Raw genomic sequence first — 42,151 nt, forward strand, 5'->3', positions numbered from 1 at the left:
GTCCGGACGTGGCTCGCGGTCGTCTCGTCGACCGCCAGTTCGCCGGCGAGCGTCGCGTCGCGGTCCGTGATCGGCGGGTCGAGCACCCGCACGTCCGTCCGGGTCCCGGCCGCGACCTCGACGATCTCGAACGCGCGGTCGCCGGGGCGGTCGGGGTCGCGCGTCCCCGATCCGACGAGGAACCGCCCGACCTCCTCGGGGTCGCCGACCGTCGCGGAGAGTCCCACCCGCTGGAACGGTCCCGCCACGCGCCGGAGGCGTTCGAGCCCGACCGTCAGTTGGGCGCCGCGCTTCGCGGCGGCGAGCTCGTGGACCTCGTCGATCACGACGTGGGCGACGTCTTCGAGCGCGACCCGCATCTTCGAGCCCGTGAGGATCGCCTGGAGGCTCTCCGGGGTCGTGATGAGCACGTCCGGCGGGTCGTCGGCCTGCTTGCTCCGCTCGTACTGGGTGGTGTCGCCGTGGCGCACCGCCACCTCGACGTCGAGCCGGTCGCCCCACCACTCCAGCCGGTCCATCATGTCGCGGTTGAGCGCGCGCAGCGGCGTGATGTACAGCGCGGAGATGCCCTCGCGGGGAGGAGCGCCGGGGGCGTCGCGGGCGTCGACGATCGCGTCGAAGACGGGGAGCATCGCCGTCTCCGTCTTCCCGGTGCCCGTCGGGGCGAGGACGAGGGCGTTCTTCCCGTCGGCGAGCGGCGGGATCGCCTCGCGCTGGGGCTCCGTCGGCGTGGAGAACCCCTGCTCGGAGAGCGCCTCGCGGAGGTCACCCCCGAGCTGCGCGAACGCGTCCATCCCCGACGGTTCCGCCATTATCTGATCGTCGGACGTTGGTGATTCAAGCGATTAAGGGCGTCGCTGTGCGAGGGTCGTGCGAGCGCTCGGGGCCGGTCCGGCGGCCGCGAGAGGCGCGCTCCCGTTCTGTCTACGAGGGGCGCGTGCCCGTTCAATCCGCGATCGACAGTTCCACGGCGAACACGCTGCCCGTCGGCTCGTTGTCCTCGACCCACACGTCGCCGCCGTACTTGTTGACGAGCGTCTTGACGAGGTACAGTCCGACGCCCGTACCGCCGCTCTCGAGACCCTTCTCGCCCTCCTGGAAGATCTGCGCCTTGTGGTCGTCCGGAATGCCGGGACCGTTGTCGGCGATCGACACGCACACGGTCTCGTCCGACACGCGCGTCGACACCGTGATCTCCGCCACGTCCTTGTCGTTGTGGACGACCGCGTTCGTCAGGAGGTTCCGGAACACCGCCTCCAACAGGTCGTCGGCCAGCACCGTCACGTCGGGGATCGAGCCGTCGACCGAGACCGACACACGGTCCTGATCCGCGCGGACCTGTTCGATCTGCCCGGCGAGTTCGTCGCGGAGGCTCATCGGAGTCCGGTCGGTGCCGACCTGCAGCAGCACGTCGGTCACGTCTCTGGCCGTCTCCGTGATCCCCGCCGCCTGTTTCGCCGCCTCGATGACCGTTCGCGCGTACGTTCGGCTCTGGTCGTCGGGGAGCGACCCTTCGAGCAGCTCGGTGTACGACTCCACGACCATCAGCTGGTTCCGAATGTCGTGTCGAACGACCTGGTTCAGCAGTTTGAGGCTGTCCCGCTGATCTTCGAGCGTCCGCTCGTACTGCTTCAGTTCGGTGATGTCGCGGGCGTACCCCAACACGGCGTCTCCGCCGCTCTCCGCGATTTCGTACGGAATCTTCCGCGTTTCAAAGATACGCGTCTCGCCGTCCGCCGTCGTCAGCGTCTCCTCGCCGATCACTCTCGCCTCGCCCGACTCGATCACGTCGAGGTCGTCCTGGCGGAACTCCTCGGAGTCCTCGACGCTGGGGATGATGTCCGCCTCCGATTGCCCTTCGACCTCCGCGGGCGTTTTCCCGTACGCCGCCGCAGTCGCCTCGTTGGCCAGGAGGTACTCGCCCTCGCGGTTCTTCACGAACACGAGGTCCGGGACGAGGTCGATGATCTGCCGGAGCTCTTGGCGGGTCGACTCGAGGGCCAGCTCGTACTCCTTCTGCTCGGTGATGTCTTGGAACAGCCCGAGCGCGCCGGTGACGCGCCCCTCGTCGTCGCGCTGCGGATCGCCGATCGTCCGGACCCACCGGGTCTGACCGGACGCCGTGACGATCCGGAGTTCGATGTCGTACGACTCGCCGTCCTCGGTCAGCCGGTCGAACGCCGTCTCGATGGCCTCCCGATCGTCCGGGTGGTAGAACTCGAACCCCTCCGACAGCTCGACCGACTCGTCCGGGTCCACCCCGTGGATGCGATACACCTCGTCGCTCCACGTGAGCGACTCGCCGACCAGATCGACCTCCCACCAGCCGATCGACGCGCTCTCCTGTGTCCGTTCGATGAGCTGCCGCGTTCGGATCAGCTCCCGCTCGCGCCGCTTCTGATCGTCGATGTCGAGGTGAATCCCGACCGCACGAACCGGCTCCCCGTCGTCGGTGCGCTCGACGACCTTCCCGATGTCGCGGATCCACTTCCACTCGTCCGATCCGGTGCGCATCCGGTGTTCCGCCTCGTAGTACGGCGTCTCGCCCGCGATGTGGGCCGACAGCGCGTCCTCGACCGCCTCGAGGTCGTCGGGATGGACGCGTCGCTCCCACTCATCGAGATGCGGCTCGATCTCGTCGAGCGAGTGCTCGAGCATCCGCGCCCACTGGTCGTTGAACTCGACCTCGTCGGTGGTCATGTCCCAGTCCCAGACGCCGAGCTGCGCGCCTTCGACCGCGAGTTCGAGCCGGTCTTTGAGCTGTTGGAGGGCCCGCTCGCGCTCCTTCTGATCGGTGATGTCCGTCGAGACGCCGCAGACGCCAACGATTTCCCCGTCGTCATCGTACACGGGCGACTTCCGAGTGAGCCGGACGCTTTCTCCTGCGGGCGTCGGGACCGTCTCCTCGATCTCGATCCGCCCTCCGGTCTCGAGGACGTGGAGGTCGTCCGCCCGGGCCTGCTGGGCGACCGCCTCCGGAAAGAGGTCCTTGTCGGTCGTCCCGACGTAGTCCTCACCGGCGTCGAGCAGGTCGCGGCACGCGTGGTTCATCAGGAGGTACCCACCGTCGGCGTCTTTCAGGAACACCGCCGCCGACATCGTCTCCAACACGGTCTGGAACCGGCGGTACGTGCGCTGGTGCTCTCGCTCCTGTTCCTTCTGTGCGGTGACGTCCCGAGCGACCCCGACGATCCGCGTTATCGTCCCGTCCTCGGTGATCGGGGTCAGCTTCGTCTGCCAGTAACTCGGGCCGCCCGGGAACTCGAGGCGCTCGTCGTACTCGATCGTGGCGCCCCGCTCGACACACCGGCGGTAGTTCTCGGCCACGGTCGCGCCCTGTTCGTCGCCGAGGAATTCCCGCGGCGTCCGACCCCGCATCTCGTCCTCGGAGTACCCCGTCTGTTCCTGATACGCGGTGTTGTTCTGTCGGAACGTGAACTCGTATCCGTCGTCTGTCCGCTCGACCTCGACGACGAACACGGCGTCGTCCATCTCGCGAAAAATCGCCTCGTAAACGGAAGCGGCCCCCTCGCCGGCCACGCCGAACGAGTCAACGCCGCCGTTCGTGCGTGAACTCTCCTCCATAATCTCTCTTACCGATCGGTACGTTTAGTCAGATGATAAGAGTGCGGATATCGACGCTCGAAAGCGGTCCCACAGCGAGCCGGGACCGCTACGTCACCCCGCCCTCTCCCGTCGCGTAGCTCTCGTGGGCACCGCTGTCGAGGATCGCCTCGATCTCGTCGACGACGGCCAGCACGTCGGCGAACGAGGTGTACGGCGCCGCCGGACACACCCGAACCACGTTCGGCGGCCGGAAGTCGACGACCGCCCCGCGGTCGGTGAGCGCCCTGCTCAGCCGCTCGGCGTCCGGGTGTTCCAGGGCGACGTGGCCGCCGCGGGCCGCGTGCTCGCGGGGCGTTCCGACCGACACCTCCGGAAGCCGATCGTCGACCAAGGCGATCAGGAAGTCGGTGAGCGCGAGCGACTTGGCGCGCAGGCGCTCGATCCCGGCCTCCCGGAGGAGCTCGACCGACCCCTCGAGCGGCGCCGCGGCGAGCAACGGCGGGGTGCCGATCTGCCACGCGCCGGCCGAGTCGGCGGGCGTGTACGTCATGTTCATCTCGAACTGCGTCGCCTTCTCGTGGCCCCACCAGCCCGTCAGGGCGGGCGTGAGTCCGTGGTGCCGGTCGGCGACGAACAGCGCGCCGATCGACCCCGGCCCGGCGTTGAGATACTTGTAGGTACACCACACTGCGAAGTCGACGCCGGCGTCCCCGAACGCGTGGGGAACCGCCCCCGCGGAGTGAGCCGCGTCGAACCCCGCGAAGGCGCCCGCCGCGTGGGCGGCATCGGCGATTCTCTCCACGTCGAACAGCTGCCCGGAGCGGTACAGCGCGGTCGGCATGAACACGATCCCCACGTCGTCGTGCGCCGCCAGCGCGGCCTCGACGTCTCGGGGATCGATCGTCCGGCCGTCGCTGCTCTCGACGACCCGGAGCTTCTCGTCCGGGTCGATCCCGCGCTGACGCAACTGCGCCCGTATCGCGTAGTGGTCGGAGGGGAAGTCGAGCTCGTTGACGAGGACGGCGGGGTCGCCGCCCGGCTCCCCGCCCGGCGCCCACGTCCCGTCCGCCGCCGCGACCCCCTCGCGTTCGGGCCCGTTCCCCGCGAGCAGCTCGTCGAGGAAGGTGCCGATCAGGGTGTGGATGTTGACGGTGATCGAGTTGCCGACGACGACCTCGCTCGGGTCGGCGCCGACGAGGGGCGCGAGCGCGTCGCCGAGCCGCTCGCCCACCTCGAACCACGGCGGGTCGGCGTCGGTCCACCCCGAGATGAGCCGCTCACGCCACTCGTCGACGACGCGGTCGAGGCTGGCGATGGCGGCGTCGCTCGCGGGGCCGAGCGAGTTGCCGTCCATATACAAGCCGTCGTCCGGCACGTGATACCGATCCGCGAACGCGGAGAGCGGGTCGTCGGCGTCGAGGCGCGCGGCGAGGACGGCGGGGTCGGAATCGGCCGCGCCGCCGGCCAGCCCGTCGCCGTCGAGCGCGTCGCGGGCGGGGGCATAGGGGTCGTCCATACGCATTCGGGCGTCGCCGCCGACTAATCGCTTCCGGGGCGTCACCGCCGACTGATCGCTCCCGGGGGCGCCGTCGCCGTTTCAAAAGGGCCTCGAACCGCTACTCGACGATGTCGATCGCGGGGCGGCCCGGCTCCGCCTTCCGAACCACCGCGTCGTCGGCGTCGGCGGCGCGCTCGACCCGGACCGGCGCGTCGAACTCGCGCTCGATCAGCCACGAGGCGGCGCGCAGCGCCTCGTGCTCGTCGTCCCCCGACAGCGTCTCCTGGAGCGCCTCGCGGTTCGCCTGCAGGTCCTGCCCGTACGAGGCCGCGTCGTCGCCCCGGTCCCGGATGTGGCTCTCCGCCATCAGCTCCGAGATGAGGTTATCGGCGTCGCTGTCGATCGCGATCGACAGCGCGTCGTACTTCCAGTCGGGCGCGACGACCACGTCGATCCGCTCGGGGTCCTCGATGCCGGCGACCTCGACGATGTCGCGCACGTCCTCGCGGGTGTTCTCGACCAGCCGGCGGCGGCGCTCGACCGTCTCCCGGTCGACCGTCGCGGTCGGCCAGTCGGCCTCGACGACGAACCCGTCGCGGTCCAGCGTCTCCCACAGCTCCTCGGTGAGGTGCGGGACGACCGGCGCGAGCAGGCGAACGGCGACGTCGATCCCGCGCTCGTACGTCTCCGGGTGCGGGTCGGTGTGGCCCCGGTAGCTCCGGAGCGTCCCCACGAGGTCCTGCGCCTCGCGGAGCGCGACGTTGAAGGTGAGGTCGTCGTACTCCCCGCCCGCGATGGCGACCGCGGCGTCGATCTCGTCGTCGACGTAGTCGTCGATCGTGTCGCGGTCGGCGTCGGCGGGGGCGGTCTCCGCCTCCCCGGCCGCGTACCCCTCGACCAGGTCGGTCAGGCGGGCCAGGAAGCGGTGCGTCGATTTGACGCCCTCCTCGGACCAGTCGAAGTCGCGCTCCGGCTGGGCGGCCTGCATCATGAACAGCCGGGCCGTGTCGGCGCCGTACTCGTCGACGATGCGCTGGGGCGAGACGACGTTCCCCTTCGATTTGGACATCTTCTCGCCCTCCAGCTGGACCATCCCCTGCGCCAGCAGGTTGGTGAACGGCTCGCGGTGTTCGAGCCCCTCCTCGTCGGCCAACACCTTGGTGACGAACCGCGAGTACAGCAGGTGCATCACGGCGTGCTCGATGCCGCCGACGTACTGGTCGACCGGCATCCAGTCGTTCGCGCGGTCCAGGTCGAACGGGAGCGCCTCGTCCCCGGGCGAGACGTATCGCAGGAAGTACCACGAGGAGTCGACGAACGTGTCCATCGTGTCCGTCTCGCGGGTGGCCGGGCCGCCGCACTCCGGACAGGTCGTCTCCTTCCACTCCTCGGCGGCGTCGAGCGGGTTCTCGGTCGTGTTGATGAACTCCGGCAGCTCGACCGGCAGGTCCGACTCGGGCACCAACACCGAGCCGCAGTCGTCGCAGTGGACGACCGGAATCGGGGTCCCCCAGTAGCGCTGTCGGGAGATCCCCCAGTCGCGCAGGCGGTACTGGGTGGTCGCCTCGGCGCTCTCGATGTCCTCGGTGAGCCGATCGCGGGCCGTCTCGCTGTCGAGGCCGCTGTACTGGCCGGAGTTGATCACGACGCCGTCGTCCGTGAACGCCGCCTCGCTCACGTCCGGCGCGTCCGGCACCGACTCGCCGTCCCACTCGCCGGGCTCCGGAGCGATCACCGGCTCGATGTCGACGCCCATCTTCTCGGCGAACGCGTGGTCGCGCTCGTCGTGGCCGGGCACCGCCATCAGCGCGCCGGTCCCCACGTCCGAGAGGACGAAGTCGGCGACGAAGACGGGGATCTCCTCGCCCGTTGCGGGGTTGGTGGCCGTGAGGTCCGTTTCGACGCCGTTCGGCTCGTCGCCCTCGGGGTCGGCGTCCTCCTCGACGAAGCGGCGCACGTCCTCGTCCGACCGGGCCAGCTCCTCGCTGATCGGGTGGTCGGGCGCGAGCGCGAAGAACGTCGCGCCGTGGATCGTGTCGACGCGGGTGGTGAACGCCTCGACGGGCCCGTGGCCGTCGACGCGGAACTCCAGGGTCGTCCCGTGCTGGCGACCGATCCAGTTGCGCTGCATCTGGCGCACGGAGTCCGGCCATCCCTCCAGACCGTCGATCGCGTCGAGCAGCTCGTCGGCGTACTCGGTGATCTCTAAGAACCACTGGTCCAGATCGCGGGTCTCGACGGGGGTGTCACAGCGCCAACACAGCTCGTCGTCGCCCTCGACCTGCTCGTCCGCGAGGACGGTCTCGCAGGAGGGACACCAGTTCACTTCGGCGTCGCGGCGCTCGACGAGCCCCGCCTCGTGGAACCGGCGGAACAGCCACTGGTTCCACTGGTAGTACTCGGGGGTGCAGGTGGTGACCTCGCGGTCCCAGTCGTAGCCGAACCCCATCGACTGCATCTGTCCTCGCATCGTGTCGATGCAGTCGAACGTCCAGTCGCGGGGGTTGGTGTCGCGCTCCTTGGCGGCGTTCTCGGCGGGGAGCCCGAACGCGTCCCACCCCATCGGGTGGAGCACGTCGTCGCCGCGCATCCGGCGATACCGGGCGTACGCGTCCGTGATGGTGTAGTTGCGGACGTGGCCCATGTGGAGCTTCCCGGACGGGTACGGGTACATCCCCAGCACGTAGGTGGGATCGTCCACCTCGTCCGGCGTGCGATACACGGAGGCGTCGTCCCACGCCTCCTGCCACCGTTTCTCGACCGCAGTGTGGTCGTAACCCTCCTGAGACATCTGCTTATATACTCGTGGAGGGGTCGGCGTCGTATAGCTTTCCATCCAGTGGTGCGGCGTGGCACACCGCCCCGTGGGCGGCGGTCCCGACCGCGAAACGGACCCCTCAGAGCTCCCCGGCGTTTCGCGCCTGCTCGACCCGCCGCGTCGCCTGCTCGACCCGCTTCCCGGTCGCGTTCGCGAGGCCGGGCGGGAGCCCCTCCCGCGCCGCCGCGAGCCGCTCCTCGATCCGCGCGATCCGATCGAGCACGTTCGCCAGCTGGCGCTCTGTCCCCTCACCGTCCCCCGCGCGGGCGCGCTCCTCGGCCCGCTCCGCGGCGTCGACCGCGGCCGCGAGCGCGCGTTCCAGGCCGTTGACCGCGTTCGACGGGCCGCCGGAACTCCCGCCCTCATCGCCGTCGGTGTCGTCGCCGCTGTCCGCCGCCGCGGCCGCCACCGCCGCCCGCGTCTCCTCGGCCACGTCTGCGACGTAGCCGGCGAGCGGTGCCGCCCCGGTCTCCGGACGCTCGATTCGGATCGGCTCCTTTCCGCCGCCGTCGGAGCCCGGCGGATCCGGGTTGATCCGATACGCGCCGACCTCGTCGTCGGCGTCGCGTACCTCGGCCGTGTACGCGCCGCCCGCGTGGACGTACACGGCGTCGCTCCCGTCGATCGCCGAGTCGTAGAGCCGCCCGGCGAAGTCGTCCTCGACCGCGGACCGGGTCACGTCGACGTCGCTGTCGGCGTCCGACAGCTCCAGCTTCCGCGCGTTCTCGCGGGCGGTCAGGGGGATCTCGCCGTCGACGCCGGCGACCGTCACGGGCTCGTCCGCAGCGACCGTCAGCTTCTCGCTGTGGGGCGCCTGCCCGGCGCCGTTGACGGTGAGCCGGTGGTCGCCCTCGGGGACCCCGTTGGCGACCGCGACCCCGCCGGCGAACGTCGGGACCGCTTCGGGGTCGCTTTCGATCAGGACGAACGACTCGGTGACCGCGTCCGTCGTCGTCAGCCCCTCGCCGTCGGGGGCCTCGTCGCTCTCGGTCGTCCGCGTGACGCGGGCCACGACCGCGTCGATCTCCTCGCTCACCGCGTCGCCGAACGACTCCTCGGCGGCGACGGCGTCGTATCGGTCGGCGAGCTCCGACCGGTGATTGCCGGCGGTCACGTCGACCGCGGGGTTCTCGTAGCGGGGCTGGTCCCACGGGACGCCCGTGGTGGTGATGTGGCCGGCGACGGCGTCCTCGACGGCCTCCGGCACGGCGAACTCGAAGCTCAGCTGCGGCCCGGTGAACGCCGAGATCCCCTCCAGCTCGGCCGTCTCGACGAGGTCGTACGTGATCACCTCCCCGGCGGTCTCGTCCGCGACCGCGTCCTCCCTGTCGGCGTGGCGGAAGGCGATCCCCGTCTCCCGGAGCGGGAGGTCCGTCGGGGGCGACTCCAGCGCGTCGAGCGACCGGACCGTGAGCGCGTCGTCGACCAGCGACTCCGCGGTGACCGACGGGAGATCGGGGTGGTCGTAGATCGGCGCGCCCTCGTACTCGGGGACGACGAACGGGAGGCGCATCCCCTCGTCGCGGGGGAGGCCGTACGCGAGCGGGACCCCCAGCAGGTCCTCGACGGTATCGATCGTCGTGTTGGTGATGTCCGCGAGCAGCCCCTCCTCGCCGACGCGCTGGAACCGGTCGGGGATCTCGTTGACCGAGAGGGTGCTGGAGTGCGACCCGAGCTCGGAGAGGATCCGCGGGACAGCGTCGGGGTCCGGATCGAGGAACTCGTTGTTCGGCACGCTGCGGGAGTGGGAACTGGCGACGTACAGCTGCGGGTCGCCCGTGTCGAGGTCGACGAAGACGTGGAGCACCTCCCAGTCGTGCCAGTGGAAGTTGGCGGTGAACTGGTCGAACGCGGAGTAGAGCCAGAACTGGACGACCGCGAGCGGCGACTCCTCGTACCGGACCCCGTTGTAGAAGACGGTCGGATTCGGCGGCTCGCCCGCCTCGTCGTACCGCTCGTGGTAGCCGTCGAACGCGTCGAACCCGTCGACGACGGTCTCGCCGTCCTCCTCGGTCGCGTACGGTCGGGGGTCGGTCGGGAACCACGGCTCGGCGGTGTCGAAGTACAGCGTCGGGGCGAACCGGACCGCGAGCTCTTCGACCGCCTCCGGATCGAGCCCGCCCGTCTCGGCGTCGTCCGGCGACGAGCCGGAGTCGGAACCGGGTTCGGAGTCGGAGCCAGCGGGATCGGAACCGGAGTCGGAGCCGCACCCCGCGACCGCGACGCTCCCGGTCCCGGCGAGCGCGCCGAGGACGGTCCGACGGCCGACGCCCGATTCGGGCCGACCGCTGCCGGCGGTGCGGTCGCTCACGGGCGGGCCTCGCTGCGGTCCGCGGGCGAGGCGCCGGTCCGAGACCACGGCTTCGGGTGCATTTCTCTAACTCACGACCACAGCGGCGAATAAGTCTTCTGACGGTGGAGCGGCGGTGCGTCGGCGAGCGGGCCCGTCTCCGGCGAGCGGGCCCGGAGACGGGAGAAGGTATTTGCGCCCGGGCGCGCGACTCCCCGCATGGACGGGACGAAGGCCCTCTACTACGGTGCGGTCGCGATCGCGATCCTGATCGGCGTCAGCGTCGTCGTCTCCGTGGTCTCGGCGATCTTGAGCCTCGTGTGGGCGATCGTCTCCGGGATCGTCTCGCTCGCGGTGCTCGCCGGCGTCGTCTACCTCCTCTACAAAACCGGCGCGTGGCTGTTCGGCGGCGACGCCGCGAGCGACTCGCCGGGCGACTCGCTCGGGCGGTCGCGGTCGTCGTCCACTTCGGCGTCGGCCGGCGACGGTTCGGAGAGCCGGCGGGACCGGCTCCGCAGACAGTACGTCGAGGGGCAGATCGGCGAGGCGGAGTTCGAGCGTCGGATCGCGAGCGAGCTGGAGACCGAGGGGCTCGACGACATCGACAGGGAGCTCGCCGATATCGATCGGGAGCTCGAACGGGAGCGGTAGCGGTAACGAGGCCGGTCGGGTTTAAAAGCGATTCCGCAGCTCCTCGCGCAGGTCGTCGATGTCGAGGTCCTTCATGGCGAACAACACCAGCAGGTGGTAGACGAGGTCGGCGCTCTCGTAGGTGAGCTCGTCGAGGTCGTCGTCCTTCGCCGCGAGGATCGCCTCCGTGGACTCCTCGCCGATCTTCTCTAACACCGCGTTCTCCCCCTTCTCGTGGGTGAACAGCGAGGCGGTGTACGACCCCTCGGGGAGCTCCGCCTTCCGCGACTCGATGGTAGCGAACAGCTCGTCGAGGACGGCCTCGGCGGGGGGCTCCGGGCCCTCTCCGTCCGTGGCGGCCGTCGCGTCGCCGTCCGCACCGCCTGTCCCGTCCGCGTCCGGATCGCTCACGCGACCACCTCGCGGTCGGGGAAGAAGGCGAGGTCGTGGATCCGCGAGTCGTCGGTGAGCTCCGGGTGGAACGCGGTGGCGACGACGGGACCGTCGCGGACCGCGACCGGCCGCCCGTCGACGGTCGCGAGCGTCTCGACGCCGTCGCCGGCGTTGTCGATGAGCGGCGCGCGGATGAACACGGCGTGGAACGGCTCGTCGAGCCCGTTCACCGGGACCTTCGCCTCGAAGGAGTCCTTCTGTCTGCCGAACGCGTTCCGGTCGACGGAGACGTCGACGAGCCCGAGCGCGTCGACGCGGTCGTCCTTCGCGTCCCGCGAGCAGACGATGAGCCCCGCGCAGGTGGCTAACACGGGCTTTCCGCTCGCGACGTGCTCGCGGATCTCCTCGTCGATCCCCTCTCGGCCGATCAGCCGCGAGATGGTCGTCGACTCCCCGCCGGGCATGAGGAGCACGTCGCAGTCGGGAACGACCCCCGACTCCCGGACCTCGACCACGTCCGCCGACTCGCCGTGGGCGGCCGCGGCGGCCTCGACGGCGGCGGCGTGTTCGGCCACATCCCCCTGGACGGCGATGACGCCTGCTTGCATGAGAACCGGTCGGTGGGGAACGGGCAAAAAGGGCGCGCTACGGAGCCGACACACCGGAGCGCTGACGGGGAAGAACGGAAGCGGCGACTCGGAACGGGGCCTACGCGACGGTCAGCGAGAGGATCTGTACGAACACGCCGAAGAGGACACAGAACGCGAGGACGGTTTTCGGGTCGATCGTGATCGCGTCCCGGCCCTGGTTGTCGAAGTAGCGGACGAGGCCCGCACTGGACATCAGCCCGCCCGAGTTGGAACCACTGCTCATGGCTATCGGTGCGTCTCGCGGCGTTCTAAACGTTTCGTTCGGCGCTCGACGCGGCGCCCGCCTCGGAGCGTCGTGTCGGGGCTGTCGCGGTTCGACGCCCGAGCGTGCACAAGTGGGAAACCCTTATGCGCCGCCCGGCGGTAGAATGTGCCGGATAATGACTGTTCGACTGCTGGATTTTCACGCTGACTGGTGCGGCCCGTGTAAGACGCAGGACCCGATTCTGGAGGAGATCCAGGAGGACCTCGGCGACGCCTTCGAGCTCCAGAAGGTGAACGTCGACGAGGAGCAGGACGTCGCCAACCAGTACCAGGTGCGCTCGCTGCCGACCCTCATCGTCGAGAACGACGAGGGCGTCGTCGACCGGTTCGTCGGCGTCACCCAGCGCGAGGACATCGAGGCCGCGCTCTCCGAGGCGGGCGCGTAACGGCGGGATCTCCGACCCTCGGTCCCGCGAAACCGCGGGAGCACTGACCAGCGGACCAACTGACGCACGGGCACACGGCGGGCGCTCCACCCGTCCTCAGACCCCCGATCCGACCCGCCGCGTCTCGCAACCTTTTACAGCGTCGGCCCGACAGTAGGAGTATGGCCAGTTTCGACGCCGCGGAACGCCGCAACCTCGACCGACACATCTGCATGCGCTGTAACGCCCGCAACTCCCCGGACGCGAACCGCTGCCGCAAGTGCGGCTACACGAAGCTCCGTCCGAAAGCGAAGGAACGCCGCGCGGCGTAGATCGGTCGTCGGTCGCCCCCCGTTTCTCCTGCAGATCGCCCCGTCAGAGCGACCGGTGCAGTCCGACTGGCGCCCTGTGAACTTGACGAGCCGCCGTCCTACGCCAGCGCCGTGACCGCGAGGAGCATCCCTCCGGCCGCGGCGGGCGGGATGGTGAGGTTGTCGTCGACGGCGACGCCGCGGATGATCGGCGGGAGCCCGTCGGCGACCGCGGCGGGGACCGCGCCGGCGAGCGCGACCGCGACGCCGACGCCGACGCCGAACGCCGACACGGTAAAGAGAAGCGCCAACGCGAAGCTGACCAGAAACATCGCGATCCACGCGGCGGGGCGTTTCGACTCGGTCGCGTCGTTGTCCCCGAGCGCGCCGCTGACGGGGTCGCCGAGCGACACCATCCAGATCGCCGGCACCGCGAGCGTCGGCGTCATGCCGGGGACGCCGAGCGCGGGGACCGCGGCGACCGCCACCGCCGTGGTACTGACCTGGTACAGCGCGTAGCCGGCGACGCTGTCCGACTCGTACTCCCGCGTGAGGTGCCGGTAGACGGCGTGATCGAGCCCGACGACGAGCCGGAGGAACTCCAGTAGGCCGACGACGGCGACGCCGAGACTGAGGATCGCGGCCGTCTCGGTCCACGTCAGCCACCCGAGCAGGTACGGAACCGGGAACAGCGTGCCGCTCGCGTGGACTAGCCGCCGCTCGAACTCCACTTCGGCCCGCCACTCCGCCGCCGGAAGGGGCACGAGTTAGTTGGTTTCGACGTCGGTCGCCACTGTCTCGTAGCGGTCCACCAGCGCGTCGAACTCGCCGCCGGCGCGGAGCGCGGCCAGCTCCTCGGCCAGCTCCTCGGCCGGAACCCGGACCTGCGCCGCGGAGTCGCGCTCGCGAACGGTCACGGTCTCGGGGCCGTCGCCCTCGATCCCGTCGCGGTCGATCGTGACGCAGAACGGGGTGCCGATCTCGTCCTGCCGGCGGTAGCGACGCCCGATCGAGCCGGAGTCGTCGTACGCGACCGCCAGCCCCGCCTCGCGGAGGTCGGTGGCGACGCGGTCGGCCAGCTCGGTGAGCCGGTCGTCGTTCGTTACCAGCGGGAACACCGCGGCGTCTTGGGGCGCCACCTCGGGCTCCAAGGAGAGGTACGTGCGCTCCTCGCCGTCGACCTCGTCCTCGCTGTAGGCGTGCGCCAGCAGCGTCTGAACCGTTCGCCCCACGCCGAAGGAGGGCTCGACGACGTGCGGCGTGAGATGCTCGCCGTTCTCGGTCACGGTCTCGACCGAGAAGTTGGCCACGTCGGCGTCGACCTCGTGGGTCTCGCCGGCCGCCTCGACCGACACCGTCTCGCCGTCGAACGCGTCGGGGTCGCGCTCAGCGAGGGTCTCGAGCGCCTCGGCGACCGCGGCGGCGTCCCCGCCGAACTCGGGGCCGAGCACGGACATGTCGGGGTCCACGGTCGCGCGCTCGACCGTCTTCGGCTCGTCGTAGCGCTTGAACACGGTGAACGCGTCGTCGCCGTGCGCGTCGTGTTTCGAGAGGTCGTAGTCGGCGCGGTAGGAGAAGCCCGCGATCTCGATCCAGTCGCCGTCGACCTCGCTCTCCGCGTCCCAGCAGTCGGACGCGTAGTGGGCGCGCTCGCCCGCGAGGTGCTGGCGGAAGCGGAAGCGGTCGAGGTCGACGCCGATCCGGTCGTACCACCGCTTCGCGACGCCGAGGTAGTAGCCGACCCACGGGGAGCCGATGGTCCCCTCGTCGACCGCCTCGCCGACCGTGGTCTCGACGTACTCCCCGTCCTCGGCCTGCTGTTCCGTCGCGGGGTACAGGCGGACCGACACGTCGCGGACGCGGTCCAGCGGGGGCTCGTCCTCCTCGGGGTCGATGAACTGCTCCAGTTCGGCCTGCGTGAACTCGCGCAGCCGGAGGAGCCCGCCGCGCGGCGAGATCTCGTTGCGGTAGGCGGGGCCGATCTGGGTGATGCCGAACGGGAGGTTCCCGCGGGCGTACTCCTTCAGCCGCGGGAACTCCACGAAGATGCCCTGCGCCGTCTCGGGTCGCAGATAGCCGGGCTGTGCGTCGCCGGGACCGATGTCGGTCGCGAACATGAGGTTGAAATCCTCGACCGTCACGCCCGCGAGGGCGGTGCCACAGGACGGACAGGCGATGTCGTTGTCGGCGATGAGCTCCTCGACCTCCGAGCCGGGGAGCGCCTCGGCGTCCTCGATCTCCGTGACGGCCTCGACGAGGTGGTCGGCGCGGTGCGACTCGCCACACTCCGGGCACTCGACGAGCATGTCGTCGAACGTGTCGAGGTGACCGGACGCCTCGAAGACGGGCTCCGGCATGATCGTCGGCGCCTCGATCTCGCGGTTCCCCTCCCGGATGGTGAACCGGTCGCGCCACGCGTCCTCGACGTTCTTCTTCAGCGCCGCGCCCTGCGGACCGAAGGTGTAGAAACCGGCGGTGCCGCCGTACGCGCCGTTCGAGCCGAAGAAGAACCCGCGCCGCTTCGCCAGCTCGACGATCGCCTCGGACGCCATCTACAACCCCTCCAGCAGGTCGACATCGCGCACGATACCGTCGAGGTCGGTGCCGTTGACCAGCGGCACCTGCTCGATGTCGTTGCTGATGAGCTCCTGTGCCACCTCCTTCGCGGTCCGGGTCCCGCTGACCGTCACGAGGTCATCGGTCATGAAGTGGCGGACCGCGCCGACGGGGAGCTCCACGTTGCGGGTCGGGAGGTAGCGGGCACCGGTCGCCTTGATCCCCTCCCACGACCACTCGGAGTCCTGCTCGGCGATGGAGTCGCCCGTGCTGGCCTCCCCTTCCACGACGCGGGCGACCTCCAGCACGTCGACCTCGGTGAGCATGCCAGCGAGCTCGGCGTCGTCGTCGAGCACCACGGCGTACGGGACGTTCGCCAGCCCGATCTCCCGCTCCGCGACCGGCAGCGGGGTCTCCGTGTACGTCGCGTTGACCGCGGGGGTCGCGAGCCCGCCGACCTCCGTCTCGCCGTCGATCTCGCCGCGGGCGATGGCCCGAACCACGTCGGTGACCGTGATGATGCCGACGAGCCGGTCGCCGTCGACGACCGGGAGCCGGCGCGACTCCTCGGCGGCCATCGTGGCGGCGGCGTCGCCGATCGCGTCGTCGGCGCTCACCGTCGGAACCTCTCGCATCAGCAGCGCGAGCTGGTCTTCGTCCGGCTGCTCGATCAGGTCGTCGCGGGAGACGAGCCCGCGGTACACCTCGTCGCCGTCGACGTCTTTCACGACCGGCACCGACGAGAAGCCGTGCTCCTGGATGTACTCCAACACGTCGTTCCGGCTCCCCGGGATCTCGACGACGACGAGATCCGACCGCGGCGTCATGGCGTCTGATACGTTCATGCACCGTCTTTCAGCGTGGCACCTCTTGTATACTGCGAAGGTGGTTCGACAGCGGTCGGCGGCCGATGGCCGGCTCTCGCCGCCGTTCGTCGAGCGCGGAGCGCGCGCCGGGAGAGCCCCTCGAAACGCCGGCCCGGCCCGTCCGGCCCGCGACGGGGCGCGTGACAGCGAGCCAATCGCTCCGTCAGATCGACACCGTACTCCGACAATTTCCCCGTGATCGACGGCTGACACGGGCTTCCGTCCCCGATTATCGCCTCAGATCTCGAATCCGCCGACTGCGGACGCTCCCGGTCCGGAACGCTTATAGGTACTGTGAACAATTCACAATCATGTCACGGAGTTCCACTCCATGGGACGACCCGGACCCAGATCACCGCCGGACGGCGTTACCGACGGATCCGGCCCTCGACGCCGACGACTCGCCGGACGTGATGGCGTCGATCGACTCGTCAGCGTCACGACCGGAGCTCGTGATCGCGGACGTCTCTCGGGAGAACGCGTGGGTCTCGGTCGACGAGACCGACGCCACCGTCCTCGAAGAGTGGTGTTAACTCCGCCGTAGGCGCTGTCGGCGCCCCCGCTTCTCCGCCAGTACGGCTACTCCGAATCGGTCTCGTCAGCGGCCGCCGCGGAGCGAACGTCCGCACCGACCTCCCACGCTCGGACGAGCGACGCGAGCGTCCGGCACGTCGGCGCCGACACGCCGAACCGGTCCGCGCGCTCGATCGCGGCGCCGTAGATCGCGTCGACCTCGGTCCGCCGACCCGCCGCCACGTCCTCGCACATCGACGACCGGTTGGCGGCGGTGTCGGCGGCGACGCGCTCGACGGCGGCGACCGCCTCCGCCTCGCCGAGCGCGACCTCGTCGGCCCGCGCGACTCGCGCGACCTCCCGGGCCGCCTCGCGGGCCGCCTCGCCACCCGGGCCGTCGAGCGTCGCGCCGTTCGAGATCCGCGCCAGCGCCGAGGGGCCGTTGATGCCCGCGTTGACCGCGAGCTTCTCGTACCGGCGACGGGGCATGTCCGTCGCCACGACCGTCTCGATCCCGGCCTCGTCGAACGCGTTCCCGACGCGCTCGGCGAGCGGGTCGCCGCCCCCCGAAAGCGGCCCGACGACGACCTCGCCGACGCCGGTGCAGGTGACGCGGCCGGGCTCGACGAACCGGGCGCCGTAGCTCGCCGTTCCCGCGAGCACGGTGGGGTCGAGCGCCGCGACCAGCCGCTCCTCCGTGAAGCCGTTCTGGAGCGAACAGACCGCGTCGTACTCGCCGGTCGCGAGCGCTCGCGCGGCCGCGTCCGTGTCGTACGCCTTCGTCGTCACCACCGCGAGATCGGCCGACCGATGCGCCCCGTCGGTGAGCGCGCGAGGGCGCACGCGGGCGTCGACCGCGCCGTCGATCCGAAGCCCGTCCTCGCGGATCCGCCGCATGTGCGGGTCGCGCCCGACGAGCGTGACCTCGTGCGTCCGCGCCAGCAACCCCCCGACGAGGCTTCCGATCGCGCCGGCGCCGTAGACGAGGACCTCCATACGCCCTCCAACGGCGCGAGAGTGAAAAGAGATGGCGGTGGTGAGGCCCCGCGGACCCCGCGGACGCCGGAGTCAGCCCTTCAGCCCGCTCCCGGTCAGCGGGACGACCACGTCGTCGTCGGGCGAGAGAGCGCCGCGCCCGCGGAGTTCGCGGAGCGCCGCCGGCGCCACGGCGCAGGTCGGCTCGGTGTAAAACCCCGCCGCGTGGAGCCGTTCGAGCTCGCGCTCCGCCGCCGTCTGCGTGACCGCGAGCGCGTCGCCGTCGGTGTCGGCGACGGCGTCGAGGATCTCCCGTTTCCGGACCGGCTCGGCGATCTGGATCCCGTCGGCGGCCGCGTTGACCCTCCCCTCGGGGTCGGCAGCGTCGGCGCCGTGGAGCGCGCGGACGATCGGCGCGACGCCCGCCGCCTGGGCGCCGAACAGTCGCGGGACCTCGTCGATCCAGCCCGCGCGCTCCAGCCGTCGGAACCCGCGGTAGGCCCCGAGAAACAGGGTGCCGTGGCCGAGCGGGGTCACGACCGCGTCGGGGGCCTCCCAGCCGCGCTGGGCGGCGATCTCGTAGGCGACGGTGGCGGTCCCCTCGAAGAACGCCGGGTTCCACGCGTGGCTGGCGTACCAGGCGGCGTCGGCGGCCCCGCCGTTTCGTCTTCCCTCGTCACCCTCGCCGAGCGCCGCCACGCACGCCGCGGTCACGTCCGCGCGGGAGCCCTCGATCCGGACCGGTTCGGCGCCGGCCCGGCGGATCGCGCGGAGCTTCGACTCCTTGACGTCGGCCGGGACGTACACCGCGGCGTCGATCCCGGCGCGCGCCGCGTACGTCGCGATCGCGGCGCCGGCGTTGCCGGAGGAGTCCTCGACGACGCGCTCGACGCCCAGCTCGCGGGCTCGCGTGAGCGTCGTCGTCGCGCCGCGGTCCTTGAACGAGCCGGTGGGAAAGACGTACTCCAACTTGAACGCGGCGTCCCAACCGCCCGCGCTGGGGTCGTCGCCGCTTCTCTCCGCGTCGACCAGCGGCGTCATCCCCTCCCCGAGCGTCACGCGGTCGGCCGGATCGTCGCCGACGGCGAGGAACTCGTCGAACGCCCAGAGGCCGCTTCGGGCGCCTATCCCGCCGCGCCCGCTTCCGCCCGGACCCGGCATGGCCTCGTCCGGGCCCGGTGGCGGCCCCTCCGGAGCCGGCGGGTCGGCGAACTCCAGCGGAGCGCCGCACTCGCAGCGCCACCGGTCGCTCACGGTCGCGCCGCACTCCGGACAGGCGAGGTCGCGAGCCGGGGGGCGGCCGTCGGGCATCAGTACCGGTCGACGTTGGTGCCGACCGAGCAGACGTACTCGCCGGCGGCGACCTGCGGCAGGCGTCGGGTGCGCCAGAAGACGCCGTCGTCGTCGGCGGTCACTCGCCCTTTCAGCTCGCCGAACACGTCGGTCACCTCGTACAGCAGGTCCCCGGTGGAGACGCGATCGCCGAGCTCGCACTCGAACTGGACCAACCCGCCCGCGGGGGACCCGTACTGGTCGAACCCGCGCGCTCTCGTCTGCCGTTCGATCTCGACGTCGCCGTCGAGGAAGCCGTAGTGGCGGAGCACGTTGAACACCCCCTCGACGCCGTACTGGATCGACTCCTCGTCCCAGCCGACGGCGCCGCCGAGCTCGGGATCGATGGTCGGGATGCCGTGTTCCGGGCCGACCCGCGCGAGCTGCCCGTCCGGCCCCTTGATGTCGAGGACGTGGCCGCAGCCGAAGACCTTCGCCAGCTCCAAACAGTCCCCGTGGAGGTGGTGGCGGATTCCGCAACGCACCCGCGTCTCGTTTATCATCCGGCTGGTGGACCCCTGGTGGAGGTCGAGGATGAGGTCCGCCCGCTTCGCGGCTTGGAACGTCGCGTGGGCGATGCGCTCGCTCGTCGTCCCGTACTCGTCGCCGGGGTACCCGCGGTTCATCTTCCGGTCGTCGATCGGGTTCCGATGCTCAGCGACCTGGAACGCGAAGTAGTTGACGACGCCGACGACGAGAACGCTCCCCGACAGCTCAGCCGGGTCGATCCGGGGGACGACCCGGTTGACGACGCCGAGCCCGTTGAGCTCGTCGCCGTCGCTGACCGCCTGCAGGTACAGCGTCTCTCCGTCCTCGGCGCCGTTGATAACGGCCACCGGCAGTCGGACGGGACTGCCGTCCCGTGTCTCACCGACTTCGAGACGGCCCGTGTCCGTCTCTCCCGGCGAGGCGCGGGCCGTTCCAAGCGTGATCATTACGCGAACGTGGGTGGGCGGCCCCTTTATCCGTTCGGTCCGCGGCGATCCACCGACACAAGCTTTATCGCCGCATCGCACGAGATGTCGGTAACGACGGACCCGACGACCCCGGTACGGCGGCCTGCCGCCGACTGAACGCGATTTCCCCATGAGTATCGACATCGACCCACTGTCCGACGCCGCCGGACTCACCGTCACGGACCACATCGAAAACACGCAGTTCGAGGTGTACACGGACCGGTCGGTCGAGCCGGTCGCGACCCCCGAAGACGCCCACTACTTTCCGGTCGACGCGAGCGTGACCGTCGAGACCGGCACCATCGAAATCCCCCGCGTCGCGGTCGTCGAGACCCGCTCCGGCGACGGCACGCTGCTCACCCGCGGCGACTCCTACGCGATGCCAGCGGGGACGTACCACGTCGGCATCAATCCCGTTCCGACGAAGCTGTACGTCACATTCGCGTCGCCGTTCTCCGTGTCGACGACGGAGCGGACGACCCGGATCGAGCTCGACGCTCCCGCCGAGGTCACGCTCGGATTTCGGTCGCTCCACCAGGTCCCGGCGGGGACGATTCAGACGCCGACCGATCCCGAGTCGCTGATGGACGCCGTCTCCCTGCTCGGCTCCGCGCTCCAGACGACGAGCCCGGAGCGGTCGTTCCCCACCCTCCGCGGGCACCCGCCGCTGATCGAGCCGGACGATGAGCTCCGCGTCCCCGACCGGGTCGAGCCGCTCGACTCCGGGGTTCAGATCGTCGTCCCCCCGGAGTATCGCTACCTCTACCCGGTGGTCTCGCTGGCGTACTACTTCGCGGCCGACGTGGTCCCCGGTGACGCCCCCCGGATCGAGGGCGACGGCTGGATACACTCGCTCGAACCGGAGTTCGAGCGGCGGACCGCCGAGGCGCTCAGACAGGCGTTCCACTTCGACTGTCTCGCCCGCACGGAGGGGTTCTACCCGGTCGATCTCCACGAGCGAGAGACTACCGACATCGCCCTCGACTGGGGCCGCCTGTACGACCTCCCGCTCGCGGAGCGGCTCGGCGAGTACCTCGCGGTCCCCTTCGAGCGCGTCGAGCCGGAGCTCCCCCAGTGGACGCTGACGACCGACGTGCGTCCCGACCCCGAGAACGTGGAGATGATCCCGTTCATCGCCGGCGAGCTGTCGATCGTCCGGTCGCCGGAGACAGTGACGCCCGCGACGGGGAACGAGGGCGGCGGCGTCGGCTTCTTCCGCGGGGCCCGGGCCGAGCCGGCGCCCCTCGGTCCGGAGGAGTTCGTCCGCGGCGCCGCCGACACCGAGCCCACCCGCGGCGCGGACGCCTCGGCGGAGCGCGGCGCGGTGCCGGCGGACGCCGACTTCGTCCGGCCCGAGCCGGTCGACACGGTCGAACACGCGTGGGTCGGTGCCGGCGTCCCCCTCGACGCCAACAAGGCCACCCTTGACGCGTATCACCGGCGGCTGGAGGTTGGTTCCGTCGAGCAGTCGCGGATCTCCGTACTCGTCGTCTGCAACGACGAACAGATGCGTGAGGAGGGCGAAGTCGCCGACCTGTACGGCCTCCGCGATATGGTCCAGTTCGACATCGAGGTCCGCCACGACCTCACCCGCGAGGAGATGCGCGAGACGCTGCAGTCCGACGTCGACTTTCTGCACTACATCGGCCACGTCGACGACCGCGGGATGCAGTGTACCGATGAGTACCTCGACCTCACCGCCGAAGATCTCGATGTCGGCGTCAGCGCCTTCCTGCTCAACGCCTGCCAGTCGTACCAGCAGGGCGAGGCGTTGATCCATCGCGGCTCCCGCGGCGGCATCGTCACGCTTTCAGACGTGGCGAACTCACCGGCGACCCAGCTCGGCCGCATCATCGCGCGACTGATGAACAGCGGGTTCAACCTCCGTACCGCGCTTCACGTCGCGAAGCGCGAACTCATCACGGGCCATCAGTACATCGTCGTCGGCGACGGTGGGACGACGGTTTGCCACAGTCGGAGTGGTTCTGCGGTAGTGGTTGATTTAAAAAACCACGATTCAGATGGATGGGGTTTTTCAGTAAACATTTATCCAAACGGACCCTATGGTCTCGGTAGCTTAACGACTCCTAATATCGATTCCGCGCGTTCTAACTACTATGTTCCAGCTCAAGCTTGCGCTAGTGGGGTTAAAAAAGATGAATTAACCGACTTTCTAAATTTGGAGGTTCTTCCTATTTTTCTTGATGGTGAATTGGGGTGGAGTGATGAGATCTCGATTGATTAGGGTCCTGGATTGGTCGAAACTGCATTCGCCGCCGCAGGCGCCGCCTGCGTCAACAGGAGGAGTGCGGTGAACAGGACGCCGGCCATCTTCGGGTTCTCTGCCACGTAGTCTGCAACACTTTCGTGCATATTACAGAAAAAGACGAGCAATATAATCATCAAAACTTTTTTGCGCTTACTGTACTTACTTGTTTGAATAATATGAGAGGTAAATGAAATTCTCCTAACGCGGATTCAACGCCTGTTCAGCTGATTTTTGATTCTCTAATTGTCATCGGGTTCGTCTTGGGAGCCAGCCATCCGTTTTTTCCGCCTCCCCCACCGAAGTGGGAACATGACTGACATCCACGCGGCGCTCCGAGACGCGTTCGAGCACACCGACTACGACCTCGGCGACGTCGGCGTCAACCGACGGCAGGTTCGGGTGCCGGTGTTACAGGAGGGTGCCGACCCCGACGCGCTCACCGCGGTGATCGAGGAGGCGCTCGGCGAGGACGCGGTGGTCGCCGCGACCGTCACCACCGAGGCCATCGATGGCGAGGACACCATCGGTACCGTCGTCTCGTTCAGGTACCGCCCGTGATCGGGCTGGCGAACCGTCTGAGCCCGCCTACCGACTTTCTGTTGCGGGACAACGCGGTACGATTAAGGGTGCGGTGCCCGTACGCATGGGTCGCACGATGACGGTCGACGACGGACACGACGGCGCACAGTACCTCGCGGGGTCTCCCGTCCGGGTCGCGATGCTCCGAGCGATCCGAGCGGAGCCGCGCCGTCCCGCGGGCCTCACGGCCGCGGTCGACGCGACGCGGACGACGGTCCAGCGCATCCTCTCCGGGTTCCGGGAGCGCGACTGGGTCGTCAAACGCGACGCGGCCTACCACGTGACGCCGACCGGGAAACGGGTCCACGACGCGTACGAAGCGCTGCTCGACGAGGTCGAGGTCGCGGATCGGCACGGGCGGTTCGCCGCCGACCTCGAACGGGTCGGCGCCGACTTTCCGCCCTCGGCGGTCGACGCCGGCGAGCTGACCGTCGCACCCGATCGGAACCCTCTCGCCGTCGTCGACCGACTCACCGAACTCCTCCGGGAGGGGAGCGGCTCGGAGATCCGTGCCGTGTCCCCCATCGTCATCCAGCAGTTCAACGACGCGGCCGCGGAGGTGCTTGACGCGGGCGCCGAGGTGGAACTCGTCATCGACCGCCAGGTGGTCGAGGAGTCGATCACGGAGTTCGGTCCGGCGACCGATCGGGCGCTACACGACGAGCGCGCGACGGTGCACGTTTCCCCGGAGCCGATCGAATACGGCCTCTTCCGGCACGACGACACCGCGTGCGTGACCGCCTACGACCGCAGAAACAATCCTCGGTGCGTGCTCGAATCGACTGACCAGGCCGTGATCGAGTGGGTCGACGACCGATTCGAGTCGTTCGTCGACGAGGCCCAGTGTCTCTCCGCGGTCGTCGAGAACGCCTAGCCCGACGCTCGGCCGCCGAACCGGCTACCGGTTCGTCTGTCCGTCGTCCGCCGCGCTCGCCGGACTCTCGGTGTCGTCGTCGCCGGCGTCGGCATCCTCGGGATCGAAGTTGGTGGGGACGACCGTCGGGTGATCGATACCGACGGACGACTGACTGTGTGCGCTCATGGCTCTACGTGGACGTACGTGGCCTCCCCTCTAAAAATTACCCATGGGCATAACGCATCCGTGCTGCCGGCGGCTATGCCTCGGGGTTATCAAACGTCCCGTAGTCGCCTACTGGAACTCTTCGTCGTACAGGTCCTGTGCGTGTTCGATCGCGTCCTTCGCGGCCTGCTTGTCCTCCCAGCCGAGCGTTTCGACCTCCTTGCCGGCCTCGAGGTTCTTGTAGGTCGCGAAGAACTCGTCTATCTCGTCGAGCGTCTGCTGCGGGATGTCGTCGAGGTCCTCGATGTGGTCGAACCGGGGGTCCTCGGTCGGCACCGCGATCACCTTGTCGTCCTGCTCGCCGTCGTCGTCCATCTTCATCAGCGCGACGGGCCGGGCCTCGACCACGCAGCCGGGGAACGTCTGGTCCTCGACGAGCACCATCACGTCGAAGGGGTCCTCGTCGTCGTAGTACGACTGCGGGATGAAGCCGTAGTCGTACGGGTAGTGGACGTTCGAGTGGAGCACCCGGTCGAGGACGACGCCGGGGATGTCCTTGTCGTACTCGTACTTGTTCCGTTCGCCTTTGAGACACTCCACGACGGCGTAAATCTCGTCCGGCGCGTTCGGTCCCGTCTCGAGATCCTCCCAGAGGTTAGCCATGTACCGGGTACTCCGTCCATCGGTCGCAAAGTCCTTTCGGGTTCCGTCGCGACTTCTGCCGGCGGACGCCCTCCCGCATCGGCCCAACCTCGTCGAGCGGGCTTCTCTCGCCCCCGACGTCGCTTTGCTGGTACTGCGCCGCAAGCCACGGCTCACGCCCAGATCCGCGAGTTACTCTCCTCGCTCTCGCCGAGTGTTTCACCCGCAGGTCGCATCGGTACCGGCGAGAAACACCGATATGTCGGGTGACACATTTCACCCAAACGACCCGGTTTCGTCGACGGATTGTCGTGTATCCGACGTTACGGTACGCGATCACTCGATAGTGGCGTTTCGCCGAATCGAACTGTTCGGCCCCGTTCTCACAGGTATCGGCACGATTCGCTGCCCCGAGGTCCGCTGACGTATTAAAACGTTCGTGAACCTTGAGAAAGGTTATAAGTTCGGGTTCCCTTCCTTTAGCCATGTCAGAGGCACAATCAGTCGCTGATGAATCACCGACGCGAACGGCAGCGGACCTGACCGCGTTCCAACAGAACATCCTCACGATTCTCTCGGAGGAGCCCATGTACGGGCTCGCGATCAAGCGCGAGCTCGAGTCGTACTACGGCTCCGAGGTAAACCACGGGCGGCTCTACCCGAACCTCGACGACCTCGTCGAGGACGGGCTCGTCGAAAAGAGCGAACTCGACAAGCGGACCAACCAGTACGAGCTCACCGAGGCGGGCCACGACGCCGTTCTCGGCCAGCTGGAGTGGGTCCTCGACCGGTTCGTCACCGACGAGGAGCGCGCGGACGAGATCCGCGCCCTGATCAACGCGTAACGACCCCACTCATCGGTGTCTCGGGCGGCAACTGAATTTTGGCACACGCGCGCGGCGAAAGCCGCGCACGCTCGATCACTGAGCGACGGCTCCGCGAGGCCCGACCTACGACGTTTCGGGACCGTCCACGTCCGCAGCGACCGCTTCGATCACGTCCAGCGACTCGTCGACGACGGCCAACTGCTCGTCGCTCGGCCAGCCGTTCCGCGGGAAGTACTCCTCTCGAAACTCCTCGCGCATCTCGGGGGTCGCGTCGTCGACCGCGCGGACGTAGTGATTGCTCATGAACGCCGCGAAGCTCCGGGCGGTGTCGGCGTGGACCGCGTCGCGGGCGTCGGCGACCGCGTCGGCGACCGCGTCGTTGTACGCGGCGACCTCGCGGTAGCGGTCGGCGTCGCCCGGCCCCGACAGCGAGACCTCGACGGCCCGGTCCGTGGTCTCGATCCTGTCGAGTTGGACGGTCCCCGCCTCCATCCACTCCTCGGGGTACAACACGAGCGTGTCGTCGTCCTCGCGGATCCGCGGGACGTAGTCGTGGCTTCCGACCAGCTCGTCGCGACGTTCGCGGTAGAACGCGGCGGCCGACTCCTCCTCCGTCCGTCGGGCGAGCCGGGTGAGCCGTTCCGCCTCGTCGACGGTCTCGGTCGGCACGTCCGGGACGCGATCGTCGGCGTCGTCATCGGCCTCGCCGCCGGCTCCCTCCGCCTCCCCGTCGGTTTCCGCCGCCAGTACCTCGCGGGCCCGTTCTTTCGCCCACTCCGGGGGCTCGTCGTTAGTTCGCGTCATCGAGTGCCTCGTTCGCCAGTTCGTCGGCGCGTTCGTTTATCTCTCGCGGAACGTGGCCGATCGACCACCGGTCGAACCGCTCCAACAGCTCCCGGACGCGGACCCGCTTCTCGCGGAGCTCGGGGTCGTTGGCGTTCCACTCGCCGCGCACCTGTTTGACGATCAGCTGGGAGTCGCCGCGGACGTCGATCTCGTCGAAGCCGTACTCGTCGGCGGCCTCCAGCGCCCGGATCAGTGCGGCGTACTCGGCCTGGTTGTTGGTGGCGCGACCGATCCGCTCGCCGCCCTCGGCGACGATCCCGTCTGCGGTAACCAGACACCAGCCGACTCCGGCCGGTCCGGGATTGCCGCGCGAGCCCCCGTCGAAGTAGACGTGCGCGCGTCCGCCGCCCTCGCTCAGCAGGGTCGTCAGCCGGGTCGGGTCGCTTCCTTGCACGACGACCTTGTCGTCGTACGCGACGGCGACGGAGCCCTCTCGCTCGGCGCGCCACCGCTCGTGGGCGGTGTTCCCCTCCTCGATCCGGACGCCGGCGTCCGCCAACCGGGCTCGCGCGGTCGCCGGATCGCAGTCGATCGTGGGCATTCGGTCGGGCTCCGCGCTCCCGGGACAAAGGGTTGTCCGTCCGCCGTGGCGGACGTGAGACCGCCAGCGGCGCCGTCGTGTGACTACCGTTTCCCTCACGAAATTTTAAGTTAATCCGTTTGGATAGTATATAAATGCGATGACACGGCCAACCCGGCAACGGGATCACGACCGGCAGCGTGTGCGGGACGAGGACGACGCCGAGACCGAAACCGACGCCGAGGGGGTCGACGCCGACGGGGTAGACCCCGAGGAGTTCGACCCCGAAGAGCTCACCCGGACGGCCGACGGGGAGCTGATCCACGAGGAGACGGGGCTCATTGTCGAAGAGGAACAGATCGATCCCGGCCCGGAGTGGCGCGCGTTCAACCACTCCGAGCGGCAGGAGAAGTCGCGCGTCGGCGCCCCGACGACGAAGACGATGCACGACAAGGGGCTGACGACGACGATCGACTGGAAGGACAAAGACGCGTACGGGCGCTCTATCTCTTCGAAAAAGCGGTCGCAGATGCACCGGCTGCGCAAGTGGCAGGAGCGCATTCGGACGAAGGACGCGGGCGAGCGCAACCTCCAGTTCGCGCTCTCGGAGATCGACCGGATGGCGAGCGCCCTCGGCGTTCCGCGGTCGGTACGCGAGGTCGCCTCCGTCATCTACCGACGCGCCCTCAACGAGGACCTGATCCGCGGGCGCTCGATCGAGGGCGTCTCGACCGCCGCCCTCTACGCCGCCTGTCGCAAGGAGGGGATCCCGCGCTCGCTCGAGGAGATCTCGGACGTGTCGCGGGTCGACCGCAAGGAGATCGGGCGCACGTACCGCTACATCTCCCAGGAGCTCGGCTTGGAGATGCGACCCGTCGACCCGAAGAAGTACGTTCCGCGGTTCTCTTCGGAGCTCGAACTGAGCGAAGAGGTCCAGTCGAAGGCCAACGAGATCATCGAGACCACGGCCGACCAGGGGCTTCTCTCCGGAAAGTCACCCACGGGATACGCCGCGGCCGCGATCTACGCCGCGTCGCTGCTGTGTAACGAGAAGAAGACCCAGCGCGAGGTCGCCGACGTGGCGCAGGTCACCGAGGTCACCATCCGCAACCGGTACCAAGAGCAGATCGAAGCGATGGGGATCCACAGCTAGGCGCCGCCGCGACCGCCCTCTCCGTCTTTTCGGCCCCTTTCCTCCCGCCCGCTAGCAACGTTCAAGCCGCCGCGCCACGAACGGTCGACGAATGCGGCTCGACGAGTTCATCGAGTTCGAGGCGAACGAGCGCGCCGAGCGGCGGCGCCTCGCCGCCGAGAAGGATTACGGGGTTCTCGACCACCTCGACTCCTTCGAGCGGCGCTTCGAGGAGCACATCTCGGACGACGCCGTGGTCGGCAGCGTCTCGCCGTCGATCTTCGTCGGCCGTGCGAACTACCCCAACGTCTCGACCGGGCTGCTCTCGCCGGTCGGGCGCGAGGAGCGCGCGGACGCGTTCGAGACCTCCGCGGCGTGGTACGACGAGGGCGTCTCCATCTCGGACGTGTTCGACCGTCGGACCAGCCTGCTCAACTCGACGCGGGGAGTCGACGTGGCGGACGCCGGGGCGACCGGCGGGGTGAAGTCGGTCGGCGGCGGCGGTCCGGCCGAGAGCGTCCACGACGCGTGGGACGGGTGGTTGGGCGTTCAACGCGAGGTCGCGATCGCGGACCGCCCGGTCGACGTGGAGATCGGCCTCGACGGCACCCCCGATCTCGACTTCGACGTCGGGACGGAGGACATCAAGACGCCGACCGGCCCGCGCGCGGCGGCCAGGACCGCCGACCTCGGCGAGAATCCGCACGTCCCCCGCCCGGTGAAGAAGACGCTCGAAGACGACGACTGGCGCGCCGAGGGCGCGATGACGTACCTCTACCGCCGCGGGTTCGACGTGTACGAGATCAACACGATCCTCTCCGCGGGGGCGCTCGGCCGCGGACGGAACCGACGGCTCGTCCCGACGCGCTGGTCGATCACGGCCGTCGACGACACGGTCGGGCAGTTCCTCCGCGGCTCGATCCGCGACAATCCGACCGTCGACCGGATCGAGGTCCACCGCAACGAGTACCTCGGCAACGCCTTCTGGGTGATCCTCGTGCCGGGACGGTGGGAGTACGAGCTCGTCGAGATGAAGTCCCCCGGCTCGATCTGGAACCCCGATCCCGAGGCGGGGGTGTACCTCGCGGCCGCCAGCGAGGGCCGTGAGGGCCGGACCGGCTACGTCGAGGAGACCGCGGGCGCCTACTACGCGGCCCGGCTCGGCGTCTTGGAACACCTCGACGACCGCGGGCGACAGGCGAAGGCGCTCGTGCTCCGGCACGTCTCCGACGACTACTGGGGTCCGGTCGGCGTCTGGCAGGTGCGCGAGGCGGTCCGGAACGCCTTCGAGGGAGAGCACGGGGCCGCGGAAACGTTCGGCGAGGCGGTCCGCGGCGTCGCCGACCACCTCCCCGTGTCGCTCGGTCGCCTCCGACGGAAATCGACGATGGCGGCCGGGCTGCAGGCGAATATCGGGGACTTCGTCGACGCGGGGTGAGGGGGCGGCGGCGTCCGCCTCTCCCGACCGTTTTAGTCGCCCCGGTGAGTGGGAGCCCACATGGTACCGATGGTCCCCGCGTTCGGCGGTGTTCCCGGCGGTCCGGAGCTGCTGATCCTCCTCGTCGTCCTCGTGCTCCTCTTCGGCGTCCCCCTCGTCGTCATCGCGGGGGTCGTGTTGTTTTTCAGAACGCGCTCGGACGGCGCCGATGCCGACGCCGACCGGATCGCGGAACTGGAGGCGGAGGTCGAGCGCCTCCGCGAGAAAGTGGACGACGAACCGGCCGAGAGCGACGGCGACGATCGCGGATAAGCCGACGCGCCGAGTGCGACCGAGGCCGGGGTGAGGGGTCGCGGTAGTCCCGATCAGTCCTCGGCCCAGTAGTACAGCTCCTCGCGTGGCGCGTCACAGTTCGGGCAGCTTTCCGGGAGCTCGGTCCCGATCTCGCCCATCTCGCCGCACTCCCAGCACCGCCACATCACGTAGGCGGTCCCGAACACGTCGCGGGCGTCCGTGAGCGTCAGCGGCTCCGACCCCGACGGCGACGACACGTAGAAGCCGTCGTCGTCGACCCCGCGAACCGTCCCGAGCTGGTCTCCGTCCTCGTTGTACACGGACTGGCCGATGCTCACGTCGGCGAACACGGGTTCTTCGCTGGCCATGCGCGGCTGTACGCGCTGATCCGTCATAAGTGTGGTAGGTGATAGCACGACTATCGAAGCGTCCGTGTCAGCGAGACGCTCAGCGGCCTGTCGTGCTGGGAACGGACCGATACTGCGTCGGCGACGGGTCGGCGGCGAACACCGCCCAATCCGCCCACGCTCGAACGACGACTCAGGCGACCGGCGTGCGCTCGACGACGGTGCCGTTCACGGTCGGGTACTGCTCGACGATTTCGCCCTCCGCCAAGTCGCCGTCCTCGACCATCTCCTCGAGGAGCCACCACGCGACCTCGACGTGGTCCGACTTGACGGTGTAGAACTCCTCGGGGACGCCGAGCGCGTCGAAGCGGTCGGGGTCCGCGAACGCTTTCCCGTAGACGAGGGTGCCGTCGTCGGTCACCTCGTCGAACTCGCGGCGGATGTTCTTCGCCATCCGCTTGAGCCGGTTCCGGTGTTGGGCGGCGTCCTTGAACACGGACGTACAGAAGTACACCTTCTCGTGGCTCGCCATCTCCGAGACGATCGCGTCGTCCTTCGACCCCTCGACGGCGGACATGTGGCCCTCCTGCAGTTCGAAGCCCTCCTCCTGCATCCGGCGGTAGTTCCCGTCGGACATCTCGAACTCGTTGATGTTACAGAACTCCGCGGCGCCCTCGTCGAGGAACTCCAAGAACTCCGGCTCCGCGCGGATGCCGGGGATCTCGAAGGCGGGGGTAAGCCCCTCTTCGCGGGCGATGTGGAGGATCTCTTCCCACTCGGTCCCGTGCATGTCGCCCCACATCTCGAGCGGCGGGTGGAAGCGGATCTCGTCGAGACCGGCCTCCGAGAGGCGGCGCATGTTCTCGCGCCCGCCCGTGACCCCGGTGTAGAGGTGGGTGTGGTGGTCCTCGCCGAACTCGTCTTTCAGCAGTTCGAGGTACCGGGTCGTCTTCGCCATCGCCTCCTGCGGTTCGCCGCCGGTGATCGAGGTGCCGAGCGCGCTCATGCGCTTGGCCTCCGCGATCACGTCCTCGTCGGACTCGACCTTCCGCTCGTTGGCGTACACGTCGGTGACGTTCTTCCGGTTCTCTCCGAGGGGGCAGTAGAAGCAGTCCCGCTGGTCGCAGTAGCCGTAGACGAAAAGCACCATCTTCCCGCCCTTGGCGCACTGTTCACAGCCCTTGGAGATCATCTACTCCCCTCTACCGGCCGCGGCCTCAAAAAGCGTCCGAACTGTGCGCCCCCGGGTGAGCCGTTATCACGGGGGGTTCCACGGGGCTCTCGAACCGGTCCGTTTCCCGAAACGAACACAAAGTATGTACCTCCCCCCGCACGACGGCGGGTATGAGAAACGAGACGACCGCCGACGAGACGACCGGCACCGACGCGCTCAGTCGCCGCCGCGCGCTCGCGGTCGGCGGCGCGGTGGGGCTCGCGAGCCTCGCCGGCTGTACCGCCCTCGACGTCGCCACCGGTGGGGAGCCCGCCGAGTTCGCGGCCGGCACTGCGACCGTCGGTGACGCGACGCTCGACGAAAGCGGGTACGAGATCAACGAGGTGACCGACCGACCGATCTCCCGTGAGGTCGAGGTGGCCGGACAGACCCGCGAGGTGCGCGTGACGAACACCGTCGCCGAGTACGACAAGGCCGTCGAGCTGTTCGGCGAGCGCTACCAGGCGGCCGTCTTCGCCGCGGTGACGACCCCCCAGATACAGGTGCTCGGACAGGCGCTCAACCCGATCGCCGAGATGAGCACCCGCGAGCTCGCCGATCTCATCCTGAACCGCTACGAGAACGTCGGCGACTTAGAGCGCGGTTCGGAGTACACGACGACGATCCTCGCCGCCGACGCCGAGGTCGTCGTGTACACGACCGAGGGCGAGATCGAGGGGACGGGCGCGAGCACCGAACTGGAGCTCCACATCGGCGAGCCGGTCGGCGTCGGAGACGACTTCGTGCTCCCCCTCGCGGCGTATCCGTCCGGGTTCAGCGACGGTGAGAACGTTCGGCAGATGATGAACGGGATCGAACACGAGCCGAACGAGGAGAACTGACGGCGACGCGGTCGCCGAAGTCGCGGGATAGCGGAGGGAGCCGAAAACATATGCCGACCCCCCGCGTACTCCCGTACGATGCTGCTCGTCCTCTGTGTCGACCTCGACGACGACCTCGGCCGGAAGACGGGGATCCCCACGCCCGTCATCGGCGCCGACGATGTCACCGAGGCCGCGGTCGCGCTCGCGACGGCGGACCCGGAGGACTCCGACGTGAACGTGCTGTTTCAGGGCGTCAACATCTACGACGAGCTGGCGGCCGGCGGCGAGTCGGTCGAGGTCGCCGCCGTCACCGGTGTCGACGGCGCCGACGTGAAGGCGAACCGCGCGGTGGGACAGGAGGTCGACCGCGTGCTCGCGGAGCTCTCGACCGGCGAGGAGGTCTCGGCCGTCGTCATCACCGACGGCGCACAGGATGAGTCGGTCCTCCCCGTGATCCGCTCGCGGATGCCGATCGACGGGATGCGGCGGGTGGTCGTCCGGCAGGCGCAGGACCTCGAATCGCTCTACTACACGATCAAGCAGGTGCTCGCGGACCCCGAGACGCGCGGCACGATCCTGGTGCCGCTCGGCGTGCTCCTCCTCATCTACCCGCTCGTCGTCGTCGCCAACCTGTTCAACATCGCGGGCGCCGCCGTCCTCGGGATCCTCTCCGGGGTCGTCGGACTCTACTCGCTGTTCCGCGGGCTCGGGCTCGAAGACACGGTCGACGGCGCGGCCGCCTCCGTCCGGAACGTGCTTTACACCGGGCGGGTGACGCTCGTCACCTACGTCGTCGCGCTCGCGCTGATCGTCGTCGGCGGGGTCCAAGGGATGGAAACGGTCGAGGTCGTCCGCGGCGTCCGCGGCGGGGGCGTCACCGTCGGCGTCGCGCTCGCGGCGTTCGTCCACGGGTTCGTCCAGTGGCTCGCGGTCGCCGGGGTCACCTCCAGTCTCGGCCAGATCACCGACGAGTACCTCGCGGGCCGGTTCCGGTGGCGGTACCTCAACGCGCCCTTCTACGTGCTCTCGATCGCCGTCGTGTTGTACGCCGTCTCCGGGTTCTTCCTGCCGGCGGCACAGGGCGTCACGTCGCTCGGGCTCTCCGACCTCGCGATGGCGCTCGCGGCCGGGACGCTCACCGCCGTGTTGAGCACGCTCGCGTTCGCTGTCGCGGAGTCGCAGCTCCCGTCGGCGGACCCGGCGTGAAAAGCGAGCTACTTCTCGAAGCGGCTTACCGCGGCGTCCACTCCTCGCAGGCGTCCATGTCGTCCATCAGCTCGTCGCGGTGGCCGCAGTACGGCTGCATTCCCTGCTCCGTGCGGACGTAGTCGAACTGCGCGCAGTTCCCGCAGTAGGTGTCGCCCGGGCCGTCGCGCGCCGTGGGCGAGACGCCGGGTGTGATCGGTTCGCCCGTCCCGTCCGGCGACTGCCCGGCGGACCCGGCCGGCTCGCCGCCCGCTCCGCCGCTCCCGTCGAGCGGAGACCGGATGTCGGTCGCGGTCGCGCCCCCGTCGCTCACGCCGGCGGGGTTCGATCCGTTGGTCGGTCCGGACGGGCGGGGCGATCCGGTCCCCCCGGACGGGCCGGCGGATCCACGGGAGCCCGGTTCGGAGCCGGAGCCGGAGCCGCTCTCACCGTTCCGGTTCGTCTGCGTCTCCACGTTTCCGTCGGGGGTTCCCCCGAGGAGGCCGACGCCGCCGCCGCGGTTGAGCTCGGCGCGATCGACCTCGATCACCTTCGTCTCGCCCTTGTGGGTCACCTCCATCGTGACGGTGCCGCCGGGGTCGTTCCGGGTCTTGAAGTTGGCCACGCCGACGAACACGCTCCACAGGGTCGTCGCGGCGCCGACGAAGTACAGCCCCGCGGTCGGCAGCGTGAGGTCCGTCAGATCCGGACGGGGGCCGCCGACCCACTGGTTGGGGTACGCGTACGCGAACAGCGCGACGCCGAGACACATCACGGCCGCCCCGACGACCGCGGCGACGCGGGTGTTGCGGTCCGCCGGGAGGACGGTCATCACGCCGAGCAACACGAGGGGGACGCCCACGCCGCCGAGCACGCCGCCGAGCTGCCGCGCCTCGCCGGAGTTGTAGCCGCTCGGGAGGACGACCTCCGCGGCCACGAGGATCCCGGCGACGAGGAGCAGCGTTCCAGCGACGAACGCGCCCACGCCGACGTACAGCCGGCGCGGATCGACCTCGGAGCGCCCCCGCCCGCCGTACGCCTCCGAGAGACTGGTCATACGCGCCCTACGTCGTCCTCCCTGAAAACAGTATGTCAGACGTTCGCCTGCGGCGGGGGACGGGACGGGGATCCCCCTCGCCTAGCGACGGGAGCCGCCTCAGACCAGCGCGTCCACGTCGACGTTGGCGTCGAGCAGCTCAGCCATCCGGTCGACGGTGCGCGCGTCGCGGGTGCGTCCGCCGCGGACGATCCCCTCGGCACGATCGATGGCGGTGACCGTGTCGGTGTTCACCGCGAGGACGGGCTTGTCGGCGTCGGCCGCCTTCCCGAGCACGGCGCCCGAGGGCCGGTGGCCGCCGGTCAACACGAGACACGCGACGCCCGAGGCTTCGAGCGCCGCGGTCTGGACGTCGGCGCGGTCGCCGCCGGTGATCACGGCGGCGTCGCGGGCGCGGCGGAAGTAGCGGAGCGCCTCGTCGCCGCCCATCGCGCCGACGAGGAACCGCTCGACGAAGCCGTCGGTCGGGGCGTCGGTGAGCAGCTCCGCGCCGAGCTCGTCCGCGAGCTCGCCGACGGTGACCCCGGCCAGCTCCTTCTCGGACGGGATGGCGCCGAACACGGTGATCCCCTTCGACTCGAGGAACGGGATCCCGTCCTGATCGAGCGACTCGAACGCGTCGTCGGAGACCTTGTTGAACACGACGCCGGCGAGCCGGTCGCCGAACGCGTCGGCGGCCGCGATCACCTCGTCGAGGTCGTTCGGGGAGTCGTACCCGGCGACCAGCACGACCTGCGCGTCGAGAAGCTCCGCCACGTCCACGTCGGTGAGGCCGACGACGCCGCCGGTGGTCCAGCGCCCGCCGCCTTCGATGAACATGTGGTCCCGATCGGCCGCGAGGTCGTCGTACTCCTCGCGGATCCGCTCGCGGAGCGCGTCGGCGTCCTCGGTGCCGCGGATCGCGCCCTCGACGAACGTCGGCGAGTAGACGACGGGCTCCATCTGATGCATCTCGGCGTCGAGGTCGAGCACCTCGCGTGCGAGCATGGGGTCCTGATCGAGCGTCTTGCCGACGTTCGACTGGAGCCGAGTCCCCTTCGGCTTCATGTAGCCGACGCTGCGGTCGCGGTCGGCGGCGAGCCGCGCGAGCGCGACGGTGATCGCTGTCTTTCCGGCGCCTTCTCCGGTCGCGGTGACGAGTGTCGTGGGTGTGTCTGTCATGGGTCGAGTTTCTCCGGGTCAACCGTAAGTCTCACGTCGACGGCGGCGGCGTTCGTGCCGCCGTCGGCGTCGGGCAGTGCGACGAGCGGATTGATGTCGAGTTCGAGGATGGCCGGGAAGTCGGTGACCAGCTGCGAGAGCCGACCGATCGTCTCGACGACGGCGTCGACGTCGACCGGGTCGCGTCCCCGGGCGCCGCGCAGCAGCGGCGCCGACTGGATCTCCTCGGTCATCTCGCGGGCCTCCGGCTCGGAGACGGGCGCGACGCGGAAGGTGGTGTCCTCCATCACCTCCACGAAGATCCCGCCGAGCCCGAACATCAGCAGCGGGCCGAACTGCGGGTCGCGGTTCATCCCGACGATCGTCTCGACGCCGTCGTCGAGATCGACCATCTCCTGCACCTGCACGCCGAGCACGGTCGCGTCCGGCTGGTAGTTTCGCGCGCGGGTTATCAGGTCCTCGTAGGTGTCCGTCACCTCGTCGTCCTCGACGCCGACGGCGACGCCGCCGATGTCGGACTTGTGGAGGATGTCCGGCGAGACGATCTTCATCACCACGCCGCCGTCGATGTCGGCGGCGACCTCGCGGGCCCGCTCGGGGCTGTCGACGATCTCACCGGCCGGCGTCGGGATGCCGTAGGCGTCGAGCAGCTCCATCGCCTCGACGCCGAGGCGGTTGTCGTCGCGGTCGCGCACCGCGCCCAGAATCTCGCGAGCGCGCTCGCGGTCGACGTCGAACGACATCGGGTCGGCGTACTCGCGCTGTTTGATGTCGCGGTACCGCGCCAGCGTCGCGAGGCTCTCGATCCCGCGGGCGGGGTCGAAGTAACAGGGGATCCCCTTCGACTGGAGCTGCTGTTTCGGCTCGCGGGTCCGGTCGCCGCCCATCAGGCAGGCGGCGACGGGCGCGTCCATCTCGTCGCTTACCTCGCTGATCGCGTCCGTGAGGTCGTTGAAGTCGATCGTCGCCGTCGGCGCGGCCAGCACGAGGGCGGCCCCGACGTTGTCGTCGGCGACGGTGATCTCCAGCGCCTCCCGGAACCGCTCCACGTCGGCGTCGCCGATCACGTCGACCGGGTTGTGGATGTTCGCCTCGTCGGGCATCGACTCGGCCAGCGCGTCGCTCGTTTCCCCGGTGAACGACGCCATATCGAGGTTGGCGTCGCCGACGGCGTCGGTCGCCATCACGCCGGGGCCGCCGGCGTTGGTGACGATCGCGACGCTGTCCGTGTCGGGGAGCGGCTGGCTCCCGAGGATGCCCGCCGAGTCGAACAGCTCGTCGACCGACTCGGCGCGGATGACGCCAGCCTGATCGAGGCCGGCCTCGTACGCCTTGTCCGAGCCGGCGAGCGTGCCGGTGTGCGAGGAGGCGGCCTGTGCCCCCGCGCTCGTCCGCCCCGACTTCACGGCGACGATCGGGGTGTCCTGCGTCGTCTCGCGGGCGGTGTCGATGAACTCGCGCCCGTCCTCGATCCCCTCGAGGTAGCCGATTATCACGTCGGTCTCCTCGTCGTCGCCCCAGTGGTCGACGAAGTCGGTCTCGTCGAGGACCGCCTTGTTGCCCAGCGAGACCACGTCTTTGAAGCCGATCCCGTTGTCGTTGGCCCAGTCGAGGACCGCGGTGACGAACGCGCCGGACTGACTCATAAAGGAGAGCCCGCCCGGGAGCGCGTTCTCCGGGCCGAACGTCGCGTTCATGCCCGAGGGCGTCGACATGATCCCCAGGCTGTTGGGGCCGACGAGGTTCAGGTCGTACTCGTCGGCTATCTCCGCGAGGCGTCGTTCCCTCGCGGCCCCGTCCTCTCCCGTCTCGCCGAACCCGGCGGTGATCACGACGACGTTCCGGACGCCCGCCTCGCCGCACGCCTCGATCGCGTCCAACACGATCGACGGCGGGACGACGACCACGGCAACGTCGGCGTCGGCGTCTGCGACCTCGTCGACGCAGGGTGTGCCGAGCACCTCGTCGTAGTTCGGGTTGACGGGGACGGTGTCGCCGTCGAAGTCGTCGAGCAGATTCGACGTTACGGCGCGTCCGACAGCCCCCTCTCGGGCGGTCGCGCCGACGACGGCGACCCGGTCCGGGTCGAACAGCTCATTGAGCGTACCCATCGGTACGTAGTTATACGCACCGACGGTTTAAGATCGACGGGAGCGTTCTCATCGGCTGAATATTAATGAACAACCGATCGCATCGACGCCCACTCGTTTGAGGACCGGAGTTGTAATCCCCGGTTCAGTCCGCATTCCCACGCTTCGGACCCCCATTCGGATCGCGGTCCGTCGAGCGTCCTGACCGACCCGCTCACTCCGCGTCGTCGCCGCCCTTGGCGTCCGATCCGCGGCTCTCGGGCTCTCCGGGGGCGGACCCGTCCGTTCGTATCTGGGCGTTCATCGGGCTCATGGCGGCGGTCCTCGGGCGGTTCGGCGGGCTCGCTCCGACGGACCCCTCGCCGGTCTCGCCGGTCTCTGCGCTCGGCACGGTGAGCGTCACGATGTTTCCGCCGTCGTGAGTGTCGAAGGTCAGGTCGCCGCCGGACCGGTTCGCGACCCAGTACACGAGCCACAACCCCATTCCCCCGGTGTGGCGGAGGTCGTCCATCTCCCACCGGTCGGTGATGACGTACCGCTCCTCGACCGGGATCGGCGGGCAGTTGTCGCGGATCGACACCTCGACCTCCTCGTCCGTCACGCACACGTCGATCCGAATTCGCGGGGTCGACTCCGCGTGTTCGATGGCGTTCTCGACCAGCTCCGCGATCGCGTAGTCGAGCTCCGGGTGCGTGAACGCGCTCGCGTTCGGCGGGTACGACACCGACACCTGCGGGGTGGTCGGGCCGTCGCCGCCGCTCGGCTCTCCGCTTGCCGTCTCGCCGCAAGCCGTCCACGCCTCGTCTCCGGTGTTGCTCCCCGCTGTCTCCCCGTCCTCGACCGGGTCCCGATAGGCGAGATCGATCGGTTCGTTGCAGTCGTCGACGACCATGCCGAGCGCCTCTTCGACCACGGGCGCGAGCTCGACCTTCTGGGGCGCTCTGCGCTGTCGCAGCAGGTCGATCACGCCCCGCTGCTTCTCCGCCGTCGTCAACAGGTCGGAGGCGACCCGTCGGATCGTCTCGGCGTACTCCTGTAGGTCGGCGCCGAGTTCGGCGAGGGCGTCGGGATCGACCCGGTCGCCACCATCCCCGCCGCCCCGATCGTCGTCACCGTCTTCCGTCTCGGCGTCCGCGACGGCGCCGCTCCACGTCTCCGGATCGAACGCGTCCGCCGCGGCGACGGACGAGAGGATGCGCTCCGCCGTCCCGTCGACGATGTTCATGTCGTTGCGGATCGTGTGTCGCAGGAGGTTGTCCATCACGGCGAGCTGTCGCTCGCGCCGGTACTCGTCGGTGACGTCGCGCACGAACCCCGTGACCGCGACCACCTCGCCGCTCTCTATCACCGGCTCGCCTGGCACGCGGACCCACTTCGTGGTCCCGTCGGCCGACCCGAGCCGGTAGTCGATCAGCGTGGACTCCCCGTTCGAGAGCCGCTCCATGGCGCGCTCGACGTAGGGGCGGTCGTCGGGATGGACCGCGGTGAGGAACCGCTTGGGTTGCTGTTCGAGCGCGGCCGCCGACACGCCGAAAATCTCCTCGACGGCGTCGTTGACGAACAGCAGCTCGTCCCACTCCGCGGAGAACATCCAGAACACGTCGGCCGACACCGACGCGATCGTCTCCAGTCGGCGTCTGGACTCGACCTCGGCCGTGATGTCCCGCGAAGTCAACACGTACCCGTCGACACCCGTCTCCGCCGGCGGATGTACCGCTGTCCGGAGCCAGACCCACGTGCCGTCAGCGGTGCGGTATCGATACTCCTGCGGCTCGTCGGGCGTTAGCTCGCCGGAGACGATCCGCGCGAAGATACCCCGGAGCTGCTCCTCGTCGTTGGGGTGAACGAGTTCGAAGGCGTCCCTCCCGATGAGTTCCTCCGGGCGGAACCCCAGCAGATCGGCGACGGACGCGTTGAGATGACGGTAGATCCCGTCTTCGTCCAGGACCGCGATTTTGTCCCCCGAGAGATCTAAAAGAACGGCGGGATCCGGGGGCTCGGTCATATGGTTACCGCTTCTCGAGGTGGTTAATAAGGCTGACCGCCAAATTATCACGGGTGAAACAACCCGACTGCGCGCTCAGTCGGCCGAGACGCCGGTGGTGTCGAACGCGACGCTCACCGGGTCGGCGGCCGCGTCGTCGACCGTCAGCGTGACGCCCCCCTCGCCGAGTTCGATGGTGGCGTCGGTCGCCCCTCGCGTGTACTCCGCCGCGTGATCGCCGTCGGGGTCGAAGCGGACGCCCTCGACCAGCAGGGGCGTCTCGCTGAGCCGTTCGACCTTGCGGTACGCGGTCGAGAGCGCGATGTCGCACGCCTCGGCCAGTTCGCTCGTCGTCATCGCCGTGTCGGCGGCTCCGAGGATCGCTCGACAGTCGGGGTCGGCGAGCGCCTCGAACGTGTCGTCGAGCGTCTCGTCTCCTTCCGTCGCGGTCGTCGGCCCGGCCGCCTGCGGCGCGTTTCGCTTCATGGACGTAGGTACCGGCTCCGACTACCCCAACACCGGCCCTGCATATGTGGGGTATTTTATAAGGGAACGCCGATCGTCGTCGTTCGGAACCGCCGCGTCGACGCCCTTCCGCGTGCTCACGCCGGCACCGACACCGCGCTCCGCGGAGCCGCATCGATGCCGACCTCCCCCGATCGACGGCGTCAACGTTTTGCCGGGGGGCTGATACGAATGGAGCAGATGGGATCCGGAATCAGGGCGGAGGTCTCGCTCCCGACGGCGGCGCCTTCCCCGTTCGACGGCGTCGTCGACGGGTCGTCGCCGATATACAGCGTCGCGCGTAGCACGTCGGCCGACGACACGGAGACGGTCGTCCTCGAGTTCATCGCCGACGCGGATCTCCAGGTTCCCGAGGGCGTCGACGTCGTGTTCGACTACGGCGCCAAGGCCGCCTACCGGTTCGAGGCCCCCAGCGTCGACGCATCGCCGTTCGCGGTGCTCGACCGGCACGGCGTCCCCGCGTCGGAGACAACGATCCGGGACGGGCGGTTGCTCCTCACCTTTCACACGACCGACCTGCCGACGCTCCGCTCCGTGCTCGACGAGTTCCGAGAGTTCTGCTCCGACATGCAGGTGTTGCGGCTGCTCCAGTCGTCGTCGACGCCCGAGGAGTCGGACCTGGTCACGGTCGACCGGAGCGAGCTGACCGAGCGCCAGCGCGAGGTGCTCACCGCCGCCTACGACGCCGGCTACTTCGACCATCCGAAGGGCGCCAACGCCGGCGAGGTCGCGGCGTCGCTCGACATCGATCGCTCGACGTTCTCGGAGCACATGGCGGCCGCACAGCGAAAGCTGCTCTCGACGCTGCTCGACTGATCGGGATTGTGCCACCCCTCGCCGTCGTTCTCGGCGCCGTCGATCATCGGATCTCCGACCTGTCGGATTCCGAACTCACAGGAATCCGATCTATCCTTCATGTGGATCGGTGCCGTACTCAACAGTATGAGCCCACGGACACACACGATCGTCTGCCCGGAGTGTCGCCGATCGATCGAGGTGGACGACGAGATGCGGGCGACGCTGCTCGAGGCGGGTTGCGTCGTCTGCGGCGCCCCGCTCACCGAGGGCGACATCGGTGACCAGCGGACCGCGTAGCGCTCGCGCTCCCCTCCGGTCTCTGGGTCCCCGCTTCCGCCGTGGAGCTTCCGCCCCCGGCCGTCGCTCCCCCGCTGCGGCCGTCGCCATCGGCAGCCGTCGGCCCCTCCTCGCCGAGTCTCGTGTCCTTTATGCCTTCGTGCCCAGAGAGATAGCGTATGGCGACGAGAAGCGAGGTCGAGATGTCCGACGCGGAGGTTGACGCGCTCCTGTCCCGGCACGAGACCGGGGTGCTGTCCCTCGCGCGCGACGAGACCCCGTACGCGATCCCGATCTCATACGGATTCGACGAGGAATCGCGGCACGCCTTCCTCCGGCTCGTGTCAACGCCCGACAGCGAGAAGCGGAAGTTCCTCGCGTCCACTCCCCAGGCGCGGATCGTGGTGTACGAGGAGGGCGGCGAGAGGGACCGCGAGGAGTACGCGAGCGTCGTCGGCGTCGGCACCCTCCACCGGGTCGACCTCGACGATCTCACGCCCGAGTCGATCGCGCAGTACGGCGAGGCTCGACGGCCGCTGTTCGAGATCTGGGCCGAGGGGAAGGCGGACCTCGACATCGAACTGTACCGGTTCGAGCCCGAGCGGCTCACCGGGCGCACCGTCGTCGTCGACCGCGACGAAGAGTGAATCGGTAGCTCGTCGATCGTGTCTCACCGGCGCGTACCGCCGGTCGTCCGTGAGCCGTCGACTCGAGGGGTTCCGTTCTCGTTGCTGGTTACAAGGCTCTCGGCAGCCCTGCGGTGAACACCTCCGAAGACCCAGTCGGGAGGTCTCACGCGACTCGCAGTGGTCTTCGGTCCTCGCGTCGTCGCGCTTCGCCCTTCCAGCCGGGGATTTGGAGGTTGGCGCCGCCGGGCTGTCGGAGTTCGGTTATCACCGAGAGCGATCGGGTTTCGACGGCGGTCTCCCGCAGTTCACGCCGACGAACTCGTGGAGTTGGTCGCGGAGTCCGAGGCCGAAGCGCTTCCGCTCACGCTCGTCGAGCCGCCGAGGAGGGAGCGGTTCGAGTCACCGCGCAGCGTGGTGACCGTCTCGCCGTTGTGTCTGACGATCAGGGTCCACGGGCCGTCGCCCGCGGGAATCCGCATCGTCCCGTTGTAGCGGGCGACGCCCGTGGAC

The 42,151-nt window shown here is 69.2% G+C and carries 42 protein-coding genes and 1 pseudogene; 16 read left to right on the forward strand and 27 right to left on the reverse strand.

The genetic code is table 11. The features are described from left to right. The 5 genes from DJ69_RS00200 to DJ69_RS00220 form a co-directional block, all read right to left on the reverse strand. Positions 1-812: DEAD/DEAH box helicase (locus DJ69_RS00200; protein ID WP_180271679.1), on the reverse strand; the 812-nt coding region annotated here is incomplete at its 3' end. A 133-nt stretch (positions 813-945) separates the two neighbouring features. Beyond that, complete coding sequence (locus DJ69_RS00205; protein WP_099253757.1) at positions 946-3,585, reverse strand: PAS domain-containing protein; 2,640 nt, start codon at positions 3,583-3,585, stop codon at positions 946-948. A gap of 88 nt (positions 3,586-3,673) precedes the next feature. Continuing rightward, complete coding sequence (kynU, locus tag DJ69_RS00210; protein ID WP_099253758.1) at positions 3,674-5,083, reverse strand: kynureninase; 1,410 nt, start codon at positions 5,081-5,083, stop codon at positions 3,674-3,676. 100 nt (positions 5,084-5,183) lie between these two features. After that, entirely contained in the window at positions 5,184-7,856 is a 2,673-nt protein-coding gene (leuS, locus tag DJ69_RS00215; RefSeq protein ID WP_099253759.1) for a leucine--tRNA ligase, read from the reverse strand. Positions 7,857-7,962: 106 nt separating this feature from the next. Continuing rightward, the gene (locus DJ69_RS00220) at positions 7,963-10,194 is read right to left on the reverse strand and encodes a hypothetical protein (RefSeq protein ID WP_099253791.1); all 2,232 of its coding nucleotides are present in this window, start codon (positions 10,192-10,194) and stop codon (positions 7,963-7,965) included. Positions 10,195-10,392: 198 nt separating this feature from the next. Between DJ69_RS00220 and DJ69_RS00225 the strand changes: the two genes are divergently transcribed. After that, entirely contained in the window at positions 10,393-10,824 is a 432-nt protein-coding gene (locus DJ69_RS00225; protein WP_099253760.1) for a hypothetical protein, read from the forward strand. A 21-nt stretch (positions 10,825-10,845) separates the two neighbouring features. Here the strand turns inward: DJ69_RS00225 and hisE are convergent, their stop codons facing one another. From hisE to DJ69_RS00240, 3 genes are all read right to left on the reverse strand, one after another. Next, on the reverse strand, positions 10,846-11,214 hold the full coding sequence (hisE, locus tag DJ69_RS00230; protein WP_099253761.1) for a phosphoribosyl-ATP diphosphatase: 369 nt from the start codon (positions 11,212-11,214) through the stop codon (positions 10,846-10,848). Continuing rightward, positions 11,211-11,804 (reverse strand): pyridoxal 5'-phosphate synthase glutaminase subunit PdxT, encoded by a 594-nt coding sequence (gene pdxT / locus DJ69_RS00235; RefSeq protein ID WP_099253762.1) that lies wholly within the window; start codon positions 11,802-11,804, stop codon positions 11,211-11,213. The genes hisE and pdxT overlap by 4 nt, the downstream gene beginning before the upstream one ends. A 100-nt stretch (positions 11,805-11,904) precedes the next feature. Beyond that, positions 11,905-12,069: a preprotein translocase subunit Sec61beta gene (locus DJ69_RS00240; protein WP_099253763.1), complete on the reverse strand. Its 165-nt coding sequence runs from the start codon at positions 12,067-12,069 to the stop codon at positions 11,905-11,907. 157 nt (positions 12,070-12,226) lie between these two features. Here DJ69_RS00240 and DJ69_RS00245 point away from each other — a divergent pair, with 157 nt between their 5' ends. After that, positions 12,227-12,496, forward strand: coding sequence for a thioredoxin family protein (locus DJ69_RS00245; protein ID WP_008005064.1), 270 nt, complete (start codon positions 12,227-12,229; stop codon positions 12,494-12,496). A 161-nt stretch (positions 12,497-12,657) separates the two neighbouring features. Then, on the forward strand, positions 12,658-12,807 hold the full coding sequence (locus tag DJ69_RS00250; protein WP_095635394.1) for a 50S ribosomal protein L40e: 150 nt from the start codon (positions 12,658-12,660) through the stop codon (positions 12,805-12,807). A 98-nt stretch (positions 12,808-12,905) separates the two neighbouring features. Here the strand turns inward: DJ69_RS00250 and DJ69_RS00255 are convergent, their stop codons facing one another. From DJ69_RS00255 to DJ69_RS00265, 3 genes are read right to left on the reverse strand one after another with little or no spacing between them, the layout of a single operon-like run. After that, positions 12,906-13,550 carry a dolichol kinase gene (locus DJ69_RS00255; protein WP_099253764.1) on the reverse strand — a complete coding sequence of 215 codons (645 nt, stop codon included), beginning with the start codon at positions 13,548-13,550 and terminating at the stop codon, positions 12,906-12,908. 3 nt (positions 13,551-13,553) lie between these two features. Further along, complete coding sequence (gene glyS, locus DJ69_RS00260; protein ID WP_099253765.1) at positions 13,554-15,338, reverse strand: glycine--tRNA ligase; 1,785 nt, start codon at positions 15,336-15,338, stop codon at positions 13,554-13,556. After that, positions 15,339-16,187 carry a CBS domain-containing protein gene (locus DJ69_RS00265; protein WP_099253766.1) on the reverse strand — a complete coding sequence of 283 codons (849 nt, stop codon included), beginning with the start codon at positions 16,185-16,187 and terminating at the stop codon, positions 15,339-15,341. 332 nt (positions 16,188-16,519) lie between these two features. Here DJ69_RS00265 and DJ69_RS00270 point away from each other — a divergent pair, with 332 nt between their 5' ends. Next, the gene (locus tag DJ69_RS00270) at positions 16,520-16,741 is read left to right on the forward strand and encodes a DUF7556 family protein (RefSeq protein WP_099253767.1); all 222 of its coding nucleotides are present in this window, start codon (positions 16,520-16,522) and stop codon (positions 16,739-16,741) included. 46 nt (positions 16,742-16,787) lie between these two features. Here the strand turns inward: DJ69_RS00270 and DJ69_RS00275 are convergent, their stop codons facing one another. From DJ69_RS00275 to DJ69_RS00285, 3 genes are all read right to left on the reverse strand, one after another. Further along, positions 16,788-17,717, reverse strand: coding sequence for a ketopantoate reductase family protein (locus tag DJ69_RS00275; protein WP_099253768.1), 930 nt, complete (start codon positions 17,715-17,717; stop codon positions 16,788-16,790). Between the two features lie 72 nt (positions 17,718-17,789). Beyond that, positions 17,790-19,007 carry a threonine synthase gene (locus DJ69_RS00280; protein WP_099253769.1) on the reverse strand — a complete coding sequence of 406 codons (1,218 nt, stop codon included), beginning with the start codon at positions 19,005-19,007 and terminating at the stop codon, positions 17,790-17,792. After that, complete coding sequence (locus DJ69_RS00285; RefSeq protein ID WP_099253770.1) at positions 19,007-19,963, reverse strand: succinylglutamate desuccinylase/aspartoacylase family protein; 957 nt, start codon at positions 19,961-19,963, stop codon at positions 19,007-19,009. The genes DJ69_RS00280 and DJ69_RS00285 overlap by 1 nt, the downstream gene beginning before the upstream one ends. Before the next feature lie 151 nt (positions 19,964-20,114). Here DJ69_RS00285 and DJ69_RS00290 point away from each other — a divergent pair, with 151 nt between their 5' ends. Next, on the forward strand, positions 20,115-22,229 hold the full coding sequence (locus tag DJ69_RS00290) for a caspase family protein (protein ID WP_099253771.1): 2,115 nt from the start codon (positions 20,115-20,117) through the stop codon (positions 22,227-22,229). Here DJ69_RS00290 and DJ69_RS18980 read toward each other — a convergent pair. Beyond that, complete coding sequence (locus DJ69_RS18980; RefSeq protein ID WP_275539504.1) at positions 22,226-22,357, reverse strand: DUF7503 family protein; 132 nt, start codon at positions 22,355-22,357, stop codon at positions 22,226-22,228. The genes DJ69_RS00290 and DJ69_RS18980 overlap by 4 nt on opposite strands. A gap of 205 nt (positions 22,358-22,562) precedes the next feature. Between DJ69_RS18980 and DJ69_RS00295 the strand changes: the two genes are divergently transcribed. Both DJ69_RS00295 and DJ69_RS00300 read left to right on the forward strand, forming a co-directional pair. After that, positions 22,563-22,811, forward strand: coding sequence for a hypothetical protein (locus tag DJ69_RS00295; protein ID WP_099253772.1), 249 nt, complete (start codon positions 22,563-22,565; stop codon positions 22,809-22,811). A gap of 97 nt (positions 22,812-22,908) precedes the next feature. Next, positions 22,909-23,706, forward strand: coding sequence for a helix-turn-helix transcriptional regulator (locus DJ69_RS00300; protein WP_099253792.1), 798 nt, complete (start codon positions 22,909-22,911; stop codon positions 23,704-23,706). Between the two features lie 24 nt (positions 23,707-23,730). Here DJ69_RS00300 and DJ69_RS18120 read toward each other — a convergent pair whose 3' ends face one another. Beyond that, a complete protein-coding gene (locus DJ69_RS18120; RefSeq protein ID WP_180271680.1) occupies positions 23,731-23,874 on the reverse strand; it encodes a hypothetical protein in 144 nt (47 codons plus the stop codon). A 108-nt stretch (positions 23,875-23,982) separates the two neighbouring features. Beyond that, positions 23,983-24,516 carry an inorganic diphosphatase gene (locus DJ69_RS00305; protein WP_099253773.1) on the reverse strand — a complete coding sequence of 178 codons (534 nt, stop codon included), beginning with the start codon at positions 24,514-24,516 and terminating at the stop codon, positions 23,983-23,985. A gap of 464 nt (positions 24,517-24,980) precedes the next feature. Between DJ69_RS00305 and DJ69_RS00310 the strand changes: the two genes are divergently transcribed. Continuing rightward, positions 24,981-25,340 carry a PadR family transcriptional regulator gene (locus DJ69_RS00310; protein WP_099253774.1) on the forward strand — a complete coding sequence of 120 codons (360 nt, stop codon included), beginning with the start codon at positions 24,981-24,983 and terminating at the stop codon, positions 25,338-25,340. A 105-nt stretch (positions 25,341-25,445) separates the two neighbouring features. Here DJ69_RS00310 and DJ69_RS00315 read toward each other — a convergent pair whose 3' ends face one another. Beyond that, positions 25,446-26,126: a DUF7108 domain-containing protein gene (locus DJ69_RS00315; protein ID WP_099253775.1), complete on the reverse strand. Its 681-nt coding sequence runs from the start codon at positions 26,124-26,126 to the stop codon at positions 25,446-25,448. Then, positions 26,113-26,709, reverse strand: a complete 597-nt coding sequence (gene rnhA / locus DJ69_RS00320) for a ribonuclease HI (protein ID WP_099253776.1) — start codon at positions 26,707-26,709, stop codon at positions 26,113-26,115. The genes DJ69_RS00315 and rnhA overlap by 14 nt, the downstream gene beginning before the upstream one ends. 181 nt (positions 26,710-26,890) lie before the next feature. Between rnhA and DJ69_RS00325 the strand changes: the two genes are divergently transcribed. The 3 genes from DJ69_RS00325 (at position 26,891) to DJ69_RS00335 (ending at position 29,570) form a co-directional block, all read left to right on the forward strand. Then, positions 26,891-27,841 carry a transcription initiation factor IIB gene (locus tag DJ69_RS00325; protein ID WP_394338343.1) on the forward strand — a complete coding sequence of 317 codons (951 nt, stop codon included), beginning with the start codon at positions 26,891-26,893 and terminating at the stop codon, positions 27,839-27,841. 91 nt (positions 27,842-27,932) lie between these two features. Continuing rightward, the gene (gene nreA / locus DJ69_RS00330) at positions 27,933-29,258 is read left to right on the forward strand and encodes a DNA repair protein NreA (RefSeq protein WP_099253778.1); all 1,326 of its coding nucleotides are present in this window, start codon (positions 27,933-27,935) and stop codon (positions 29,256-29,258) included. Between the two features lie 60 nt (positions 29,259-29,318). Next, positions 29,319-29,570, forward strand: a complete 252-nt coding sequence (locus DJ69_RS00335; RefSeq protein WP_099253779.1) for a preprotein translocase subunit TatA — start codon at positions 29,319-29,321, stop codon at positions 29,568-29,570. Positions 29,571-29,623: 53 nt separating this feature from the next. On the opposite strand, the gene DJ69_RS00340 is transcribed toward DJ69_RS00335, so the two are convergent. Then, positions 29,624-29,920, reverse strand: a complete 297-nt coding sequence (locus tag DJ69_RS00340; protein WP_099253780.1) for a DUF7130 family rubredoxin-like protein — start codon at positions 29,918-29,920, stop codon at positions 29,624-29,626. Between the two features lie 172 nt (positions 29,921-30,092). After that, on the reverse strand, positions 30,093-31,091 hold the full coding sequence (locus DJ69_RS00345; RefSeq protein WP_099253781.1) for a radical SAM protein: 999 nt from the start codon (positions 31,089-31,091) through the stop codon (positions 30,093-30,095). Between the two features lie 152 nt (positions 31,092-31,243). Between DJ69_RS00345 and DJ69_RS00350 the strand changes: the two genes are divergently transcribed. Continuing rightward, positions 31,244-31,954, forward strand: a complete 711-nt coding sequence (locus tag DJ69_RS00350; RefSeq protein ID WP_099253782.1) for a DUF6517 family protein — start codon at positions 31,244-31,246, stop codon at positions 31,952-31,954. Positions 31,955-32,032: 78 nt separating this feature from the next. Further along, positions 32,033-33,142 (forward strand): DUF373 family protein, encoded by a 1,110-nt coding sequence (locus tag DJ69_RS00355; RefSeq protein ID WP_099253783.1) that lies wholly within the window; start codon positions 32,033-32,035, stop codon positions 33,140-33,142. Between the two features lie 25 nt (positions 33,143-33,167). Here DJ69_RS00355 and DJ69_RS00360 read toward each other — a convergent pair whose 3' ends face one another. The 5 genes from DJ69_RS00360 to DJ69_RS00380 all read right to left on the reverse strand — a co-directional run bounded on the left by DJ69_RS00360 (position 33,168) and on the right by DJ69_RS00380 (position 39,899). After that, complete coding sequence (locus DJ69_RS00360; RefSeq protein ID WP_099253784.1) at positions 33,168-34,178, reverse strand: DUF7139 domain-containing protein; 1,011 nt, start codon at positions 34,176-34,178, stop codon at positions 33,168-33,170. A 99-nt stretch (positions 34,179-34,277) separates the two neighbouring features. Beyond that, positions 34,278-35,339 carry a phosphotransacetylase family protein gene (locus DJ69_RS00365; protein ID WP_099253785.1) on the reverse strand — a complete coding sequence of 354 codons (1,062 nt, stop codon included), beginning with the start codon at positions 35,337-35,339 and terminating at the stop codon, positions 34,278-34,280. Further along, positions 35,336-37,450 carry an acetate--CoA ligase family protein gene (locus tag DJ69_RS00370; RefSeq protein ID WP_099253786.1) on the reverse strand — a complete coding sequence of 705 codons (2,115 nt, stop codon included), beginning with the start codon at positions 37,448-37,450 and terminating at the stop codon, positions 35,336-35,338. Before DJ69_RS00370 ends, DJ69_RS00365 begins: the two co-directional genes overlap by 4 nt. Before the next feature lie 193 nt (positions 37,451-37,643). Then, positions 37,644-39,434 (reverse strand): PAS domain S-box protein, encoded by a 1,791-nt coding sequence (locus DJ69_RS00375; RefSeq protein WP_099253787.1) that lies wholly within the window; start codon positions 39,432-39,434, stop codon positions 37,644-37,646. A gap of 75 nt (positions 39,435-39,509) precedes the next feature. Next, positions 39,510-39,899: a winged helix-turn-helix domain-containing protein gene (locus tag DJ69_RS00380; protein ID WP_099253788.1), complete on the reverse strand. Its 390-nt coding sequence runs from the start codon at positions 39,897-39,899 to the stop codon at positions 39,510-39,512. 219 nt (positions 39,900-40,118) lie between these two features. Here DJ69_RS00380 and DJ69_RS00385 point away from each other — a divergent pair, with 219 nt between their 5' ends. From DJ69_RS00385 to DJ69_RS00390, 3 genes are all read left to right on the forward strand, one after another. Beyond that, the gene (locus tag DJ69_RS00385; protein ID WP_099253789.1) at positions 40,119-40,754 is read left to right on the forward strand and encodes a helix-turn-helix domain-containing protein; all 636 of its coding nucleotides are present in this window, start codon (positions 40,119-40,121) and stop codon (positions 40,752-40,754) included. Between the two features lie 126 nt (positions 40,755-40,880). After that, entirely contained in the window at positions 40,881-41,033 is a 153-nt protein-coding gene (locus DJ69_RS18125) for a DUF7560 family zinc ribbon protein (RefSeq protein WP_180271681.1), read from the forward strand. 158 nt (positions 41,034-41,191) lie between these two features. Further along, positions 41,192-41,659, forward strand: a complete 468-nt coding sequence (locus DJ69_RS00390; protein ID WP_099253790.1) for a pyridoxamine 5'-phosphate oxidase family protein — start codon at positions 41,192-41,194, stop codon at positions 41,657-41,659. A gap of 287 nt (positions 41,660-41,946) precedes the next feature. Here the strand turns inward: DJ69_RS00390 and DJ69_RS00395 are convergent. Further along, positions 41,947-42,151 (reverse strand): annotated as a pseudogene (locus DJ69_RS00395) (hypothetical protein); the annotation flags it as partial.

It is taken from the genome of Halorubrum persicum, assembly GCF_002727125.1.
In the GTDB taxonomy this organism is placed as follows: domain Archaea; phylum Halobacteriota; class Halobacteria; order Halobacteriales; family Haloferacaceae; genus Halorubrum; species Halorubrum persicum.

Coding starts and splice junctions, on each gene's coding strand:
- DJ69_RS00205 (WP_099253757.1), bottom strand. CDS start 3,585: ATGGAGGAGAGTTCACGCACGAACGGCGGCGTTGACTCGTTCGGCGTG.
- DJ69_RS00365 (WP_099253785.1), bottom strand. CDS start 35,339: ATGACAGACACACCCACGACACTCGTCACCGCGACCGGAGAAGGCGCC.
- rnhA (WP_099253776.1), bottom strand. CDS start 26,709: ATGCCCACGATCGACTGCGATCCGGCGACCGCGCGAGCCCGGTTGGCG.
- DJ69_RS00285 (WP_099253770.1), bottom strand. CDS start 19,963: ATGATCACGCTTGGAACGGCCCGCGCCTCGCCGGGAGAGACGGACACG.
- DJ69_RS00370 (WP_099253786.1), bottom strand. CDS start 37,450: ATGGGTACGCTCAATGAGCTGTTCGACCCGGACCGGGTCGCCGTCGTC.
- DJ69_RS00240 (WP_099253763.1), bottom strand. CDS start 12,069: ATGAGCAGTGGTTCCAACTCGGGCGGGCTGATGTCCAGTGCGGGCCTC.
- DJ69_RS00315 (WP_099253775.1), bottom strand. CDS start 26,126: ATGACGCGAACTAACGACGAGCCCCCGGAGTGGGCGAAAGAACGGGCC.
- DJ69_RS00385 (WP_099253789.1), top strand. CDS start 40,119: ATGGGATCCGGAATCAGGGCGGAGGTCTCGCTCCCGACGGCGGCGCCT.
- DJ69_RS00305 (WP_099253773.1), bottom strand. CDS start 24,516: ATGGCTAACCTCTGGGAGGATCTCGAGACGGGACCGAACGCGCCGGAC.
- DJ69_RS00390 (WP_099253790.1), top strand. CDS start 41,192: ATGGCGACGAGAAGCGAGGTCGAGATGTCCGACGCGGAGGTTGACGCG.
- pdxT (WP_099253762.1), bottom strand. CDS start 11,804: ATGCAAGCAGGCGTCATCGCCGTCCAGGGGGATGTGGCCGAACACGCC.
- DJ69_RS00375 (WP_099253787.1), bottom strand. CDS start 39,434: ATGACCGAGCCCCCGGATCCCGCCGTTCTTTTAGATCTCTCGGGGGAC.
- leuS (WP_099253759.1), bottom strand. CDS start 7,856: ATGTCTCAGGAGGGTTACGACCACACTGCGGTCGAGAAACGGTGGCAG.
- DJ69_RS00380 (WP_099253788.1), bottom strand. CDS start 39,899: ATGAAGCGAAACGCGCCGCAGGCGGCCGGGCCGACGACCGCGACGGAA.
- DJ69_RS00245 (WP_008005064.1), top strand. CDS start 12,227: ATGACTGTTCGACTGCTGGATTTTCACGCTGACTGGTGCGGCCCGTGT.
- DJ69_RS00295 (WP_099253772.1), top strand. CDS start 22,563: ATGACTGACATCCACGCGGCGCTCCGAGACGCGTTCGAGCACACCGAC.
- DJ69_RS00290 (WP_099253771.1), top strand. CDS start 20,115: ATGAGTATCGACATCGACCCACTGTCCGACGCCGCCGGACTCACCGTC.
- DJ69_RS00270 (WP_099253767.1), top strand. CDS start 16,520: ATGTCACGGAGTTCCACTCCATGGGACGACCCGGACCCAGATCACCGC.
- DJ69_RS18980 (WP_275539504.1), bottom strand. CDS start 22,357: ATGCACGAAAGTGTTGCAGACTACGTGGCAGAGAACCCGAAGATGGCC.
- DJ69_RS00250 (WP_095635394.1), top strand. CDS start 12,658: ATGGCCAGTTTCGACGCCGCGGAACGCCGCAACCTCGACCGACACATC.
- DJ69_RS00355 (WP_099253783.1), top strand. CDS start 32,033: ATGCTGCTCGTCCTCTGTGTCGACCTCGACGACGACCTCGGCCGGAAG.
- DJ69_RS00310 (WP_099253774.1), top strand. CDS start 24,981: ATGTCAGAGGCACAATCAGTCGCTGATGAATCACCGACGCGAACGGCA.
- glyS (WP_099253765.1), bottom strand. CDS start 15,338: ATGGCGTCCGAGGCGATCGTCGAGCTGGCGAAGCGGCGCGGGTTCTTC.
- DJ69_RS00225 (WP_099253760.1), top strand. CDS start 10,393: ATGGACGGGACGAAGGCCCTCTACTACGGTGCGGTCGCGATCGCGATC.
- DJ69_RS00360 (WP_099253784.1), bottom strand. CDS start 34,178: ATGACCAGTCTCTCGGAGGCGTACGGCGGGCGGGGGCGCTCCGAGGTC.
- DJ69_RS00335 (WP_099253779.1), top strand. CDS start 29,319: ATGGTACCGATGGTCCCCGCGTTCGGCGGTGTTCCCGGCGGTCCGGAG.
- DJ69_RS00280 (WP_099253769.1), bottom strand. CDS start 19,007: ATGCCCGACGGCCGCCCCCCGGCTCGCGACCTCGCCTGTCCGGAGTGC.
- DJ69_RS18120 (WP_180271680.1), bottom strand. CDS start 23,874: ATGAGCGCACACAGTCAGTCGTCCGTCGGTATCGATCACCCGACGGTC.
- DJ69_RS00265 (WP_099253766.1), bottom strand. CDS start 16,187: ATGAACGTATCAGACGCCATGACGCCGCGGTCGGATCTCGTCGTCGTC.
- DJ69_RS00300 (WP_099253792.1), top strand. CDS start 22,909: ATGACGGTCGACGACGGACACGACGGCGCACAGTACCTCGCGGGGTCT.
- DJ69_RS00275 (WP_099253768.1), bottom strand. CDS start 17,717: ATGGAGGTCCTCGTCTACGGCGCCGGCGCGATCGGAAGCCTCGTCGGG.
- nreA (WP_099253778.1), top strand. CDS start 27,933: ATGCGGCTCGACGAGTTCATCGAGTTCGAGGCGAACGAGCGCGCCGAG.
- DJ69_RS18125 (WP_180271681.1), top strand. CDS start 40,881: ATGAGCCCACGGACACACACGATCGTCTGCCCGGAGTGTCGCCGATCG.
- DJ69_RS00350 (WP_099253782.1), top strand. CDS start 31,244: ATGAGAAACGAGACGACCGCCGACGAGACGACCGGCACCGACGCGCTC.
- kynU (WP_099253758.1), bottom strand. CDS start 5,083: ATGGACGACCCCTATGCCCCCGCCCGCGACGCGCTCGACGGCGACGGG.
- DJ69_RS00340 (WP_099253780.1), bottom strand. CDS start 29,920: ATGGCCAGCGAAGAACCCGTGTTCGCCGACGTGAGCATCGGCCAGTCC.
- DJ69_RS00345 (WP_099253781.1), bottom strand. CDS start 31,091: ATGATCTCCAAGGGCTGTGAACAGTGCGCCAAGGGCGGGAAGATGGTG.